Source organism: Paenibacillus xylanexedens, from assembly GCF_007680605.1.
In the GTDB taxonomy this organism is placed as follows: domain Bacteria; phylum Bacillota; class Bacilli; order Paenibacillales; family Paenibacillaceae; genus Paenibacillus; species Paenibacillus xylanexedens_B.
Genome location: NZ_VEIO01000010.1, coordinates 57,672 through 115,342, shown reverse-complemented (window position 1 = coordinate 115,342; position 57,671 = coordinate 57,672). Strand labels below are relative to the sequence as shown.

Here is a 57,671-nt window from a genome sequence, read left to right as displayed (position 1 = left end):
CCTCGGCCACCTTGATCGTATCCAAAATGACATGTTCACTATGGAACTGTACCCAGCTGTGTTCAGAGGGTTTTACACCCGCATGTGGTTTGGATGCAACCACCTGTACCGGATGATTCAGTTCCATCGCACGCCGTACAACATTAGCCTGACGCCAGTCTCCTGCATGTGGTAGCACCGAATATGTGAAGTCATGCTGCCCTTGATCGGCATATACATCCGGCCATTTCGGCGCTCGCAACAGCGAAAGACGAATGGTGCGATCCTTAATGTCGTAGCCATACTTGCAGTCATTCAGCAAACTGATACCACTATTGCCCTCCGAAAGATCAGCCCAACGATGCCCGCACACCTCGAATTGTGCCCGTTCCCAACTCGTATTGTTATGCGTTGCCCGCTCCAAGGCACCAAACGGAATCTCATAGGTTGCTTTAGCCGCAACCAGATCTGCCGGAAACGCCACCTTGAGCAGCTTGTGACTTTCATTCCAGTCTACCCGAGTTTTGAAATCAACGCGCCGCTGGTGATGAAACAAAATTACATCCTGGCTAATCTCGGAATCATGCAGCTTCCAGCGGAAACGCAGTACATCCTGTACGGAGCCGCGCTGCACAATCTCTCTGGCGATCAGCTGCACAGCACCTGCCCGTTGAGATTCAAACCGCGGATCAATATCCCACGCATCCCAGTACGTCGGTTTGTCATGGAAAAATTGCCACTCATTCGCTCGGTCACCCGGTTGCAACCATTCACGCTCTACGGTCTTGTCATACCATCTTGTGATCTCACCCAAATCGTTAAATTCAAGCAAGTAGAACCCGGTTTCCCAACATGCAGGTATCTGCTCAAGCTTAGCCGAATCTTGTTCTGCGCATTTCAGTTGTATTATTGCGTCTGGTGCTATTGTGTCCGCTTTAGTTGTTAACTCTCTTACTACCGCTTCAGATACTCTATCTGTTCCCTGTTCTATGGTTACCGCTATTTCTCCCTTTGCATATCGTTCTACTTCTTCTTCTGTCTCACGCACCCATATGGTGATATACCCGAAGGCAGGAATCGAAGGAACATGGACATGCAGGCGAGCCTCATTTTCTTGCCCTTCCCGCTCTACCTCGCTAATCAAACGATTCCCCTGACGATCATACGCCGCCAATGTAGCTGATTCGTCTCCACATGAGATGCAGATCACTTCGCTTCGTTCCCAGCCAAGACTATTGAATACAACGTACGGCTTACCTGATACTTCATTCGTTGCAATGTTATCCGTGAGCGCCTCAAGTGACCCCTGTAACACGTCATCACCAAGCGCAAACACCTTCGTATACTCCTCGGCAGAAGTTACATACACTTCGGGAATCGACGTACCGGGAATGATATCATGGAACTGGTTCAGCATGATCAGCTTCCAGCCTTCATCAAGCACTTCCTTGCGATCCAACATCAGGCCGCGATTCTGATCCCACTGGCTCCAGATTTCTGCTTCGCGATAGAGCACCTCGGCCTTGCGGTTGCTACGTTTATTCCGCGCATGGGTGGTATACGTACCGCGATGCAGCTCCAGATACAGGTCACCGTGCCACTTCGGCAGTGCTGGCTTACTCGCTGCAATCCCTTCAAAAAAAGCTCCTGCCGTGCTGAATTGACTGATAGGTTGCCCTGCCATCAGATGGGAACGCTCTGCAAACTCCACCATCTCATTCGTCACACCGCCGCCACCATCGCCGTGCCCATAGAGCAGCATCTGCTCCGCATGAACGTCTTTTTGCTTGTAGGACTGCCAGTGCTCATGCACATCCTTGGGACGTGTATGTTCATTTACACCATGATTCAGGTAAGACAGCACGGAGGTACCGTCAATCCCCACCCAGTCGAACAGGTCATACGGGAACACATTCGTATCATTCCAGTTTAGTTTGGTCGTCATAAAATAAGGAATGTCCGCAAGCCTCAGAATCTGAGGCAGCGAAGCGCAGTATCCAAACGTATCCGGCAGCCATTCAATATTTGAACGTTTGCCAAATTCCGACTGATAGAACTGCTGTCCGTACAAAACCTGGCGCACCAGGGACTCGCCGCTCGGAATATTCAAGTCCGGCTCCACCCACATGCCACCAACCAGTTCCCAACGCCCTTCGGCAATACGCGACTTCACCCGTTCATACAGCTCGGGATAATGCTCCTTTACAAAAGCATATAGTTGAGGCTGGCTCTGGGAGTACACAAAATCCGGATACGTATCCATTAGCGTACACATCGTAGAGAACGTCCGGCTCGATTTGCGCACGGTTTCCCGCACAGGCCAGAGCCAAGCCACATCAATATGAGACTGTCCAACCAGATGCATAAACCCGCTTCGATATTGCTCGGGGTCTTCCCGCTCCACGGTCTGGGCAATTTTCTGCTCCAGCTCATGCAGCCATACACCATCCTGCCAGCGTCCCGGATCATGGTACATCTCATCCATCACCTGATGGACAGCCCGAACCAATGTTATGCGTTTCAAGTCCTTCTCCGGTAAAGCCTGCAGCGACTCGGATAGTACCATTATGCTGTACATCAGGCTCTGCAACGGTTGATTCACATGCACCAATGCCGCTCGTATCCCCTGAATCGGGGGCTGAATTACCGCTTGCCGATTCAAGGGATCATGCGGTTCAGGGATGGGATCATACAGCTCGATCTCCAGCTGTGGCGAGATTCCCACACGTTCTCTTGGAAGAGGTACGAAGGTATGGTTACGGTCCAGCCCGTGATAAGGAACACCGTTGACCTTCAACAACCCTTCCCCACCCGCTTCGAAAATGAATCCGATAGCCTCACCCTGCCACGTCTCAGGAATCTGCACTCTTTTGCTCAGAAAATACGTCGTTCCGTGTGTGCTGTTCAATGGATTCAGGGAATGCTGGATCGCCTCGTTCCCTTCCTGTTCAGATGTGTGCTCCAGACCATACGCATATCCCTGCTCATATTCGTATTCTTCTGGCTGAATATATCGGGCGCGCTTCATCTGCCATTCGGGAAGCTCAACGACTTCCAGCCACTGCTTCCGTTTCAAATCCTCGATAAACCGCTGGATTCGGATCATGCCTTCACCTCCACCTGTTGTACATGCAGACTGCAAGCCGTCCAGTCCACAGAGCTGCGTCCAACCATCAGCTTGAACTCACCCGGTTCTACCACAGACTGGAGACGGGAGTCGATCAGTGATAGATGTTCTTTTTGCAAAGGAAACGTTACGGTTCGGGTCTCCCCTGGCTCCAGATGGACTTTGCTGAAACCTTTCAAGGCGATTTCAGCCCGGGTAACGGAAGCCGACACATCGGTAATATACAGCTGCACGACCTCTTTGCCTGCTACGGCACCCACATTCGTCACCTCGACCTGAACCTGCGCCTCTTCGTCCGGTCTAATCACTTTCGGTGTCACTCGAACATTGTCGTACTTGAAATCCGTATAGCTCAGCCCATGTCCGAAGGCATATTGCGGCGTTAGATCCATCTCCAAATACCGTTTACCGCGCGTCCGTTTCGCATGATAGTACACGGGAAGCTGACCTTCATGTTTGGGAATGGATACGGTCAGTCGTCCCGATGGATTCACATCCCCGAACAGTACATCTGCGATGGCATTACCCCCTTCCTGCCCCGGATACCATGCTTCTACAATCGCTGGAATGTGCTCGTCGATCCACGGTTCGGCAATCGGTCGCCCGTTAATATACACCACAACGACCGGTTTCCCCAGTTTATGTATTTCCTGTACCAGCTCCAGCTGCACACCCATCAGGTTCAACGAAGAACGGTCAATGCCTTCCCCACACTCCATGTCATTCCACGGATCGTCGGTCACCACGGATGCCCCTGTTCGCAGATCAATCGTACCTTCGCCGAAATCACGAGCACTCGATCCACCCATCACCATAACGATGACATCGGCCTGCTCCGCACATGCAAGCGCCTGAGCAAAACCTTCTCTCGAATCACCCTTGATCCGACATCCGGGCGCGTACAGCACCTGAGCAGTATCCGTCCCACCGAGTTTGCGTGTGATACCATCCAGCACCGTCACAATCTGCTCTCTTGGCTGCGGCGAGGTATAATCTCCAAGCTGGTTATAGATATGGTTAGCGTTCGGCCCGATCACAGCCAGTTTGGCTGCCTGAGTAGCAAGCGGCAGCAAATGGTCTTCATTTTTCAACAGGACGATTCCCTCTTGTGCCACCTCACGTGCAAGCCCGACATGCGTCTCACACCCGATAACCTTCTCTGCAAAATCAGGATCAACATACGGCTGCTCAAACAAACCAAGCCTGAATTTCATCTCCAACACCCGTCGTACCGCCAAATTCATTTCTGCCTCTTCCAGTACACCCTGTTCAAGCGCCTGTGCCAGATGTTTGCGGTACATGAATCCGGACATCTCCATATCTACACCTGCCCGAAGGGACTGTGCCACAGCCTGCTCTCCATTCTCTGCCGTGTTGTGTCCGTTCACCAGCATCTGGATCGCCCCAAAATCGGTAATGACAAATCCGTCAAACCCCCACTCTTCCCGCAAAAGATCATGAAGCAGGTACGTACTGGACGTACACGGCACGCCATCGATCTCGTTATAGGCTGTCATGACCGAGCAGGCTCCGGCTTCCACTGCTTGTTTGAACGGAAACAGGTCAATTTCATGCAACTCACGCATTCCCATATGGACTGGTGCAGCGTTACGTCCCCCCTCTGAACTGCCGTACGCTGCAAAATGTTTAAGTGTCGCCACCACCGTCCGGTCTGAATCAAGCCGATCTCCCTGCAATCCGTAGATGGCTTCTACAGCGAACTGACCGATCAGATAAGGGTCTTCGGCAAAACATTCCTCCGTCCGTCCCCATCTCGGGTCACGCACCACATCAAGTACCGGAGAATACGTGGCTGCGCCGCCCTGACTCCGGGTTTCCACAGCGATCGCCTCGCACATCCTGCGATATAACTCTGGATTCCATGTGCTACCTACCGTTATCGGTACAGGAAAGACCGTTGCACCAATAGCCATATGCCCGTGGGAGCATTCTTCTCCAAACAAAATCGGAATGCCTAACCGGGAATGTTCTATCGCATATTGCTGAATCACATTCGTAGCGACCGCGCCTTGCCGCGGTGTCAGACCTGTCTCCAACGTCACTTCCGTCCATGGATCTGCCCTGAGTACACCATACAACGAGCCGACACCGCCCAGCGCCATGTCCGCCTCGAACTCTTCGGTTACCCGTACCGTACCGTCTGCCGCTTTCGTGTACGTTTTCCATCCCATAGGCTGGATCAACTGTCCGATCTTCTCTGCCGTGGTCATTCGTTCGAGCAGATCCTGTACCCGCTCCTGAATGGGAAGCGATGCATCTTTGTAGCCTGTTTGCGTTTGCATGTGCACATTCTCCTCCTGCCTGTGAATTGGTCGTGCGAGCACCTTACATGGCCTTGCGATAGTCGCTTGGAGCCATTCCGACGACATTTTTAAAAGCGCGGTTGAAGGAATTGTAGTTGGTATAGCCCACTTCCTCACTGATCTCCTGAATGGCTTTGTCCGTCTGTTGCATGAGCTGTTTGGCTTTTTCGATCCGGTGACTGATAAGCAGATCCACGAATTTCTCCCCGATCTCATCTTTGAAAAGCTTGCTCAGATACTTCGGATTGATATCGAACAGATCACTAAGGTAATTCAGCGACAGATCGGGATTGTTGTAATGCTCTTCGATATATTTGCGAATCTCCAGAATATGTGACCGATGTTTACGAGAGCATTGCAGTGTCTCCATCTGCCGCGCCAGTTCACGGAACCCTTCCAGACACAGCTCGCGCAGATCATCCAGCGTCTCCCAACCTTCCAGCCGTGGCAACAATGGCGTAAATATCGCCGCCCATGACTCCTGATATTCACGCGGAAGCTCGGCAAATTCACGATTATAATGCTGGAATAACAGCTGAACCGTGTTCATAATCTCCTGACGGGACAGAACAGACTCGCGAATCTGCTTAAACAGCCTTTCAAAATGCTGTTCCCAAATATCGTCCGATAGCCGCATCGTCTGTACTAGCAAGGAGATGGTCTTAAGAAACTCATACACATCATTCGTGGAACTCGGTACATCTCCGCATGGTATGATCCGATTCGTGCCCAGAACCGCCTTGTACTCCAGGGCATGCACAGCCTCTTTAAGCGAAGCCCGAAGCCCGCGAATATCCACAGCAACCCGGCCCACACCAATGGTTACGGTAAAGTTCAAATACTGACCCACCTGATTCAGATAACCGCTGAGCAAGCGTTGCTCTGTCTCTTCGGACTGTTCCGTCTCAGGTAACCACAGGATGGCATTCAGTCGCTGACTTGAGACCCACTCTGCCCATACCTCGGTACCTTCTTGCCTTGCACTTTCCTGCAAAATGCTCGACAGCACAAATTTCAGGAGGGCTTGATCCTGCTGATGATACTCATCCACAAACACATCGTATCGATCCATCTCCACCACCATCACAGCCCAGCGATGCTCTAATTCCGGTAGCTTGAACTTGCTCATCTCGGCAGATAACTCATGACATGTGTAATCCCGCGTACCTTCCAGCAGTTCCTGAAAGAAGACCTTCTTCTGCAAAATCAGATTCTCTTCATGCTCCTCCTGATATTGCTTCGTCTGGTCGATCATGCGCTCCAGTGTCGTATGAATGAAGCGGAATTCATTCTCCTTGCCATAGTTTAGTGCTGACGGTTTCTGTGAAGATACAGTCTGAATTAACGTGACAATCTGTTGGATTGGTTTATAGTTTCTTCGCGTCACGTAGACGACCCATACAACCCCGATCAGCACAACAGCGACAGCGAAAATAAACCAAATGTTATAAAATTGCAACGTAAACTTGATGATTTTCCCGTTATTTAGCCCCGTCTGCACCTTCCAGCCACTATAGCTGGACGTGAATTCAGAGAACACCTCTCCCGAAGCGGAAGCGGGCTTGGAAGCAAGCATCTCAGCATCAGGCGTATCCCCATGCCAGAGACTTCCCCCGGATCGGTTATAGATGTTCACAAACGTAAATTCAGGGTCGTACATCTGCATAATGGACTTTTGCAGCGTATTCAACTCAACGTTGGTCACTACAAGACCTCTGCCGTTCCCGACATTCCGCACAATCGTAATGACCCGCTCCGCCGATTGGGAAGGAAACGCCTTGAATAACCGTGCGCCGACCCACTTCTGCTCATCCTTCGTCCGGCTGTCTGCAATAAAGGCTGCATCGGTGAATTCGTTGATCGGAACAGCCTTGCCATTGCTAAAAACAGTGTTATCGCTGTACCTGACCAGGTAGACTGAGTCGATCAGCGGATATTCTATCTTCAATTCATCGATGACCTTAACGGCCTGGATGCCGGCATAGACATCCTCGCCGCCCGACACCGAGAAATAATTTTTCAGATTAGAGTTGGTCAAAATCTCGCGCAACACCTTGAAATCAATGGAACGCAAGGAATTATCCAGATACTGTGTCACCTGCGAAGCCAAAAATTCATTGGCCTTGAGCGCTTCTCTCCGGTTCTGCTCATTGAATACCTGAAAGAAAATGAAAAATAAAATCGTCGTCACAATAAAAAAAATAGGCAAATACGATAACAGCAAACGTCTGAACCAATTGTTGTTCATCTCCGCGCCCCCCCACCAATCCATTTCATGTTGCATGACGACAAACCACTTGTGCCGTGCCCCTGTTCACAAAGTTTTCATAATTATGCGTTCATTATATCGAATGACGTGGGGTTGTCATAGGAGAAGACTGCCCCGGCCACGGGTGACAGGCGGGACAGTCCTTTTGCATCAATTTTTCTCAATTGCACGCTGATAAATATCCAGATAATTGCTTAATCCAAGTCCATCAAAACCTTTGACGTATGAATCCCAGTCTTTATCAATGCTCTTGCTACCAATAATGAACTGAGCCATATTTGTCTGCACATAGTCTTTAATTGCAGTGGTCAATTGAGCTGCGGTCTCGGTATCCTCTGGACGAATAAATACGTTGGCTGGATATACTTCCTTCGGAGCGTATGGAGCATATACTTTCGTCGCTTGAGCAAGCCTTGTACCGTATCCTTCAGCTGACAGCGGGTCTTGACCTTCGGCAAACAGATTACGGAACGTGTTGGACAAATCATGTGCACCGATCTGTGACCAGCTTTCGTTCACGACCACGTTCGGATCACGTTCAGGCAGGTTGTAGTAGCTGTACTTGGCAGGTTCGCCGTTGATGTTTTTCTCATCCGGGCCCGCTTTCTTCCAGCCCTTACCCTCTGTTGGGCCATACTCTGCGTAGAGTGCACCCTCTTCACTGAACATGTAATCTACGATTTTAATGGCAGCAATCTGTTGTGCTTCGGTCGCTTTGTTCGTGATGGCAAATTCAAACTCACCTACACTTTGCGTTGCTCCAGTCGTCTGCACACCATCCGGCCCTTTGAGTGGGGGCACGATCTCCCAGTGCTGGTGACGGGTAATTTTTTTGTCATACGTATTCACCAGATAGCTCACCAGTGCCGTTGTAATGGAACCTACCACCTCATCTCCTTCTTTGTTCCCCAGTTGACCAATCGCCTGGTCATTCTGTGTGAAGGAAGCCGGGTCGATCAAGCCATCCGCGTACAGCTTGTGCATATACTCCAGCCCTTTCTTCCATCCTTCCTGGTTGGCGGCAAAGCTGACCTTGCCATCATTCACGATCAGGTATTTATCGTTATCGTTGTATATAAAACTGTTCATCAGATAGGCATCGATGTTGCCGTTCCACACATATTTGTTCGGTGCACCTGTGAGCGGGATCTCATCGGCTTTGCCGTTGCCGTTCGGGTCTTGGGTTTTGAACGCCTTCAGAACGGTGTACAGTTCATCCGTCGTCGTTGGCATTTTAAGCCCCACCTTATCCAGCCACTCTTGGTTGATCCAATATTTCTGCGCATACGTACAGTGGTAACATTCATTAAAAATAGGCAATGCATAGATATTACCGTCCGGTGCCGTTATGGCATCCTTGAAATAAGGCTTCTCCTCCATCACTTTGGTGAGGTTCGGGCCGTATTGCTTGATCAGGTCTTGAAGCGGGAGGAACACGCCTTGTTTTCCATAGGTTTGAAGATCCGAGGTGGTGAATTTACCGTGCAGGAACACTTCGGGATAATCCCCACTGGCTAGCAGCAATTGTCTGCGATCCTGCAAAGCGTCTGTCGGGGCCAGGTCCCATTTCAAGGTCACGTTGAACTTTTTTTCGATAAACTTGGTGAATTCATTGTCTTCCATCGGTGCTTTACCTTGCGGAGCAAAAAAAGTCATCGTTACGGGGCCGCCGCTCTCGCCGCTCCCCTCGCTACCTGTACCCGCTTTTTCAGATGAACTGCATGCGGACAATATTGTCACCGAAGCGAAAATCAGACACAAAATTGAAATCCAGGATTTTCTCAAGCTGACTCCTCCTTTTTATTCATAGCAGCAAACCTTTGGTCAAGCTGTACGGGTTAATATGGTTCTATAGGTTCCAAAATCAATCCCGGAAGCCGGCGTGTGCCTCCACCTCCTTTCAAGAGCCGACTGCCATTTATCCTTTAAGTGAACCGACCATAACCCCTTTGACGAAGTGTTTTTGCACAAAAGGATACATGATCAGGATCGGAATACTGGCGACGACAATCAGCGCATATTTCAGCACCTGCTCAAACCCTTGATCCCGCATCTGCTGGCTTGTATTTGCAAGCATGGCCGGGTCAGCCGCATTCAGAATCAGCAAGTTACGAAGCACATATTGTAGCGGGAACAGCTTCTCCGAACGGAGGTAAATGAGAGCGTCAAAGTAGGCATTCCAGTGACCAACAGCGTACATCAGAGTCATGACTGCCAGAATCGGTTTGGAGAGCGGTAGCACCACGCTGATCAGGTAGCGGATATCCCGGCATCCGTCCATCTCGGCAGCTTCACCAAGTTCCTCGGGGATCGACGACTGGAAGAAGGTGCGAGCCACGATGACCTGGAACACAGCGAGCGCCCCGGGCAACCACATCGCCCAGCGGGTATCCAGCAGGTGCAGGTCTTTCATCAGCAGGTAGGTCGGAATCAGACCCCCGTCAAAAAACATCGTAATCATCATAAAGATGATGATCGCTCCCCGTCCGTAGAACGACTTGCGGGAGAGCGGGTAGGCCAGCATAACCGTCAGCGCAACGTTGATGAACGTACCGACCACGGTGTAGATAATCGTGTTGTAAAACCCGAGCATGAGCTGCTGGCTTTTGAAAATGGAGATGTACGCCTTGATGTTAAAATCAACCGGGAACAGCCACACCTGACCGGATGTCACGGCGCGTGACGAGCTAAACGAGGAGCTGACGATGTACAAGAGCGGGTAGAACACCGTTAGCAGAATGGCGATCAGAAAGATATAATTGATGGTCATGAAAATACGGTCGCCAACCGGGTCTTTGATTCGGTTCCGATTCATCAGATTAAACATGGACATACTCCTCCTTTACCACAAGCTGTTCTCGGATACTTTACGGGAAATGCTGTTGACGATGACCAGCAGAATCAGGTTAATGATCGAGTTAAAGAAACCAACTGCCGCGGAGAAGCTGAAATTCGCTCCAATCAGACCGACCTTGTACACGTACGTGGAGATGACCTCCGATGCGCTCGTATTCAGCGGATTTTGCATGAGATAAATTTTCTCGAAACCTACGCCCATAATGCTGCCCAGACTTAGAATCAACATAATCACGGTCACCGGGACAAGCGTTGGAAGGTCAATGTGCCAGATTTTTCGCAACCTTGAGGCGCCATCCATCTTGGCTGCTTCGTACAGAGACGGATCAACTCCGGCCAGAGCCGCGATGTAAATAATCGAGGAGTACCCCATGCCCTGCCATACACCCGACCAGACATAGATCGATTTGAAATATTCAGGGATACCCATGAAGTTGGTCATCGGGAAGCCCAGCCAGCTAAATAACTTGTCTACAACGCCCACATGGGGGGAAAGCATCAGAATGATGATGGATACCATGACCACGGTGGAGATAAAATGCGGTGCGTACGTGACCATCTGTACGGTCTTTTTAAAATAACCCGTTCGAATCTCGTTCAGCGCCAAGGCCAGCAAGATCGGTATAGGGAAACCGGCAATGAGGGAATAAAAGCTGATGCCAATGGTGTTCTTGATCAGCAGCCAGAAGTTCGGGGAATTGAAGAAGGCTTCAAAATGTTTAAGCCCCACCCATGGGCTACCCCAGATGCCTTTGACCACGCTGAAATCTTTAAAGGCAATCTGCACACCCACCATCGGAATGTATTTGAAGATCAGTAGATACAACACCGGAGGCAGCACAAGCAGGTACAGCTCCCAGTGCTTTTTGAAGCTTTTGATGAACGGATGCTGCTTCTTGGGCGCTGTCTGACGTAATTGTTGCAGCTCCATGTTCGCAGGTATGCTTTCTGTACCTTGACTCATTTGCGTCACTCCTTCTCAGCCTCAAGTGTAATAATACATTACATTCAGATCCCTTAAATGTTTGTTTTTGATGCTCATTCATTGCTTTGAATCCAATCGATGTTAACATTCATATCAGGTAGCGCTTTCTTGATTTGATAGTACCTCGCTGGGTGCTTATTGATCAATTTGCAATTTTCTCCGACCTCTCTTTATTCTAAAAACCCTTGTGTAGCAAGCGTTTGAATTCATGAACTGTGGGGTTCTTTATGTTCTATGTACAAAAAATAAAATTCCGGAGGCGTTGATATCTCCCCCGGAATTGACATGTGGTTTTATGATTTGGTGATCAATCTGAATGTATGAGTGATGGGTGCTTGGTTGCTTGCAGCGGATCGTGGCAACTCCACGAGCAGCCCTTCTTCCGTCTGCTGAAACGAAAGTACGTCATTCGTACCGACGAGTTCAACACGCTCCACCTTTTCCATATAAGGAATGATCAGTCGCTCTTCCGGGGTCTCGCTCTCGTTGCGATACATGCGAAAGGCATAGACGGTGTGCATGTCTTCTTTCTGTGTGAATGCCCACTCCTTCGTGTAATACGGTGCGCAAATGCGGGTGCCATAGATCCCTTCGCCGTGTGTGTTCAGCCACTCGCCCAGTCCCTGGATACCTCGAATGGCCCCTTTGGGTAGACGTCCGTCCGGCTGCGGCCCGACATTCAGTGCCAGATTCCCGCCTTTGGATACCACCTCGAGCAAAATATGTGCAAGCTGCCGTCCTGATTTGTACTGATCATCGAAGCCAAAAGCAAACGAATGCCCGACGGTAATGCAACTCTCCCACGGGATATTCATCGGATGCTCCGGGATCGTCTGCTCCGGGGTGACGATGTTCTCATACGGCCCGCCTACGGTGCGATCTGCGGACAGAAGCCAAGGCTGCGTGCTCTTTCTCGCCCGCTCGACCACTTCACCAAGCCGGATATCCTGACCGTGGCGCCCTTCACGTACCCAGCCTGCATCGAGCCACAAACACTCGATCCGTCCGTAATTCGTCAACAGTTCCATGATCTGCTCATGGGTGAACTCCACGAACTTTTCCCACATCCAGGGATACTTGTGCGGATCATAGGAAGGCCCGCGCCACATATGGCGTCCGCGCTCCATGCCTGGTGCCCAGTAATACGGTGTGTGCCAGTCCGCTTTGGAAAAGTACGCCGAGATGCCGAGCCCTTTCGCTCGAAAGGCATCGAACAACACCCGGCAGATATCGGCATATTTGTGCTTGTGGAACGGCGTGTCCTTGCCTGTGATTCGGTAATCGGTCGTTTTGGTATCCCACATGCAGAAGCCGTCATGATGCTTGGTCGTAAACAGGAAGTATTTAAAGCCGTTGTCGGCGGCCATCTGTGCCCATTCCTCGGGCTGGAACCGAATCGGATTGAACGTTTTGTTCAGGTCAAAATATTCACGCTTGAAGTCCTCCATATCGTCCGTCCAGTCCACATCATCCCGCGACCAGTCGCCATCCTCATCGCTCAGCGCCCACGATTCCACCAAGCCGAGCTGCGAGTATGGCCCCCAGTGCATCATCAAACCGAGTTTCTGATCTTTGAACCATTCCAGCCGCTCCAGCAGCAAGGGATCTTCCGGCTTCACCCACTCGTCCTCTTTACTAAAGTTGTGTACGCCTGCTTCAACGATGTGCTCTTCCTGCTCCGGCAGGGGGAGGTTGGTTTGAGTCAAAATAAATCATCTCCTTTAGTTGAAATTTCTCGCGTTATAAAAAGATAGGATTTACACTAGGGCACTCCGATTGCAGTACCATCTTTCGATCGCTGGTTACCCCCGGATTTCTTCGAATTATTTCCCTGATGGGGAAATCCGGGGGTAAAGGCGAGCGCTCCGCTTCTCCAGATTGGTTCTGCACTCTCCGTTTCACGTGTAAATGGATGTTTTTACAACGGCCTAAGACGGTTTCACCTCGTCGATCGGGTAACTGGTTACGTCGGGTTACCTATTTCCTCCGTTTTGGGTAGAACAAATGACTTAAGATCACCTGGTGGATTTACACTGGGGCACTCCGCGGTCAGAACAATCCTCCGAGCGCTGTTACCCCCGGATTTCTTCGAATTATTTCCCTGATGGGGAAATCCGGTGGTAAAGGCGAGCGCTCCGCTTCTCCAGATTGGTTCTGCACTCTCCGTTTCACATGTAAATGATTTTTACAACGTGATCTCCTTGCCCTCGCGTGCGGATTCGTAGATGGCGCACAGCATTTTCATGACTTCCACACCGTCCCCGACGGGGCTAAGGGTTTCTTTTCTGCCTTGCGTACTGTCGATAAAGTGGTTAATTTCATTGCGGAACGAGCCTATGAAGTCAAAGGATTTAAAATCGACCTGCGGTGTCATGTTCAGAATGGTATCGAACTTCTCGCTTATAATCGAAATCTCTGGCTCCAGCTCAGCTCCGCCTTTGTCGCCGTACAACTTAACCGCTGTTTCATCAGCTTTCGCATGGAGAGTGAAGCTGACATCAACCATCAGGCTTGCTCCATTCTCAAAACGGATCAATGCATTCGCCATATCTTCCACGGTGTTCTGTTCCGCATCGTAATCGGCGGCCTTATAGAACGAAAGATTGCGAATGTTAGCCCGGTTGCCGAGACGATTGGAGACGTTAGCGGAAACGGATTTCACCTTCGGTCTACCCATCAGGTACCAACAAATGTCGATGACATGTACGCCGATATCAATTAACGGGCCGCCGCCGGAGCGACTTTTATCCGCAAACCAGCCACCCGGGTTGCCAAGACGGCGCAGACTGGAAGCTTTGGCATAGTAGATTTCGCCCAGCTCACCTTCGTCGATGAACTTTTTCAGAATCTGAGCATTGTCACTATAGCGGCGAACAAAGCCTACTTGTAGCAACTTACCACTGCGATGAACGGCTTTTTCTACCTCTAATGCATCCTCCACGGTCTGGCAGAGCGGTTTCTCGCACAACACGTTTTTGCCTGCATCCAGCGCAGCAATACTGATCTCGGCATGCGAATCATTCCAAGTACAGATGCTGACCGAACCGATTTCCGGCAGAGCGAGCAAGTCTTTATAGTCCGTAAACACATGGGATGCCCCATACTGCTTCGCCACATCTGTTGCACGGGTCTCGTTCAGATCACAGATCGCATAAATCTCCACTTCCGGATTACTCGCGTACGCTTGCAGGTGACAATCAGATATAGAACCGGCGCCGATGACGGCGACCTTCAATTTGGACATTTCACTACCCCTCCAGTGTTAAAAATGAAAATGAATACCTTTCAGCTCTGCGGTTGCTTTCATACAGCCGATTTTGGATGAATTCTATTTAAACGTACACCATGCCATGCCATGCCATGCCATGCCAGGCCACTCCCTAACTGCACTGCACCTCACACCAATAAATAAATCGACACGGGACAGCATAGCGATGCCGGATCATAGCAAGGCACTTAACCACACAATGTCACGCCTCATCCCACAAACGGCGCACATTATCCATCGCAATGCGCGAAGCAGTCTGGCAGTGCTCCATCCCCTCAAATTCAACCGAGATATAGCCGTCATACCCGGACCGCTTCAGCACACGAAACACCTCCGGCATGTCGATATCACCATGACCCACGATGGCCCCGCGCAGATAATTGCCGTGGGAGGTCTGGAACCAGCCTTCGCCGGGATTCCGGGTGGATGACCGCCAGTAGAAATCTTTGGCGTGAACGATGGACGCGTAAGGAATGTTATTTTTGACCGCACTCACCGGATCTTCATCGACACAGAGGAAATTGCCGATATCCAATGTGGTTTTGAAATTTTCCCGCCCCGTCTCATGTAACAGCCGCTGAATCCGCTCGCTCGATTGCACATAATATCCGTGGTTCTCCACACTCGTTGTAATGCCAAAGCCTGCGGCATAGTCGGCAATTCGCTGACAAGCTTTGACAAGCACGGGCAGGTCGGCTTCAAACTGCGCTACAGTCCCCTCGGGTGCAGGACGGAAAGCCACATCATGGCGCATCAGCTTCACTCCCAGGGTGGCAGCAACATCTACATGGCGCATAACACTTTGAATTTCTTCTTCCAAAATCTCAGCATTCTCCTGAACCGCAAAGTTCGCTCCAATGGCATAATTCGAGATGTCGATGCCAACCTCCCGAGCCGTAGCTCTGATCTCCTCAATTAACGCTGGATTGTCGATCAGACTGAAGCCCATCGGCACAATCTCCACATGCTGCCCGCCCTGTTCCGCAATCCAACGAATAGCATCCGGCACGGTTAGCTCCTTACGATCCAGCGCTTGCTGCAGACTGTACGTGCTAAGTCCAACTTTCATCTTCCTCATCCTCTCCCTCTCCTGTGATGGGTGTCCATACCCAACGTATACCTTGTTCCAGTCCATTGAGCAATTGTCAATAATCGCATGGCTCACCGATTTTCCTTTTCTAGCCCAAATCCGGCTGATCCACGAACATGACGGCAGCATCTGCCGTTCCATGAAGTTCAAATATGATAATCTCATTCTCCCCTTGACGGAGAAGCGGAGCAGGGACATATAACGTCTGTTGCGGGCCTTTATTCCAGTAGCGCCCCAGATTGAATCCGTTTACAAATGCAACCCCTTTTGTCCAGCCGTCCAGACGCAGAAAGGTATCCTTTATATCCGATATATTTTCAATATGAAGACTTCCTCGATAAAAAAATGGCTCCTCTGTTACTGTTCTTACGCTACTCTCATGCTCAGACAGCACAGCAAAGGATAAACCCGAAAGATCGGTCATCGGCAAACAATGAATCGTCCAATCGTATAAAAACTGAAATCCATGCCGCACGCCCTCCGTAATTCCCTTCGGATCTCTCAGGTACGGCCCGTAATTGATTCGCCCCATATTCTCAACGAGAATAAGCAACTCCGTGCCTTCCGCGGGTACTTCAAAGGATATCGTCGTCCCCGTAGAATTTCCGCGTTCCAGTACTCCCTGTAAAAGTCCATCTACAAACACCAGTGCCCGATCACGTACCTCCTGAACGGCCAACTCCTGGCGCTCTCTTGGCCCGGAAATACGGGTCTGATAGCTGATAAATCCGTAATCCTGCCCCAGCTTCTCCATCGGCTCCGGATTTGTACGGTGCATTGGAACAGCCAGTGCATTCAGTTGCTGAAGCAAACTAGCGTGTTGCGCCATCTCGACTCTGCCATAAGCGGCTGTCCCCACAGGTTCTGGTAAAACCAAATCTCCCGGTTCAGAGCCACGATCATCTTTTTGAGAACCACTATAGCGCGAGAGAACCTCCCTTACCGCATAAAATTTCGCTGTCGGTTCACCCGATTCGCTAAGCAGAGAGTCATAGTCATAACTTGTAATGGTTGGTTCGTATTGATCCTTTTGCTGACAGTTCGCTCCATTATAAAATGCAAAATTCGTGCCGCCATGGAACATGTAGAAGTTCACCGATGCGCCCGCCTCCAGCATTTCCTCCAGCACCTTGGCTACATCTTCGGCTTCCCGAGTGTGATGAGACTCGCCCCAGTGATCGAACCAGCCATTCCAAAACTCCATACACATGAGCGGTTCCTCTGCTTGATATTCACGTAGCTTGGCAAACGCCCACTCGGTCCCCGACCCAAAATTAACTGTTGCCAAGTGCCCGGACACGGAACCAGCCTGTAGCATATGATCGGTTGGCCCATCCGAGGTGAACAGGAGCACATCCATGCCCCGCCTCACCATGCCCTCTCGCAAATATTGCAGATAACTCGCATCGTTCCCGAAGCTACCGTATTCATTTTCAATCTGCAATGCGATAATAGGCCCGCCAGAGGTGCTCAGAAGAGGTTTTAGTTTGGGCAAAAGCACACCGTAATACCGATCCACATGCGCCAGAAACGCCGAATCACTACAACGAAGCCGCAGATGATCATCCGCAAGCAGCCAGGACGGCAAGCCTCCAAACTCCCACTCCGCACAGATATAAGGACTTGGACGAACGATCACATACAGCCCTAAAGCTCCCGCAAGTCGTACAAACTGCTCCACATCCGCCATGCCTTCAAAACAGTATTCTCCTGGCTGCGGCTCATGCATATTCCATGGCACATAGGTCTCCACCGTGTTGAATCCGCAGGCCTTCAGCTTCAGCAGCCGATCTTCCCAATACTCGGGCACGACTCGAAAATAATGAATAGCCCCTGATAGAATCTGAATCGGTTCCCCATCCAGCATGAATCGAGACCCCTGAACCGTCAGTATTGCCATCTCATATGTCCTCCCGTTCACTGTAAAATAAGCTGAATTTCGATAACGTCGGAACCCATCTGGACTCCTGAATGGTTAACCGAACCCGGCGTGCAGTCACTTTTGGAAAACAGCAAATTCGCTTATATCCAACCACCGTTCCGGCATAGATGTCCTGCCACCGACCATCCTCACCGCATACCTCCAGCGTGAATCGTTCGATCCGTTGCCCCGATTGGATATGCTCCATCAATATCACATGGTCGAAGGTCTTTTCTTCGGGCAAAAGCAATTCAATCCACGCGTGCTCTGTTCCTTCGCGTGGGCACCAATAAGCTTTTGGTTTGCGCTCTCCATCCGGATTTAGCACTTGTGAAGCTGCATGTGCTCCGTCCATCGTCTCCGAAGCCCTCGCCTGTGCGCCTTGCGCTAAGTCTTCACTGAACGTTGTACGTAGCACCGAACCTAACTGGCGCAGTCGTTGGACATCATTTTCATGAATCAGACCACGCTTGTCTGGGGGCAGGTTAAGCAAAAAACAAGCATTGCCGCCCACGGCGCCGTAATAAACGGAAATCAGTTCCTCCAGCGTTTTGACCTGATCGTCTTCACTCGCATGATAAAACCAACCCGGACGTATCGAGGTATTCACCTCGGCAGGATACCACACCAGCTGATCAGCATAATCACGGATAACGCTTCGACTCCCCAGATCACGGTCCTGTGTGTTGATCTTCCTCGCAAAAGTTCCATCATCCACCTGTTGCGACTGCTCCTGAATCTTCTCATTATCCTGCATATGCGCCGGTACAACGCTCCATTCCGATTCGCGCGTATGTCCTGCCTCATTGCCACACCAACGTACGTCCGGGCCGCAGACCGAGATGACCGCTTCCGGCTGAAGCTGGCGAATGAGCGCGTAATAGGCGTCCCAATCATAGACCTGTCTTTTCCCATTTGGCCCCTCACCACATGCTCCATCAAACCAGACACAAAAAATATCACCGTAGTTCGTCAGCAGTTCGCGTAGCTGAGCAAGAAAAAAAGCATTATACCGCCCCGAATCCCCGTAACATGCTTCATGACGATCCCAGGGAGAGAGATACACCCCAAATTTCAACCCGGCTTCACGACAGGCATCCGCAACTTCTCGCACCAGATCTCCAGCGCCATTTCGCCATGGGCTTGCTGCGACCGTATGATCCGTATAACGGCTGGGCCACAGACAGAACCCGTCATGATGTTTACATGTCAAAATCAGCCCCTTCATGCCTGCGTCCTTACATGTCTCCACCCATTGCTTTGCATTTAGTTCAGAAGGGTTAAAGATCCCGGGGTCCTCTTCCCCCGTCCCCCACTCCCGATCCGTAAATGTGTTTACCGTAAAATGAATAAAAGCATAAAACTCCATCTCCTGCCATCTCATCTGGCGCTCCGATGGGCTGACCTGTGCCGCTGTTTTAATCCAATCCGCTGGTGTTGGCGAAAGCTTTGATTTCATGGCTCACACTCCCTTATATGAAAAGTGCTTTTTGTTTTCATTGCTTTTATTGCTTTTATTGCTTTTATTCTCTTGTTCTTGCTATTCATTCGCTTCTATAGCCACCGGTTTGTCGAGTGCATGGAGTACATACAGCTACCGTTATCACTGATGGTTCAACTCCTGTACTGCACGGATCAGCTCTGCTTTGGCCTGAGCAACAAGCTGAGCATCTACAGGGTGATCGAAGCTGCCTCCAGGCCGCACACCCGATCCCATATGCATCTCGGTGATCCCTGTTCGGCTCACGAGAGTTGGAATCCCTTCAATCGTGACACCCGAACCCGCCATAATCGCTATGTTCAACGTCTGTCCTATCTCCTGCAACTGCTGTAGTTCGAGCAAACCCTCAGGTGCTGTAGGTTTTCCTCCCGATGTAAGCACGCGCTCAACGACACTCTCCTCGCTCTTACTTTTCATCTCCCTCTCATGCTCAAACCTGCCCTTTCCCTCACTCCCGCCATTGCTGCCACCGATGCTGTCCAGTGCTCTCACCACATTGGCACTCGAATCGATGGCACGATGAAACGTAACTCCCAACCCCTTAGCACTCAACAGACCAGTTTGTAAAAAAGAGCGATCTACTTCTCCCTCATGGGTGAGAGCTCCAATCACAATGCCTGCGGCACCAAGCTCCCGCGCCACACGTATGTCCTGGAGCATCACCTGAAGATCATCAGCGCTATAGCAGAACGAGCGGCTATGTGGCCTTATCATGACATACACTGGAATCGACACCTTGGATACAACCTGTTCAATCTGCCCATAGCTTGGCGTAAGACCACCTTCGGACATAGCCGACACCAGCTCAATCCGATCGGCTCCCCCCTGCTCTGCCGCTTGGGCATCTGCTGCGTCTACCGCAATGACTTCCAAAGTCGGTTGTCTCTTAATGACTTGCCTATTCATCGGAACTCCTCCTCACAAGTAACCACGACAGAAAGGACCGATTAAACGCCTGATCAGCGTTTCTGCGGCCCTTGCTTATTCCCATGTATAAACGTTCAGTTTCCAGAACGCAATCCGATCTCTTTTCCACGTATAAGTAATGTACAGGTTCTGCCCCTGAGATACGATGGCAGGATATGAATACTCTCCCGGCTCATCTTCAAGCACCCATTCATCTCCCCAGCTCGCACCATTGTCATTCGAAAAAGCAACCACCAGTGGTGTCCGGGGACTCTCTGTCGCATATCCGCTCACGGGATTGTAAACAAGCGCAAGCAAGCCACTCTCCAGGCGTGTGACATCAATTCCGCTATTGTTGTTTGGCAGTTCTGTCGGGTACGCTTCACACCATGTCCTGCCGCCATCCGCCGAGTCACTGCGGAAAATCTTCCCCTCCGTACTACGGAGTAACATATGTACATCATCCCCACTTGAAGTCCACAGAGCTGGCTGAATCAGACCTTTTGCAATCCAATGATTCGCCCCCACATAAACAGACAGGTTCATCGGCACAGGTTTACTTTTTGTCCATGTCTTGCCCTCATCGGTTGAAATATCAATAAAAGCTTCCCACACCTGTTTGCCCGGACTCTCCATATCCATTCGCTCAATAGAAGATGGAGCCAAAATGGTTCCATCCGTTAGCCGTACAGGTTTATTGCGCACCGGACCACGACCACCCACATCACCGGGAGCCAACTCACGAGCCTCCGTCCATGTCTGCCCGCCATCCTCCGAACGTATGATGCGAGTATGCCAGTCTGTAATTTCGTGTCCCACCTTGTAAAAGAGTACAAGTGAACCCCCATGTGCATACAGCACCGGGTTCCAATGGGCAATACCTTCTTCATCCGCTACTTTGCGCGGCGCTGACCACAAGCCATCTCGCTCCTGAATAGCCATCCAGATGGCGGTGTCGCTGGATTTTTCATACGAACCTGCGAACCAAGCCACAATAACCACCCCACCTGGCAAAACAGCAATCGTGGACGCATGACTGCTCTGAAAAAGCTGTCCTTCCCGAAAAACATACTGTTTCTCCGCCTTAATCGTCATGAGCGAGCCTCCTGTAAATTGGAGTAATAAAGACGTTAGCTAACATTAATCCAGTTAAACGATTCTAGGTTCCCAGGGCTTCCATGAACGTAATGCTTAATTATTGGCTTTAATTGATTACAATTTGATTTTTTTAATTCCTATACCTTTATCCATTTTGCTATCCACATCTTTTGTTATTTTTGTTATTCATACCGTTATTTATTTATATCTTCAGTCTAAAACGTTAGGTATGCAACGTCAATGCTCTTATATGAGCTTTTTTGAATCTTTCTTAAAGGATGGGCGAACGGAACATATGATTACAGTATAGGATTATAGATTGATACAACATTAAAATCGTCTGAGTTGAAACCTTACCGACGCATCAATAGCTTCGGAGTTGCTGAACAGCATTACCATAACATCATGCCAACAACAAAATATTCTTTTATGGTCGGATTCTCTCACTTAGTATGTAGAATTTGTTGCTATGGTGTGTCGTATATATAGGTGGTTATACTATTATTTTAGAGTTTTAAACAAAATAAAAAGGAAACTGTCCCCCTCTTTTTTGCGTCTGTATATGTGAGGTGATTTGATGAACAGGATTTTAGCGTTTTCCATTTTGGGAATGGGTTTAACGGGTGCCGTTTTAATCTTCTCTGTTGCTCTATTGTTTAATCCACCGATAGGAAATGTGTTAAAGATGGTTACTGTTGCTTCAACATCATCTTTTATTATATTTGCTGTCTCGGCTTTGGTATTTCGTCGGCGATTAGATGATGAAAAAACAGAGTAATATATTCATACTCCTTTCTCGATCCGAAACAAATGATTTTTAGGAGCAATGTCATAAGTTTAGCTCAAACGCAAAATTCAGCAGAAAAATGCAATCTGAAACGGTATAGGAATTATCCTGTGCCGTTTCTTTTATGTCTAAAGAGATTCTCACACATGACGCAAAAAAGACGAGGCAAAAGATTCTCTGCATCGTCTTTGTATCATATCCTAACACCGTAGTGACATGTTCCAGTCTTCCATGCTCCTCAACCTTAAATAAATAAAGGGCTTTCAAGATTGCTATTTTATATCTACTTAACTCATCGCAGGTTGTACCGATCTACTTGTTACGCCGGGCTTTTGTCATGCGGTTGAACATAATTAAAGCCACAATAATCATGGCAAGCATCGCAATATTACTGGACACCTCTTGCGACAGTCCAAACAGCATACACACGTTAGTAACCAGACCTCGCACAATTAATGCAACGACAATCAGCAGAATCGGACTTAAATAATTGTATCTTTTCATCGTTTGCCACACCCCTGACCCCATTATTCTGTTTGACCACGATCCCGTAACTCGATCATAACAGCCTGTCTCTCTGGTGACAACAAAAGGACACCGCAAGCAGTGTCCTTTGTTATCATCTCTATCATTGTTACATCGCTACAATGATTTTATTACTGCTTGGTTACCCTTCTTCTTTCAAAAACCCAGCCCAAACAACAGCCAATTCGCATAAAACTATATCTCTATTAAGCTCACAGAATTATACCCAATCTACCTGACCTAACCAACCTATACTTGCTTGAATTCGATCCAATCGATCTGTAGACCCGGTTTAGTGAAGTCGAGCTTGAGTTCATACCCCCCTGCTTCCAGCTGCACTTTCACCAGCTTTTGTCTGATCCACTTGCCTTCTGTACCGTTCGTTTGGATCGTTGTCGCAAGCTGACCATTCAGTAGCACATTACATGCACTTTGTGCCAGTTCAGGCTCAGGTGACATGATCTGCACAATAATCCGGTACTGGCCTGCTTCATCCACTTTCATATACACAGGCTCTGCTACGGCAGGTTTCACCTGTGCATTCTCGGCCAGCGACTGAGCGTCTGCCGCTGACAGGGACGCGTTCGCTTGGAACGAGGCCACGTTCTCTACAATCTCATGTTTGCGTGAGGATACCGGCGCGTTCATGATGAATTTGCAGATATTGATCGCGGAGCGTTGCAGCTCGCCGCGGGTCAAGGTTCCATTTTCGAGCGATTCAATGGTATTGTCATCCCAGCCGTTGATCTCAGCGCCATAGTTTGGCACAACCATGTAGAGGTCGTTCTGTGCCCGAACCATCCAGTTCGTGAACTTGCGATCCGCTTCTCCGCCTTCAACCACATCGTTCATGATGGCCCACCAGTCGGTCATCACAATACCGTCGAAGTTCCACTCTCCGCGCAGAATCGTCGTGTTCAGATCGTAGTTGGACGCAGCCCAGTGCCCGTTAATCGGATTGTAAGAGGTCATGATGGAGTTCGCTCCACCCTCTTTCACCGCAATCTCGAACCCTTTCAGATAAATTTCACGCAACGCACGTTCGGATACAACGGCATCGACTTTGCTACGGTGTTTCTCCTGGTTGTTGCAGGCAAAGTGTTTCAGAGTGGCGTTAGAGCCGCCCTTCATAATACCTTTCGTACAAGCCGCGGCAAATACACCTGAGATCAGCGGATCTTCCGAGAAGTACTCGAAGTTACGACCATTCAGCGGACTGCGGCGGATATTGAGTCCAGGTCCGAGCAGGGTGTCCACCTGATTGCGAAGCAGCTCTTGTCCTTCCATCACATACAGTTCTTCTACCAAATCTGTATTCCACGTTGCCGCCAGTAGCGTTCCGATGGATACTTGTGTTGCTTTTTCCCCACTATCCATACGGATACCGGACGGGCCATCTGCCGTACAGGCCACAGGAATGCCATAATTGAACAGGCTGTCACTCACACCGCCAAACGCCGATGCCGTTCCCGAAGTAACCAGCGGACTGCTCATGCCTTCGCCGCGTACAATTGCTGCCAAATCCTGATCGCTTAGTTGAGCTACAAAGGTCTCCAGACTCACTTTACCCGCCTTTACGTCACTCAGCTTGTAACCCTGATTTCCCGTTTGGTCCAACGTTTGGGGCATGTTCTGCGTAATGCGGTCTGCGATAGACACTTTGCGCTTTGGCACATCTACATACGTCAGCTCATACGTTCCATCTGCCTTGCGAGTACCCGGTTTCATGCGTGTAAAATCTTCCGTTGGCGCCATTGCTTCCTGCAATTGCTCCACCAGTTGAACCGTGTCCACAACGTAGCCGTCTTGGCCATCGACGCCAACATGCTCTACCTGCTTCACACTCGTACCCACATGCAGACGGTATGTTCCAACTTCAAGCACGTATGCGGAAGCATATCCCGTTACACCCGCATCATCATACGAAGCCATGCGATTTACCGGGAAACGGATCGTTAACAGCTCGGAATCGCCGGGCTGTAGCAGTCCTGTTTTTCCAAAAGCAGCCAGCGCCTTCACGGGTTGTCCCAGTTCTCCTTGCGGTGCTTCGTAATAAACCTGAACCACCTCTTTACCCGCATAGGTTGTACCTGAGTTGGTCACGTTCACACGAACCTCGATCGACGTCTCGCCATTTTCGGTCACCGTACGGGCTTCCTCGATCTGTGTGGCAAAAGTTGTGTATGACAAGCCATAACCGAACTCAAATTGTACTTTTTCAGGTCGAAACGTTTCGAAAAAACGATAACCCACATAAATATCTTCCTGATACAGGTTCTTAAACTCGTTTCCGTAGTTACTTGTGGACGGATAATCCTCTATGGAATATGCAATCGTATCCGTAAGTTTACCGCTTGGTGTCACGTCTCCGGCCAGTACGTCCGCAATCGCGTTACCGCCTTCCATGCCGCCGTGCCAGGAGTAGATCACACCTTGAATCGGATGTAGAACCGTTTCGTTCAGCCAGCTCATATCCATAATATTGGAGACATTAAGTACTACAATTGTATGTTCAAAATGGTTCGTCACATGCTTCAGCATCGCCTTCTCATCGTCTGTCAGACGATAACTTCCCGGTGCATCTGCATTATCCTGATCTTCCCCCGCGGTGCGCCCAATGACCACAATGGCTTTGCTGGATTTACTTCTAGCCTGCGCAACCAGTTCATCCGTGAGTGGCATTTCCTTCTGATTCCATGGCTCAGCTGCCCAGACTTTGCCACCATCGTCAAACGGATTTTCCTCGATCCATTTCTCGTAAACCGTTGCCAGTTCTTCATTAACGGTAATGTTCTTTTTACTGCGCAGTCCGTCCAGCAGATTCGTGGTGTATGCGACATGAACGCTCCCGCCTGAACCTGTGCCGCTACGATAATAATTCAGTTGAATTCGGCCAAAAACTGAAACGTTTTCGGAATGACCAAGTGGAAGCACCTGTCCTTCGTTTTTAAGCAAAACCGCCCCTTCGGCAGCTACCGTGCGGCTAAACTCTGCAAACCCTTCCAATGGAACACCAATTAGATTCGTACTCAAGTGATTTCCCTCCTGAAATGTTATCTCCATATCTGTGTGAAACGGCTATTTATAAACAAGATTAAATCGTACCGCAGTTCTCTGCGATTGCAAAATACCTTAATACCGCTCTTTCCCCGACTAAGCTCATTTAAAAACAGAACAAAATTTTCGATATGGCAGATTTACTTTTACCTAATCCCATCTTAACAGATTGCATACATGAAAATATATGAGAAATATTTATGTTCTTATAGCAAAAATGAAAGCCACGAACAAAGTCGTCCGTGGCTCTCGCTTCTTTTTTATATAAACAAGATCATGTCGTCAGCTTCGCATATACCAAAAAGAACAACATATCCTCACCCATGATTACATATCCGGGAACGCGGTAGATTAGATCCACCACCACAAAGGCCACTAACAGCCCCACCATGACCACCATATGAGTCGGACGGAGACGGAGATGCGGATGTCTGTAGCGATGAAACACAAGGGTCGTCGACAGGAAATACAGTAGCACCGAGCCAAATACAAACGCAAGCATAAACTCATAGCTTAGCAGGTTCTGGTACAGCAGTTGGATCGAAGCAGCGATCATACTCATGGAGATGTAAATAAATAGATGTCCGTAGATGATCGCCTGCCCGGCGGTCTGCATCTCTTTGCTCACTTTCTTTTCCACGTTATCGAAGTACTGCCACCACATGGCGATGACAAACAGAGAGGTGAAGACGGTAAACAGAATGGATTTCAGATCCCAATGATCCGCAGACAATACCGCGATAATGCTGACAACGGATTCACCCAGCAGAATGAGCGTAAAGAGAGCAAAACGTTCCAGCAGATGATGGGTCTGCACAGGCACCTTCACCAGATTTTTACGGCCGAGTAGCGGCAAAATAATATCCACGGCGATCCCCGCATACAAAATCACATAACGAACCCATGAATCAAAAAACAGTGAACCAGATGAGATTACAATACCAATAATAAACGAGATGCCCAGGAAACGGGCAGCCCGCTGCTGATGCTCGCTTTTCGACTTGTGGATCGTCAGGTACTGAATCGCGGTAATTGCTCTGGAACCAATGTAACCTACGAAGAAGGACAGATAGTGTTCGTCAAAATGAGTAGAAAGACTCGCCGTCATAATGAGTACGGACAGCAGTTGAAGAATGAGGAAAATCCGGTGGCTCAGAATATCCTGACCATAACGGTTGATGAATAAGGTCTGGCCCACCCACGCCCACCATACCGGGATGAAGATTAACACGAACTTTAATAAATATTCCCATGTAATGACGCCGTGCTCGGCATGTAACAAGACATGGCCTGCTTTGGAGACTGCCGCGACAAAAAGTAAATCATAGAACAGCTCCAGCCAAGTGACCTTTTTCTCCATCATCCCTCAATGCTCCTTTTGGTTTAGTTTCATATTCGTTGAAACAAAGGTGTTCACACGCAAACTTCGAAGACAGAACAACCTTCCAATATCTTTTATATCTCTACCTCACCCTATCTCAATCTGTGACAGGAGTAAGGGTTCTGACTTGAATCGGTTGCAGATTATCCTCGATCTGAGTCCGGTATTGCTCAAACCACTCCGGCAACATCAGTTTCTGCCCAAGTGCTTCGGCTGGTTCGTCTTTTGCAAAGCCTGGAGGATCAGTCGCAATTTCAAACAAAATGCCGCCAGCTTCTCTGAAGTAAATCGCGTTGAAATATTGGCGATCCCGGACTGGGGTCGGCTGATACCCGTATTCACGTACGGCTTCGCTCCACTGTGCGTGCTGTGCGTCATCGACTGCGCGCCATGCAATATGGTGCACCGTTCCTGCGCCGCCCATACCAAGCGGTACACGGGTAACAGGCACATCCACGATGTTGCCAATGTCTCCGATGGAACGGAAACGGGCATATTCCTCATTTTCGCCCACCTTCACAAATCCGAGAATACGCTCAAGCGCATCCATCGTACGCTGTGGATTCACACTGAACAGTACGGCTCCACCAAACCCTTTGATTGCATATTCAGCAGGAATACCTTCCTGCACCCAAGTGTTTGCCAGTCCTTCTTCCCGCTCAACCAGCTCCAGACGCAAGCCTTCGCTGTCTTCGAATTGCAGCAATTCCTCATCAAAGCGGTTAGTTCGAGTCACTTCGATATTAAAACCTTCCAGACGATTTTGCCAGAAGTCCATAGAACCCGGTGGAATGACATATGAAGTAATGCCGACTTGACCGCCGCCAATCTGGCCTCGTGGTGAACCTGCCGCCGGGAAGAAAGTAATGATGGTGCCTGGACTGCCGTGCTCATCTCCGAAGTACAGATGGTATACATCCGGTGCGTCGAAGTTCACTGTTTTTTTCACCAGACGAAGTCCCAGAACTCCAGCGTAAAAGTCAACGTTAGCCTGCGGATCTCCAGCAAAAGCGGTAATATGGTGAATTCCTGTTGTTTGAATGTTCATGATTATTCCTCCTCGGTTTGTGCACTTATTTATAATGAATTTTAATTATCTTTAAATTAAGATATATGATCTGTGTTACTAGTGCCGGATTGAAACTAACATCCGCACGAGTAGCACAGTTTATCGTGTTAACTCCCGATCAGGGAACCTTTGATGCCCCTTCTGCTTCTGCAACATACTCTAAGGATTCTGTCTGGAGGCCTGCTCTTGTTTCAATTTATCTGGAGTCACGTCATCGCCGTTTGGATCGTAGATGGTGGCATTCAGCAAAATGTCGTTGACCGAACCACGGAAAGTCTGCAAATATTCCTGGCGAAGGCGAGTCTGTTCTGCTTGCTCCATCTCCGTCAATCCACCCGCTTTGGCTTTTCTCGCGAGTTCATTAATTCGCGTCAATGTTGGAATCATCATCTGGATCTCTCCTCCTATCAATCAATTGAAGATATTTATTTGAGTATATTCTTGAGTCAACCTTACTGTCACTTTCATTCAAATTAAATATCTTAATATAAAGATAATTGATTTGATTTCGCTTGTCAACACTTTTGTTCAAAACACTTTGTCCTCTATATTTAAGCTAAATGATTACGTCACTAACGGATTGAGAATGCACCATCTTAGTAAGGAAAAAGCAGTGCATAGGCATCTGCTTTCTCCAATATTGAAAGGTCGATTCTCTGATTTAAGATTCGGTACTTTCCAAAACCCCCCTCTTCATTGCAATCTCTTTGTTATACCTTTCTCCCCAATCTCTCATCAGCATAATAATCGGTTCTAGTGTAAAACCGAACGAGGTTAACGAATACTCTACTCTTGGTGGAACTTCTTTGTAGACTTCTCTGTGCACGATTCCGTCATTTTCCAACTCCCGAAGTTGAAGAGTCAGCATCCGTTGTGTAATGTCAGGCATCAGTCTGCGAAATTCATTAAATCGCTTTGTTCCTGACAGCAAGTGATATAAAATAATACCCTTCCATTTCCCCCCGATGACATCCAGCGTAGCCTCCACAGGACATCCGTAAGGGTTGGGACAAGCGGAGTAAGGGTTATAACTATTATCCATGGGTACCTCCATCAAGCATTAGTATAAAAATGAATACTATACAACAAAAATGTGCGTACTTACGAAAATGAAGTGTTTGCACTATTATAGCAGATATAGAAGTATCCATGGGTTGTCTCTCTGCTAGTGATACTTTATACCGTTATCAAACGATAGGAAAGGATGAAGAATGTTGGAAACCATGAAAGCTGTAGGACTGTATCGTTACTTACCCATTGAGCATCCAGAAAGTTTGTTAGAAGTGGAGATCAGTAAACCAAGTGCTGTAGGACGGGATGTACTTGTTCGCGTCAAAGCCGTGGCTGTAAACCCAGTCGACTATAAGGTTCGATCCCCAAAAGAAAAAGTGGAGAAAGAGCCTAAAATATTAGGCTGGGACGTAGCAGGCATTGTTGAAGAAGCGGGGCCGGATTGTACTTTATTTCAACCGGGAGATGAGGTCTACTACGCTGGTGACATCACACGGCAAGGCGGGAATAGTGAATTTCAACTTGTAGACGAACGGATTGTAGGCAAAAAGCCAAAATCGTTGGATTTTGCACAAGCCGCTGCACTGCCTCTAACAACAATTACGGCTTATGAGGCTTTATTTGATCGTATGAACATTAGTCGTAATCCTGATGAAAATAAAAATAGAACCATTTTAATTATTGGTGCCGCTGGCGGAGTTGGCTCTATAGCCATTCAATTAGCGAAACGTGTAGGGTTAACCGTTATTGGCACAGCCTCTCGACCTGAATCCGTTGCGTGGGCAAAGGAACATGGGGCGGATCATACCATTAATCACTATGAAGAATTCGTTCCACAATTAAAACCATTGGGATTCGAGACCGTTCATTACATTCTATGCCTGAACACAACCGAAAAACATTGGGAAAACATGTCGAAGTCCATTGCCCCTCAAGGAAAAATTTGCTCCATTGTTGAAACAGATGTTCCTCTAAATCTAAATGTACTCAAAAACAAAAGTGCCACGTTTGTTTGGGAGCTGATGTTTACAAGATCCATGTTTCAGACAGAAGACATGATCGAGCAACATCGACTTTTAAATGAAGTAGCGGATTTAATCGACAATCAAGCCATCAAAACGACTCTGAACAAACGGCTTACCCCGATTAATGCTGAAAATCTAAGAGAAGCTCATTCCTTATTAGAAAGAGGCACAACGATTGGGAAAATCGTGTTAGAACACTTTTAATATAACCCGAGCAAGTAAAGCTATTCTATGCAAAAAGCAAGAAGAAAGAGCCTGCACCGTAGTCATAACTTACTGGTAAGCAGGCTCTTCATATATCTGTTATATTAGCCCAGCTTTTGTCCGCAGTTCGGACAGAAGTTGGCTCCTTCATTTTTGGCGCCACAGTTCGGGCAGAAGTTTGGCTTTTTGCCATCCCCACCAGAAGACGGTGATGCACCTGCATTACTATTCTGCTGTTGACTTTGATTCTGGTTGCTTTGGTTGTTCCCTTGGTTGTTTGAACTTTGATGATTCGAGTTCTGATTGTTCTGGTTCATGTTTTTCAGCATTTCATTCGCCATGTTCATGCCCATCATCATGCCTGCCATATCGGAGGCTGCACCGCCGCCCTGCACTTTACCGGAGGAAATCCCATCGGTCATACTCACCTGCTGGTACTTTTGCAGATTGCCGATCATCTCGTGAGAAGCCGTTTTGGTGATCATATCCTGAATCTCCTTCGGATAATTGAAGCTCATCACCTGGAAGCCGGTAATGCCAATTCCGATATCCATCATCTGCATATCCAGATCCTCCTGAATACCACGTGCAATATCCGAGGCGTTCGCTTGCAGATTGAACATATCCTTGCCCTCACGGCTAATCCACTTCATCAGTAACTGATCCAGCACAGACGTGATGCGGATTTTGACATCCTCGACCAGGTAGCTCTGTTTGATGCCTGCAATTTTATCAATCAGAGTCACATAGTCACTCACTTTAAAGTTAAACGTTCCGTTCGCCCGAATCGGCATGCCGCCTGGGAGTTGCGGTGTCGGAATCAAGACGGGACTTTGCGTGCCCCAGCGTACGGTGAACTCTTTGGTATTCACAAATAATACCTCAACCCGCATACCGCTGTTGAATCCGAATTTGAATCCTTTTAATGTAGACAGAAACGGAATGATCTCCGAATCGATATTAAACGAACCTTCGTCCTCAAAAATCCCTTCCACTTTGCCGTTATTCAGGAAAATCGCATCCTGTCCCGAGCGGATAATCAGCTTACTGCCCTTTTTGATCTCCCGGTTATTCCACTTCCAGAAGATCATATCATCTCTAAACTCTTCCCATTCCACTACGTTGGAGAACTGATTTCTAAAAAATCCCATGCTTAATCCCGTCCCTTCTATATTAAACCTGTGAGGCTTCATCTACGTTTTGCCATTATTTATTAAATGTTGACGATGTGTCTGGTGATTGCGGTTAGAACGATCGGCTACTACCACTGTGCGAATGTCCGCCTGCGGTCGTACCTCCACCGCCGCCTCCGCCGTTGTTATTACTTTTCTCAATTTTACGTTTAGTGACCGTTGTGCGAATGTATCGATCCTGACGATCAATCACATGAGAGTTATCGGAATCCTCATAAGTCGCGCGGTTCACCGTCACACGTCCGCCCGAACGATAGGTCATGACGCCAACGACAATACCACCAATCGCTACAGAGGCTGCAAGCTGAAACCATGTTTTGAATAAAATATTATCCGGGTTCACTCCAGGCTTGAGATCCAGATATTCGTAAGAGAGGTTCAGAAACTTTTCAAAAGCGATCCGATAATTGCCTTCTGACAAGTCCGAGTAAATTTTGTCCGTAATTTTAGCTGTTCGGTCGTTGTCGACGTATTCTTCACCTTTATAAAAACCCGCCACATAAACATTCCGATGATACATATCCATTGTCAGCATAACGGTGTTCCCATGAGGTTTATCATACCCTGGTGCACGGTTATCGTAGAATTCCTGAGTTAACAGCTTGTCACTTTTCTGTTCCTCGTTGTTAGTCGTGTAAATGATCAAGTCCGTCTGACGCTCCGCCGAATACTGATTTGCCAGTGCATTTAATTCATTCCGATCCTGTTCACTTAACAGGTTAGCCTCATCGTAGATGAGGCTTTTGTTCTCCGCTGCGGATGCCGATGATATCGGAAAGATCGGAGCGAGCATGGTCACTAGAAGTACGATTAGCGCAGCCATCGCAACTATGGGTCTTTTTTGGCTCACAGGAATCCGCCTCCCATCATCCACGACACCAGCTTCAGTGATAACAGTGAAACGGCGGCCACACCCGTAAACCATCCAGCAACTTTGGCTTTACTGATCGGCGGTTTGCCAACCACTTTGCCCGTCTGTCCATTCATGGCAAAGGTGTACTGTTTGTGGTTGTAATCATAGTTGACCATCCATACGGGTAACAGGACATAGTCTGCATTTTTGAGCGTGGTATCGATATGTTTATTTGTGTAGCTCACGCTTGTATATCCCGATACGGTAGAGGCGATGTAAGAATCAATGTAGGATCTCGTCTTATCCTTGGCCCGTGGGAAAAGCTCATCTTCGGAATAACTGTATTTTTCCGCAATATATCCCGCCAGATACGGGGTTTTGAACAATTTCAGCTCATTGTAGGGAAACGGCTCCAGCTTATCCATCAGCTCGTCGTTCATTTTTTTCGATGCGTCGATGGGCAAATTCACGTATTCCAACCGAATTTTACGATAAATATCAAAATGCTGCGTCTCCGTATAATGGTAGTCACCCTGCGTATAGGATCGTACCTTGGTACCCTGAGCATGGACCTCAATTCGGTTATGTAAATCATAAAGCCAGAACGGCACGTATATGCCGGTAACGCTCTGGATCCGATCAGCGGTCATGAAACCACCGGGCGTGAGCAGACCGTTTCTGCACCATTTTTTGAACGCCTGTTTCGCTTGATCTTTGTTGATGGAAAAAGGAATCACCATCGCCGGGGCCAAATTGCCCGTCAGCCGATCACTCAGCACCACCGCCGCACCGCAGAAACTGCATGTCGTTGCACTTGTCTCCGGTTCGGTCACGATATCTGCTCCGCAGCTGTTGCAGTGATACTCCTTCACTTCCCCCTCCGTAAACACCTGCTTCTTCAAGGGATCAGGGAGCTGTTCAATGTTGTCCTGCCGCCCGCAGCTCGGACAGGATAATGCACCGGACACACTATCAAAAATCATGCCGCTGCCGCAGTTGGGACATTTATATTCGATTACTGGCATTTGTTCACCTCCGTGTCTGATTCAGTTTTCAATCATAGCTTCATATAAATATTTACACGTGCACTCCGATGACAGAATAACCTTCCAATCGCTGTTATCCCCAGATTTTTTGAATTCCCTTTTCTCAAAGGGAAAATCCGGTGATAAAGGCGAAGCGTGTGCTTCCGATGCTAGCTTTCTTTCAGAAAGCTTTTAGCTACGCTTCTTCAGGTTTTTTCTGTCCTCTCCGTTTTTGTGTAAATAAACGAATTAACCCTAGGGTAAGCTATACTCGGAAAGACCCAAGAATGCAGTCTCAGAGCAATTTTTTAATTACTTCCCTAGCTTCTCCTGAATCGCTGCCAGCTCCTCGTCCGCAGTTGGACTTGGATTCTCTCTCTCCCTATTACCCGCATCCGCGTTCATATCCCGCTCTAACTGCGCAATCAGTTCATCCAGATCATCTTCCTGTGTGCCCGCACGAAGCTCGGCAAGTGCTTCCGCTTCATTTAATGCCTGATTCGCTTGATCTTCCATCGCTTTAAACGCAGATTCAGCACGACTTGCAGACGCATTACGTTCATTGGTTTGTTGCTGTGCCTTGGCATCAGCCATGCGCCCTTTCAGCTCTGCATGTCTTGCCTCCAATTTCCCCAAATCTGCAACAAGTTTGTCGTTCATGTGTTTCATCATCTGTGCTTTGGCGGAAGCCCGGTCATATGCCGCTTGTAATTCATTGCGTTTGTCAGCCAGCTTCACTTTTTTCTCCAAAAAGCTCCGTGCCTTGTCCACATCACCCGACTCCGCCGATTTCTCCGCATAACGCTGCAGCTTGTTCACCTCAGCCTGGCACTCATCCAGTGCCCGCTTCGCCCGATTTTCGTCTGCCAGCACCGCGGCCGTTTCTGCTTTCACCTGTCCCAAATCACTGTTCAGGCTCCGCATGTACTCGTTCACCGTTTTCTCCGGATCGTCCGCCCGGTTCAGCATATGATTCACATTGGCCTTCATCACGTCTCTAAACCTCGATAAGATTCCCACCATTTGTTCCTCCTTCGGGTATGTTCATATGAATATAATACATGAATAACACCGCATACGTTTCATTAAAATGATTCTAAGCTCTGGCTACATCTCCTCAGGCAGGCTCTCCAACGCTGTAAAAAAGACATCTAGCAGCTCCACGCCATATGCAGTCCGCACGTATTCCGTAATCACTGCCACATCCTCTTGCAGCTGATACTCCAGGCACGGACGGCCTTCGCTCCACAGCACTCTGCAAGGGAATCGCTCCACCACACATTGGATAATGTGATCCGGATCAGCGGCTTTATGTATATTTGGCATATGTCTCTACTCCTTTATATAAATTAGCTTTGATGATCGCAAACGCGCTCTAACGTTACAATCAGGTAAATCCCTTCCTTAATGCTTTAATTTTGAAATACATGTTGTTTTGATTCAGTGCAGTTCGTCACATCGTTCTTCGCACCTTGCTTCACTCCCCTTCAAAGATGCCTTTCTTCTTCAAATTAGCTATAATAAAGGGATCAATGATTTTATAAAAGGCAGGAAAACTATGCGTACACGAGTTCACTTCATCGCTCCTTATGAATCGATGATTCCTATTATAGAAGAATGCATACCGCGCTATCCTGAGCTATCCATCCAGACCGATGTGGGTGACTTGGCAAAAGGGGTAGAGCTGGCCATTCAAGCCGAAAAAAACGGTGCAGACATTATTATTAGCCGCGGCGGAACCGCACAACTCATTAAACAAGCGGTGACCGTTCCGGTCATCGATGTGCAGCTATCCGGCTATGACATGATCCGCTCCCTCACACTGGCGAGCCAGTTCAACGGACATACGGCTATCGTTGGATTCTCCAACATTACATCCGGCGCCCAGTCCATCATCGACCTGATGGATTTGCCGCTCAAAGTTTACACCATACATAGCTCCGAAGAAGTCGCCAGGCTACTACTGGAGCTGAAGGCCTCCGGGTACCAGCAGATTGTGGGTGACGTTATTACCGTGAATACCGCAAAGGCCTACGGTCTGGACGGTTTATTGATTCAATCGGGCACCGAATCCATTCTCAGAGCCATGGAGGACGCACAGCTAGTCTACCGGTATTTAAGCAAAAATCAGACCGTATCCGTCATACTCAATGATCTCGTGACCCAAGAGCATCCGAATCTGCTCATTTTAGGCGAACAGGACGAAGTAGTGTTTGAAAACTGGGCTGATTTTGATCATAATCCACTCACCGATAATCACCTATATCTGATGAACACAAGCCTGGAGTTCCACCAATCCAAAATTCAAAACGTGTTTATGGTAAACGATTATCAATTGACGGTGCAGGCTTATGAAACCAAGCTGGATAACAAGAGCTACAAGGTGTATCTGCTGGAAAAAGGAGAACCTTACGCTTTTGCACAATTTGGCATCACCACGTTTACCGATTCCTCGATGGAGCCCATCGTTGCCGAATCACCTGCCATGCAGGCCGTATTAAAGAATATCCGCGCACTCTATGCGCATCATGAAGCGATATACTTATTGGGCGAAGCCGACTCTGGTAAATCCTTTCTGGTCAAACATATGCATCAAATGCATGCTGGCGGCGGACTTTTGTTGCAAATGGATCTCTCCCAGGTTCCTTCAGGCCATTTGCACAAAATTCCGCTAACCAAGGTGAAAACGGTCGAGCTGAATCAGATCGAATCACGCCTGAACGATCCTGAGCTCCTTACCTTCATCGAGGCCTGTCTCCAAAACAACATCGGCCTGTTTATTCTAAGCGAGCATGTGCCTGATCCGAATTGGGCACTCAAACTAAAGCTGAACACACTCATGATGCCAAGCCTTGCCGAACGTACGGAGGATCTTGAACCGTTGATGCAACACTTTCTGACCGGGTATTATCACAAATACGGCACTACCGCTGTACGAATCAAGGAGGATGCACTACAGTTAATTCGGGATCAGGCCGCACAGATGAACGTCAATCAACTGAAACATCTGATCAAACAAGCTGCGCTGAATGCACCGGATTATGTCATTACGAGTGAAACCTTAACCCGTTTACTTCATCAACAGTCTGCGGCAAATGCAAGCGCAATGAAGCTTGGTGGCACATTAAAAGAAATTGAGCAGGAAGTCATCAAGCGGGTACTACAGGAAGAAAATAACAATCAATCCAAAGCCGCCGAGCGTCTGGGGATTAACCGAGCCACATTATGGCGTAAACTTAAAGATTAACTTTAAGTTTACGCCTTTTTTTATGGGCTTCTTTTTCAAGAACAGCATTCCATGTGCTCATTTAATAGATATAAACTGCACATGATAATGTGTTGCATTTTTAAACAATTATAAAGTTAATTTAAATTTACAATAATTTAATGTTGCTAATTTAAACAATCTAAGCTAACATAGTCTCTGCAAGCGCTTAAGAAAACGATTACTTCATAAGGAGCTATGATTATGAACATTAAAGCTACGCTCGATCGCATCCCTGGCGGTATGATGGTTGTTCCCCTGTTGCTAGGTGCAACGATCAATACATTTTTCCCGAATGCGCTGCGCATCGGAGGTTTTACAGAAGCCCTCTTTGTAAACAGTGCGAGCACACTCATTGCTTTGTTCCTGTTAATTGCCGGTACACAGATCACATTTAAAACAGCTGGTTCCTCTGTCGGCAAAGGTTTGACCCTGCTTACGTTCAAATGGGCGATCGGCGCAGGCCTTGGATTTATCGCTATTTTATTCGCCGACTCAAACGGCTTATTTCTAGGACTTGCTCCCCTTGCCATTATCGCTGCCATGACCAATTCCAACGGCGGCCTCTACATTGCACTTGCGGGCCAATACGGTAAAGAGGATGACAAGGCAGCCTACCCGTTCCTCGCACTTAGTGACGGGCCCTTTTTAACCATGGTAGCGCTCTCGATCTTTGGTGCGATGGGCTTTGCTAATGGCATGTTCTCTCCGATGTCCTTTGTTGCAGTATTGCTTCCACTGATTGTTGGTGTCATTATTGGTAATCTGGATCGCAATATGGCTGAATGGCTGCACAAAGGCAGTGATAAGCTTGTCCCGTTCTTTGCCTTTGCTCTCGGTATGGGCATTAACTTTTCCTCCATTATCCAAGGCGGACTTGGCGGAATTCTGCTCGGCGTGCTGACCGTGCTTCTGACAGGTGGTATCGGATATCTGCTCTTCAAAGCGATCGGCTGGAATCCGATTGTCGGCGCATCCGAAGGCTCTACAGCGGGTAACGCAGTAGGTACACCGGCTGCCATCGTAGCTGCCAACGCTTCATTCGGCCCGATTGCGGAGATTGCTACGGTGCAGATTGCGGCAAGTGTTGTGACCACGGCGATTCTACTGCCGATCTTTATCGGCTTCCTCTCCAAACGGCTGGAGAAATCGGGCGGGGTTGCCAAGTATAATGAACGACCGACCACATAAATGTAACAAACGAAAACTAAAGGAGGGATGACTGCATGAAACTGGCCATTATTGCAGATGATCTGACCGGTGCCAATGACAGCGGGGTGCAGCTAGCCCGGCATGGCCTGAAGACGAGTGTTCTATTTAATATGGACGAGGCCTCACTAGCCTCTTATGATACCGTTGTTTTTGATACAGACAGCCGTTCTGTTGTAGCAGCTGAAGCTTATGATCGTGTGTATCGTGCAGCCAAGCTGCTGACGGAGAATGGGTTCGATACGCTTTTCAAAAAAATGGATTCCACCATGCGAGGCAATATCGGGATCGAGATTGATGCAGTATATGACGTTGTACAACCGGATTTCATGATGATTGCCCCGGGATATCCGAAAAATAACCGCACCATTCGGGAGGGCACTCATTACCTGAACGGCGTGCCACTTGCGGAGACAGAGATTGCTCTTGATCCGAAGACACCCGTGACGCTCTCTTACCTGCCTGATCTGCTCAAGCAACAGACAAAATATCACGTGGGTGAGATTACCGTAGGTGATCTGGAAGCCGGACAACAACACGTATACGCCAAACTGGAGCAGTTCAACCAAAACGACATCCCTTATGTGCTGGTGGACTCCACGGAGGAAGCACATTTGGAGCAAATTTTGCAGATGACACAGGACATGCCATATACATTTGCTTGGGCGGGTTCAGCAGGAATTGCGAACTATCTCCCGGCTCACTATGAGCTGGAATCCAAATCCGCCGCACTCACCATCCCGGAGAATACGGGGCCCATCTTGACCGTCGTCGGTAGCGTGAACAAAAACTCTCGTGAGCAGTTGTATCGTTTGCTCCGTCAGTCTCGAATCGCGTCCGTATCGTTTCATTCGTTCAAAGCCGTATCGGCAGAAGCGGATCGTACTGCGGAGATGGAGCGTGTCTACAATGAGGTTAGAACGAAAGCGTTGGAGGGACAGGACGTTGTGCTCTACTCTACCGCTGAATCTATCGATATTGAACTGGCGCGAGCAACAGGTGAGAATCGGGGTTTGAATCACACCCAAGTCAGCAACGAAATCGTTCGTGCGATAGGCGAAATTTGTGCCAGACTGCTCGAAGAGGGACTTTTCAAAGGGGTATCCATGACAGGCGGCGATACCGCCAAACAGATATGTCTGAAATGGAACATCAGCGGCTTCGAACTGTTGGATGAACTTGAGATCGGCGTGCCGATCTCCCGATTTATGGGTATTGAAGATTTATATGTGATTACCAAAGCCGGCGGATTCGGCAAACCGGACGTCTTTATCCGAGCGATTCAAAAATTAAAAGGGGGCATTCTCGTATGAAACCCACAGTAGGTATTACAATGGGCGATGCCGCAGGCATCGGACCCGAGATTATTATGAAAGCACTGGGACATCAAGAGGTGTATGATCAGTGCAAACCGCTTGTGATCGGTGATGCAAAGATTTTGGAGCGTGTACTGCCCGTGATCGGTTCCAACTTGAAAGTGAATGCTATTCAGGAGCCAGAAGAAGCTAAATATGAATTCGGTACTGTCGACGTCATCGACCTGAACCTTGTTCCTGCTGATCTGGAGTACGGTAAAGTATCTGCTGTCTCGGGAGATGCAGCATTTCAGTTTCTTGCAAAAGCCATTGATTTGGCGAAAAAGAAACAGATTCACTCGATCTGCACAGCACCGCTTAACAAGGAGGCACTTCACCTGGGAGGCCATCTGTATCCGGGCCATACGGAGATTTTGGCAGATCTGACGGACACCGAGGACTTCTCCATGATGCTCACTACGCCTAACCTGCGCGTTATTCACCTAACCACCCATATGGGCCTGATTGATGCCATCGCGAGCATTAACCCGGAAAGAACCTATACAGTCGTGAAGCTGGCTCATGATACGTTGAAAAAAGCAGGCTTTGACAATCCACGCGTCGCGGTATGCGGGATTAATCCCCATGCCGGAGAGAACGGCCTGTTCGGCAACGGGGAAGAAGAAGAAAAGCTGCAGCCCGGCATTGAGCGTGCGCAGCAGGAAGGCATTAACGTCGTTGGCCCACTGCCAGCGGACACACTCTTCTTCCGCGCAGGCCGCGGCGACTTCGACATCGTCGTTGCCTGCTATCACGACCAAGGCCATGCCCCAATCAAAGTGATGGGCATTGAGGAAGGCGTGAACATCACGGTTGGCCTGAAGGGCGGCATCATCCGCACATCGGTTGACCACGGCACAGCCTTTGATATTGCAGGCAAAAACATCGCCGACGACAAAAGCATGCTGGCCGCCATTCGTTCCGCCATTGAGCTTGCACCTAAAGATTTGGTGTAAAGAGAGCACTATTTTTACGTATAATATATACAGGCAGTGTAAGATTAGAGAAAAAGCAAACCCGTTTTTCAGGGGGTTTGCTTTTTAGCATATATTTTACGAATGACTCAAACGACTACAAAAACATGCGAATCTTATCCAGACATTCTCTGACAACTTCATCGGGGGCCTTAGACTACATCTCCCCGTTCACTCATTTAGATTAATTCTTTCCCTTCTCTGCCAAAATCAACTTCATCATGGCGATTTTCTGGTTTGCACTGTGCAAGCAATTCTTCCAAGGTCGGACCCACAGCCCTTTCGTATACACATATGTTTCTCATTTTTTTAACCAACATGAGCAACGGCTCGAATCTCCACCCACTGTTCCGGGAACGCCAGATAACTTACCCCAATCATGCTTCCCGCCGGTCGATGCTCACCGATATATTCTTTAAACATTTCGATGGCGATCTCACCATGCTCCTGTGCCCGAGTCAAGTATAGTTCAACATATGCGAGATTGGACTTTGTCACACCAAACTGCGCTAATACGGTATCTAAATTCATCAATGTCTGTAACACTTGCGCCCGAATGTCTCCCTCTCCTACAAAGTCACCTTCTGTGTTGTGAGAAAATTGTCCAGAGATGTACAACGTATTGTTGACAAGGTAGCCCTGAGAAATGCCATGATCCCAGAGATTATGATTGTACGTTTGAATGTTGTTCATATGCCTAGCCCCTTTACTTTAAATTAAGGCTAGTATAGACTGGGCAAAAAGATTAGGGTAGTACGCACAATAATGATAGGTACTATCTGAAAGGATAGTGTAAACATGGGCATATCCGACTTTAACGGTGAGAATACGGCTATTCAAGATACACCCTTTGGCTACACCATGTCAGTCATCGGCGGAAAGTGGAAGATGATTATTTTATATCTGCTCGCTGCCAGGCAACCGGTTCGTTTCAATGAAATGCAGCGGCAGATTGGAGCAATTACGTACAAAGTTTTAAGTGCACAGCTCAAGGAGCTTGAGGCTGATGGATTAGTTAAGCGCAAGGAATTCCCGCAGATCCCGCCCAAAGTAGAATATTCACTGACACTCAAAGCACAAACCCTTTTGCCCGTGTTGGAACAGCTGTGCGAATGGGGAACGCAGAATCGGTAAAGCTACAATATTTTCTAGAGAAAAATAGTCACAAACTAATTCGGATTGGAGGCCTTATCGTGCTTCTATTTTTAAATTAACATAACAATTAAATTAAACTCGACGGGAACGGATTCAGGTTAAACTAATCTACTCACTCCCGCCGCTCACCTGGATTAAGTCATCTTGTGTCTTTCACCCACATACACCATCTCACGCTCATCCTGCGCAGGTCTACTACGCCGATACGCACTTGGCGACATTCCATTCTGCTTATTAAATATGCGATTGAACTGCGAAAAGCTGGTGAAGCCGCATTGGGTAGCAATATCCGTAATTTTCTCACTCGAATGTATCAGCATTTGTTGGGCATTTCGAATCCGGGTCATCTGCACATATTCCGTAAACGTGAAGCCTGTGACTTTGTTGAACTGGCGCGATAAATGATGTGCACTGACATAAAAACGTCTGGACACCTCATCCAGTGACAGCTCCTGCTGATAATGACTGTGAATATACGATGCAATAGCATACATTCGCTGGGTCATGGAAGATCCTTTTTCCTCACGTACATAACTATTCTCCGCCGCATAACGATGAAGACCACATAGAAACTCGACAAATTTATGATGAATAGCTACCGATTGAATAGGAGATAACTGCTGTGATATCGCAAAAATGTCGTTAAGGGGCGCAAAAACTTCCTTACGCCGCTCTTCCGGGAATCGGAAAATAGGAACCTCCGCATTAAATATTGTAAATAGCTCACTGTAACCGTTCTCAAGTCCAGGTATACTGCGAGGCATATCAAAATTAATCATTAGCCGCTTGGGCGGCAAGCCCTTCGGATATTGGGTTTTATGAAGCAGAGCAGGCCGAAGCAACACAATATCATAGGGCTGCATCTCGTATAAACTGCCTTCAATAATATGTGCAGCCGTGCGATCGAGCAAAATGCAAATTTCGTAAAAATCGTGAAAATGCTGAAACTCCATATTGAGATCATGTGAACGCTCGTCATAATCCAGGTAATAATAAAGCGAATCCCCCGGCTGGTTCACATGGATCGCATATCCCTTTTCATATGCCAAAACGGATGATGTCATGGACATGCTCCTTCCCTAATCACTACTACCTTCATTTTAGCATGAAATGCAATAAAAATACGGCATTTCCAGCATACATTACGTAGTTTCGATTATTTCTCATTTGATATGATGAAGTAAAATGTCAGCGTTTTCAAAACTCAAGTCAAAGCTTCTAATGTTGTTGATTAACCTTTACAGCCTGTACTTACTAAATACCAAGGTGGGAAACACATATGAAATTGAATTCCTTGTCTACCCGAATCCATACGATTGTGAAACACTTGGAAACTGCGCGATTAACGTCAAAGACATATATACCCGAGCTTTATCATAAAGAGAGCGGATACCATACATGGGATCTCGTGCATGAAGACCCTTCCTCATGGAACGTATTCCGCAAAGGTGACGGCTGGGGCGGCAAAGATGTACACAGCTGCTTCAAAACCCGCATTTGCATTCCCGACCATCTGGAGGGAAAAAAGGTCGTCTGCGCCATCGTTACCGGTGCCACAGATATTTGGAACTATGATAATCCGCAGTTTCTGGCGTTCCTGAACGGGGAGCTGATCTGCGGCTTGGATGTGAACCATACCGAGATTGACCTGACGCCTTCCGCTGTCAAAGGGGAAGAATTTGAGCTGGCGCTGTATGCCTATTGCAGCACGTCCGCGGCCGATGTTTTCCTAAACGTATATATTGCCGAGCATCATGAGCCCGTTTCGAATTTATATTATGACCTGAAGGCTGCTCTGGATGCGGCAGACCTGCTGCGAGAGGATGATCTGGAGCGTTTGAAGCTGATCGAACAGCTTAACGAAGCTGTAAATCTGCTCGATTTACGCCAAGAAAACAGTGCGGCTTTTCATGCATCCGTACTGAAAGCACGCGAGTATCTGCAAAACCATATCTATGGGGAAACTCGCCCCGACAGTGACCATATCCCGACCGTTCACTGCATCGGTCACACTCATATTGACGTGGCATGGCTGTGGACGCTGGATCAGACACGGGAGAAGGTTATCCGCAGCTTCGCCAGCGTGCTCTATCTGATGGATAAATTCCCGGAGTATACCTTCATGTCCTCCCAGCCTCAGCTCTATGCATATTTGAAAGCCGACTTCCCTTCTTTATATGAGAAAATCAAAGAAAAAGTTGCCGAGGGCCGCTGGGAAGCAGAAGGTTCGATGTGGCTGGAAGCCGATTGTAACCTGATCTCGGGTGAATCGATGATCCGTCAGATTATCTATGGCAAACGTTTCTTCAAGGAAGAATTCGGCGTAGAGAACCGTGTGCTCTGGCTGCCCGATGTATTCGGGTATAGCGCAGCGATGCCGCAGATTATGCGCAAGAGCGGGATCGACTATTTTATGACGACCAAAATTGCCTGGAATGATACCAACCAGATCCCAAACGACACGATGTACTGGAGAGGCATTGACGGTTCTGAGGTTCTGACACATTTTATTACGGCTAAAGACTATATTCCTCACCCTGAATTCGGAAAGCACCGTTTCGAAACGACGTACAACGGACGGTTCAATGCTTCCCAAGTGAAGGGCACATGGCAACGATACCAGAACAAAACCATCAACACCGATGTATTGCAATGCTTCGGCTTCGGAGACGGTGGCGGCGGGCCAACCGAGGAAATGCTTGAACACGGCAGACGACTTGAAAAAGGACTCCCCGGCGTACCAACAGTGAAGCGCACATTCGTGCGTGAGTTTTTTGAAAAGTTAGAGCAGAATTTAGACGGCGTACGTTCGGTCCCGCGCTGGTCAGGCGAGTTGTATCTGGAATATCATCGCGGTACGTACACGTCTATGGCTCGTAATAAAAAGTATAACCGTCACAGCGAATTTGCGCTGTCGGATGCCGAGCTGTTCTCCATGATTCAACGTCAAGCGGATGCACAGGCTGTATATCCAACCGATGCATTGGAGCACGCTTGGAAGCTGACGATGCTGAATCAGTTCCATGATATTCTGCCAGGTAGCTCCATTGAGCAAGTATACATCGATTCACAGGAGCAATATGAAGAGGTGTTGCGTGTCACGGACGAGTTGAAAAACAGCGCCTTGAATGGCATTGTAAGCCAGATTACGTCGGATAGCGAAGCCATTGTTGTCTTTAACAGCACCGGCTTTGCACGGACAGATGTGGTGGAGCTGCCTGCTTTTGCGAAAAAAGTAACGGTACATGATGGAGAGCGTCCTGTACCAAGTCAGTACACGCCAGAAGGCGGACTTGTGTTCCTTGCCGAGAACGTGCCTGCATCAGGATACAAAACGTTCCGTATCACGCCGGATACCGCCGCTGATCTTGGCAGTGCAGGTGTATCGGTTGCCCAGTGGCAATCCGAGCAGCAGTCCATCGAGACCCCTTGGTATAATATTCACCTGAATGAAAGTGCTGAATTTATATCCGTGTGGGACAAGCTGGAGGGGCGTGAACTGCTTCAATCCGGCGAGCGTGGCAACGTACTGCAAGTATTCGAGGATCGCCCTGCGGAGTATGAGGCATGGAACATTGATGATTTTTACGAACAGCATATGTGGGAGATCAATGATCTACAGTCGATGGAATGGGTGGAAAGCGGCCCGGTGCGTTCCGTGCTTCAAGTGAAAAGACAATTCCTGGACTCTGTCGTTGAGCAAACCATCATTTTCTATGCACATACACGGCGGATCGACTTCCGCACCTTCATCGACTGGAAGCAGGAGCATCTGCTACTCAAAGTTGCCTTCCCACTTGATATTTGGAGTGAAAAAGCCGTCTATGAAATCCAGTACGGTAACGTGGAACGCGCAACACACCGCAATACAAGCTGGGATCAGGCACGTTTTGAGGTATGTGGTCAGAAATGGGCGGATCTGGCGGAGAGCGGCTACGGGGCTGCCTTGCTGAATGACTGCAAATACGGATATGACATTCACGATTCGATCATGCGTCTGTCCCTGATCAAGAGCGCAACCTATCCGAATGAAAATGCCGACAAAGAGCAGCATGTGTTCACCTACTCCCTCTACCCGCATCAGGGTGATTTCCGTGAGGGACGTGTCATTCAGGCGGCTTATGATCTCAACCGTCCGCTGGTTGGTCTGGAAGTAGGATCACAAACCGGAACATTGCCGGGTACGTGGTCACTTGCATCGGTAGATCAGGAGAATGTCGTGCTAGAGGTGATCAAAAAAGCCGAGGACAACGATGACATGATCATCCGTGTCTATGAAGCCCATGGCCGCCGTAGCCGTGCCTCCCTGCAATTGCCTGAAGGAACAAGCGTCACAGCGTACGCATGTGATTTGCTGGAGAACATCGAAGCAGAGTGCCGTGTGGAGAATGCTCGCATTGCTTTTGACATCAAGCCTTACGAGATTCTGACGTTCCGTATCCCGAGTGCATAAGGCAGCTGGCTGAGCAAGCTTGTCATAAACTGGTGAACCCTAGAAGATGTGTGAGTATAGATGGGTTCGGGAATCTTTTTAGCTGCTAGCCAATACATCGTTCCATTTGTAAAAAAAGAGTGCCGCTTGTCCTTATGGACGAGGGCACTCTTTTCTTCTATGCGATTTTCTTCAGATGATCGGCATTCTCTTAAAACTCTTCATACTCGCTCGGGTCTTGATTCCACAACCGTCCATCCGGACGATTAAACGAAGCGATGACCTGCATCTCCTCTGCGTTCAGCTCGAAATCAAAAATATTAATGTTTTCCTGCTGATGCTCTAAGGAACCTGCCTTTGGAATTGGAATAGAGCCAAGCTGAATATGCCAGCGCAATATAACTTGTGTAGGCGTTTTGCCGTGCATTTCTGCAATGCGAACAATATTCTCGTCCTTCAAAATATCCTTCACCGCATCATTCCCACGTCCGATGGGACTCCAGGACTCGTTGACAATGCCATGCTTGGTATCCTGTTCCCGCTGCTTCGCTTGGTCAAAGAAGGGATGTAGCTCGATCTGATTCAGACTTGGCGCGACACCCGTCTCCTGGATCAGCCGTTCATTGTGCTCAGGCAGGAAGTTGCTGACACCGATGGAGCGGATGTATCCGCGTTTTTTCGCTTCGATTAAAGATTGCCACGCCTCCACATACATGTCTTTCTTCGGATTAGGCCAGTGGATCAGGTACAGATCATAATAGTCCAGATCGGCTCTGTACAGCGATTCCTGAATCGCGACCAGCGCTTTGTCATAGGCATGATATCTGCCCGGCAGCTTAGAGGTAATGAGCAGTTCCTCTCTCGCGATGGAGCTTTGTTTGATCGCTCTACCCACGGTAGCTTCATTTTCATAGTTATACGCCGTATCAATCAAGCGATACCCTGCATCCAACGCAGACGCAATGGATCGGACCCCTGCTTCCCCTTTCAAGCTGTACGTACCAAACCCAATCGCAGGCACTTTCAAGCCATCATTCAACGTGTACTCCGGGATATGATTCATTCGAGAACTCTCCTTTGTAAAAGGGTGTATGATCTTTCTTGAGCATGACTGGAAATATAAAGCATTCTCTCGTTATTCTACCCCTTCACGCCGGCTTGAATCAATTCAGGCGACTCCCGTTCTATTTGCCATCTCCTATAATTAGATCCGTGATGATGTCCAGCTGTTTCTCTACCGCAATAGGGTCACTCGGAAGGAACTGGTCAAAATCAATAGAATACACGTGGCCCGCTTTCCCTGCTGGTGAGGCATCAATCAACTTTTGCACATCCTTGAGCTTGTCCTCCGCTCCCTCATTCACCGCAAGGAATAGACGGTCACCGATAAATTCGGGAATGACTTCGGTGGAAACCTCCCACGTTTCGCCATGAATGACGTCCGACTCTACCTTGGCTGCCGGCTTCAGTCCAAGATATTTATAAATAATGTTGCCACCCATATTGGTATCTCCGTATACAAAAAGGGCATCTGGACGCACGTTTAATATAGAGAACGTTTCATCCGCACGTACATAAGGGGTAATTTTCGCTTTGTACGCCGCGATTTTGGCTGCAAACTTCTCATTCCACTGCTTCGCTTCTTCCTGTTTTCCGAGGATATCCCCAAACATCTCTATATCTTTGATGGGTTCATTATTCTGCTCAATCACAATGGTTGGGGCAATCTTGCTCAGCGCTTCATACCCACCCTCCACAATCTCGGCTAATGCAGGTGTTGTTACAATCAGATCCGGTTGCAGGGACAGAATCTTCTCCGCATCTGGCGGAATGCCGATATCGGTAATGCCTGTTTTATCACTAATGTGTGGATTTTCCAAAACATATGTCGTTGTGCCCACAGGCTTCACGCCAAGTGCGATCAGCTCGCCCAGATGAAAGAAACTGACGACACGCTGCGGATGCACAGGAATTTCCGTCTCACCTTTCAGGTGTTTGTACATTCTCGTTTCCGCAGCAGTGCTGTCTGACGCTGTCGTTGCAGCTGTTTGGCTAGTGGGTTCTTGGGCTGCAGCAGCCCCTCCTGTGGAATTGCTTGCCTGACATGCACTAAGAATCAACGATGTACATAATACCATCATGGCTCCAAAGGCAGGTCTTGAAAATCGAAACATGGATGTATCCCCTTCCTCACTCCATTGATAATAAGACTCATTCTCATTATGGGAAGCAACGGGTAAGGAGACAATGGACGATTCCAAACGGCGTAATGGATTATTCTGAACCTGAGCGGCTTGTTGATGTTCCGCACGAAACTGCATCGGAGAACGACCGGTGTGTTTTTTGAATAATCGACTAAAGTAATATACATCTGCGTAGCCTACTTTGCTTGCAACATCCTGAATCCGCGCATCCGATTTCAACAGCAGCTGTTTGGCCCGATGTACACGCTCATGAATCAGATACTCGATCGGTCCCAGTCCAATCTGATTGCGGAATAAGCGCGATAAATAACTCGTGCTGCACTCATATCTAGCAGCCAGCTTCTCCGCTGTAATAGACTCCCTATAGTTCGCTTGAATATATTTAATTGCCTCGGTAACCATGTTGGGTTTAGTACTCTCTTTATGCACAAGTGTCCGAAGCCTTTGGCCCAAAACCTCGTACACCAATGGCAAAAAAGTCGATTGGGCTTGCAGCCGATCTAAAACCTCCTTGCTGTTCCAGTGACGTTCCATCGCTTCACATTTTTCGTGAATAGGAAGCATGGCGTTTGGTGTAAACCCATAAGAAAGAGCCAAGTTCTCCTGATCCTGCGATGATGCAGACGATGTTGTATATAAAATCAGATAACCAGCCCATTCCTGATGGAGATCCGGCACTTCTAAACTCGTGTTTTTGTCCTCTCCTCCATGGAAAATGTAAGGTGAGCGGCATTGATACGTTTCATCGGACACCCTTACTGCAATCTCTCCATGCGTAAGAATAAAGAAAAACCCCGTATGTGCTTCAAGCTCGGACAGATCTGGCAATGCCTCATGTTGTGCACGATAAGACCGAATACATTGCAACCGCACGGCTGATCGACTCCAATGCTCAATATGAGCATTACATTCCGTAGAGCTCTTCATTCATATCTCCCCCTGCCTGTACCTGTTCCCGAACCTTGCCTCGTATCATTCTACGTCCTCAAAATATGCCCTATTATATCACAGCCAAAAAGCCATCAACCGGAAAGGTTAATGGCTTATCCAAATATCTTCTGAGCTACGGTACTGAAACGATATCAGAGCTACTTACTAGAGCTACCTTTGGAGCTATATCATGGAATATACAAATATGCGTGGGGTCACTCTAATAGTTACTTGATGGGATAGGACACCTCATTAGTATTCTCGCACATATTCTTTATTTTCCTTAAGCTGTACAATGTCATGGCCTGTTGGATTCTGGAAGGCACGTAGCCCGAACGTTGATGCGACTGCAAAGATATGGTCAAAAATATCTGCCTGCACATTCTCATACACCGCCCAGTTAGTATCATTGCTGAACGCATAAATTTCGAGAGGCAGTCCGCGATCCTCCGGAGCAAGCTGCCTCACAATCATCGTCATATCCTTATTGATCTTCGGATGATGTCGCAAATATTGATGAATATACTCACGGAATACACCGATGTTAGTGAGTTGTCTGCCATTCACATTGCTTTCCCGATTTACCTGATGCTCCTCGTTGTACGCTTCAATTTCCTTTAATTTCGACGTGACATAATCGGTGAGATAGTGGATTTTTTCGAACTCGGCCACCATCTCTTCGTCACAAAATCGGATACTGCTGATATCGATAAAAATGCTCCGCTTAATCCGTCTGCCGCCGGAAACCTGCATGCCTCTCCAGTTTCGGAACGAGTCAGAGATTAACGCATAACTCGGAATCATGGTAATCGTCTTATCAAAATTCATGACCTTCACCGTGTTCAGCGTAATGTCGATCACGTCGCCATCCGCATTGTATTTCGGCATCTCAATCCAGTCGCCTACTCGCACCATATCGTTGGACGACAGTTGCACACCCGCGACCAGACCCAGAATGGAATCTTTGAAGATGAGCATCAATACTGCCGATAACGCACCAAGTCCACTGAGGATGATCAACGGATTCTGTCCGACCAGACTGGAGATGACGATAATGCCGCCGATAATAAACAGCACAATTTTGGCTACCTGGATATAACTCTTGATCGGGCGAATTTTGGACACTTCATAGGTTCGATAGATATCATCGAACACATTAAGCAGCGCATTCAGTACCGTTATCATGATCACGATCATGTAGGTCATGGCTGCTTTTTCGATCAATGCCTGATAGGCAGGGAAAATATACGCCGTGTAATAGATAATAATAGCCGGTACGAGATGTGACAGCCTCTGAAACAGCTGTTTTTGAACAACGATGTGTCCCCATTTAAACCGATTGTGGCTCACAATCCGATGTACGGTCTTCAATACAAGCCGTTTGGCGATATAGTTGGCAATCATCGAGATCAGCGCAATAAAAATAATCATAATTACATTCGAAACATACCCGATGGAGGGCTCAGTCATGCCCAGTTCCGCTAGCTGGTTTTTGATAAAATCCATAGTTTCCTCCTGACGCAGTCTAGTTTAGCCTACTATTATAGAGTAGATTCTATAGCAAAGTAAAACACATGGGAGATGTTCTATATCCATTTACACAACAAAAAGACCCATCAATCTATAGAATGATAGGTCTGCTCTATTTTATGACACTTGGTTTTACAGCTTACATCAGCATGCTACTCGGCCATGCTCAACAATTCGCTCACCGTAACCATGCGATACCCCTCTGCCGTCAGTTCTTCCACCAGCACACGCACGGCCTCAACAGTCTGGGAACGATCGCCGTATCCGTCATGGAAGATCAATACACTGCCGGGTTTTACCACGGAACGGGTATGCTCCAAAATGTGCTCAACCCCGGGATTGTCCCAATCCTGAGCACCACCGTTTACAGCACCAATCGTCCGATAGCCACGCTCCGCAGCTAGAATCAGAATGTCCTCATTCACGCCAAAATAAGGCGGACGGAAGCTGCGGGCAGCGTTGCCCGTAACTTCTTGAACAAGGCGCTCTGCTTGTAGCAATTCCTCCCCGGCCTCTTCCAGCGTAAGTTCGGTCAGGTTCGGATGGGTGTATGTATGATTGGCGATTTCATGCCCTTCCCGGTGCACCTGTGCGGCAATGTCCGGGTATGCCTCCATCTCCTTGCCAATCATAAAAAATGTCGCATGCCCGCCTGCTCGGCGGAAAATGTCCAGCACTTGGTCGGTATACACCGGATGCGGACCATCATCGAACGTAAAAGCTACAACCTTTTCCTGCACAGATACCTGCTCAACTAACTGCGCCATCATGTAAACACATTCCCCTCTCGGACTGCTCAGTTTAACTCTTCCTTATTATTCCACGACTGTAAGCCGGGGTCTAGTGTAGTCGTCACATTTGATGGAGTGGTGATCTGAATACCACTGCGTCCTTCATCCTCTACATCCTCTGTCTCTTTCCCACGAAGCAAGTTCGCCCCAAGGATCAGCCTTTGATCGCGCCCGCAATCATACTCTTCTGTACCTGCTTGTTCAGTAGCAGATAGATCACAACCGTCGGTACGGTCGTAATCATTAGACCCGCGCCAATGATACCCCACTGCGTAATGTACGTTCCAACCATGGACATCATGCCCACCGTCAGCGTCTGGTACGCCGTGTTATTAATAAACGTGACTGCAAACATCAACTCATTCCAGCACGACAAAAACGTAAATATTGCTACCGTGGAGATCGCCGGGGTTACGAGAGGCAGGATAATCGAGAAAAACGTGCGGTAAATCCCGCAACCGTCCATAACGGCCGATTCCTCCATCTCTCTCGGGATACCTTTGAAAAAGCTACCCAGGATGAAGACCGCCATCGGAATACCGAAGGCTACATAAGGAATGATCAAGGCCCAGTAGCTGTTGAGCAGACTCAGGTTTTTCAAAATAATAAATAACGGCAGCAGCGCCGCATGAATCGGCACCATCATCCCGAGCAGAATCAACGTCATCGTCAGCCCGCTGAGCTTCCAGTTCATTCTTGTAATCGCGTATCCCGTCATCGAGGACAGGATCAGCACCAGAATAATAGAAACCGCCGTGACCAGCACGCTATTCATAAAGTAGTTCAGGACATGGCCATCAGACAGCGCCTTCGTATAATTGCTCCATAGAAAGGCTTTGGGTAGCCCTGCCACGTCGCCGCTGAAAATTTCACTGTTATCCTTCAGGGAAAACAGTGCCAGCCAGATCAGCGGATAGATCTGAATGACGGCGATCAGGATCAGAAACGCCTGCAATAACACTTTGCCGATAGCTCCGGTGAGGGAGCGCCGAGGCTGGGGCTTTTTTTGCAACAGGATATTGTTAACCGTACTCATACGTCTTCCCTCCCTCTACTCTGTCTTGAACAACGAATTAATAAGGATGGTACACACCAGACATTCCACGATGATAAAAACAGAAATGGCACTGCCGTATCCGTATCGGAACGTGTCAAAAATGGTAGCGTACATCAGCGTGCTCGGCACCTCTGTGCTGTAAAACGGCCCGCCGCCTGTCAGCACGTAGATCAGGTCAAATACCTTAAATGCCCCGATGACCGAAAATACAAGACATACCTTTAGAATCGGCTTCATCAGCGGAATCATGATAGACCACGCCACACGCATCCGGGAAGCACCGTCGATTCGTGCCGCCTCCAGTACATCCTGGGAAACGGATTTTGCGCCAGCATACATCAGCAACATATGGTATCCCATGTACTGCCAGAGCGTTGGAATGAAGGAGGCCGTCAGGGCCGTTTCCTTCTGACCCAGCCAATCCTGCGCCCAGCTGGATAGACCGATGTTTTGTAAAAGCACATTCAACAGACCGTAATCGGCGTTGTAGATTTTCGACCATAACTGGGCAATGACAACCGTAGAGATCAGTACAGGAATAAAATATACGGTTCGGTAGAAGCCCTCCCCTTTGATGTTAGAGGCCAAAATCAGCGCCAGCACCAGTGAGATCGGCAACTGAATGAACACGGATGCACCTGCGAACAGCAACGAGTTTTTGATCGAATTGATCACCCGGGTATCCTTGAACATCTCCACATAGTTGTCCAAACCGATAAACGCGCCTTTCCCTACACCATTCCAATCGAGCAGACTGTAATAGCTGGAGACAAAGATCGGAATCAGCACAATGCCGCAGAACAATATCAGTGTAGGTAATACAAAAACGGCAATCGTCCCTTTATTGGAAAATACAGAGTTCATTGTACTTCTCCTCTCAAAGGCGTGACCGGGAACTCCCGGATCACGCCTCGTTTGGGCATTATTTTGATGGTTATATAAGTTGAACCAATGATTTTACACAATGAATAGTTCAATTTATATAGAAGGTGGCAGAGAGGGCTAGTTTACAAGTGTATATGAGTGCGCATGTAGCATAAGCCTATGCTTGCTTGCCTGTCTAGCCTACAGACTTAACTCCGTTGGTTTCAGCTGCGCCATCTGTTTGCAGAACTCCTCTGGCGTCACGTCACCAGCCAGTAGCTGTGCGATCAGATTTTTGTGCGCTTCCGCAGACTCGGCTGGCAGAATGTTATCCCACCAAGCGATAAACGAGGTGGCCGTTTTCATAATGTCCGCCGCGGACAGATCGAGTGAAGACAAGCTGGAGGTGTCGAGCGAATCGGTTTTCCAGCTTGGCAGTCCCGCTCCCGCCAGGAAACCTTGTGTGCCGAGTTGCTCGCTCAGATACATGAGGAATTCCGTAGCTTCCTTCGGATGCTTGGTCGTCTGGCTGATATAGAAACCGTCCACTGCTCCGCCGAAGATTTCAGTGCTGGTGCCCTTGCCATCCTCAAATACCGGGAACGGAATCACCTTCACTTTGCCTTTGACTGCCGAAGCAGACGGGTCTTCAATACCTGCATTCACCCAGTTGGCTTGGAACATCATTGCTCCTTTACCTGCATTAAACGCCCCAAGCATCTCGTCATAACTCATACTGAACATACTGCTGTTGAATGCTCCGGCTTGTGCCAGCTGCTGCATCTTGGTAGCCGCCGCGACAAAGTCCGGTGAATCCCACTTGGACGGATCTTTGAATGCTTCGATCACCGCCGCATTCCCCGCTTGGCGCATCGCAATCATGTCGTACCAGTACATGCCCGGCCAGCGGTCTTTCTCACCAATCACAGCCGGGGTAATTCCTGCCGCTTTTAGTTTGGTGACAGCATCCAGCAACTCGTTATATGTAGTCGGGATTTTGGCGCCTGCCTGCTCGAACAATTCTGTATTCACGTAAAGGTTGGCAATGTGTGTGTACACAGGCAGCGTGTAGATTTTGCCATCCATATTAATGGCTTCTGCCATCCCTGGACCCATACGTTCCTTGATATCGTCCGTCAGGTAACTCGTAATCTCCAGTACGTTACCGGATTTAATATAAGGCTGCATGAAGCTGCCCCCACCCATCCCGTAGAACAAGTCCGGTGACTCACCAGCTGCAATGGATGTTTTTACTTTCGTTTTATATTGTTCGCCTGTTGTACCTGTACGTTCAACCTGGATGTCGGGATGCTCGCTGTTCCATTTCTCCACGATCTCAGGTAGCAGTTTGGCTGACGGATCTGTTGTACCAACCGACTGGTCCCACAGCGTCAGCTTGATCTTGCCATTGCTTTCCCCCTGCGCTCCGCCGGATGAATCGGACGAACAAGCCGCTAAACTACCTGCAAGTCCCACAGCCAGAAATAGACTTAAAGATTTCTTTAATAGCGCTTTCATCATATGACCTCCCTGATCTTTTTATTGGTTATAACCATCGTTGAACTCAGATATTTACACGTACACTCCGATGACAGAATAACTTTACGATCGCTGTTATCCCTAGATTTTTTTGATTCCCTTTTGAAAGGGTAAAATCGTGTGATAAAGGCGAAGTGTATGCTTTCGATGCAGCTTTCTTTCAGAAAGCTTTGGCTCCGCTTCTTCAGGTTTTTTCTGTCTTCTCCGTTTTTGTGTAAAAAGTAATTCAACTATGTACCCACATTTTAGTAATTAAGCGCGGCGTGCTCCATTTAGAAAACAGGCATCGACTTGTAATATTCGAACACAATTGAAAGCGTGACCATATTACAATATACAGGGTTAATTTCGAACGTTCCGGTATTCGTTCATGGAGCGACCGAACTGTTTTTTGAATAACACGCTGAAATATTGTGGGTCCGGGATGCCTACCTGCTCCCCGATCTCATACCCTTTCAAATCTGTCTGCTTCAGCAATGATTCGGCCTTCTTCATACGAAGCTGCGTTAAATATTCGACGAACGTCTGCCCGGTTTCTTTTTTCATCAAACGCCCCAAGTGACCCGGACTTACGTAAAAAGCCGTGGCTGTACTCGACAGCCCTACCTCTGCATTGCTCATCTGCTCTTCGAGGTATGCCTTGACCTGATCGATTAAATTGACTTCCTTCGCTTGCCGTTTAGCTTTAATCACACCCGATATGGCCCGGACATGTTGCTCCAGCATCCTTCTCAGATCAGGTAAATGCTCTGACATCAGCATCATGGCGACAGCTTCCTGGTTGAATACCTGCTCACCCTCAAGTTGCTGCTCCATGACCACACGCTGGCATTCGGTAATTACATCCATAGCCGCCATGCGGAATTGTGCCGTATTGGAGAATGGGGTAGCAAGGATCTGTTTGAGCAAAGACGCAGCCTCCTCTCCTGCACCAACGCTAATGCAGAATTGCAATTGCTCTAGAAGCCTTTTATCCGAGCGATACGGCTGACTGCGTTTATCGCTTTCGATCACGAGATCCTCGAAGCAGATGACCTGGTTTTTCCCCACGAACGTCTGGTAATCCAGAGCACGACATCCTTCACGATAAGCCATACAGACGCCCTCCCATCCAGAGTGTAGCTGTCCAATCCCGATCGTTACATCTGCTTCGGAACCGTCAACTTTAAGCAGACATCGCAGTTCTTCCATTAAATGCTCGGCCTGCTCGGTTAGCTTGGCATCAGGGTGGGTTGCAAGGATGACAATACGATTGTGTGTGTCCATGACAATGATTTTGTATATATCCTGCTGGTAATAGGCCTGTACGTGCTTCAAACCATTCATACGCATCAGGATCTGATCTTCCTCTGTAGAAGTCTCCGCTTGTGAAGATAACGCAACCTGTACCTCAATGATGGCTACGCGAGACTGCGGGTTGTCCGTAGCGATCGGAATGTCGAAGAAACGCACCTGTTCCCGCACCTCTTCCTCATGCAACACGCCTTGTAGCCACTGATTCACAAAACGTTCCTTGAGGTACGGCAGACTGCGCTTCATCTCCTCTCGCAGCTTGGTCAGCTCATATTCCCTTCCTCTCTCCTGCTCGATAGCTGCTCGCAGCTTGGTGGTAACCTGTAATAACTCAGTAGCTCGAATGGGTTTCAAAATAAAATCGGATATGCCCAGCTTCACACTCTGACGTGCATATTCAAATTCATCATGTCCCGTCACCACTACAATTTTGATGTTCGGGTAATGCTTCAAGATGATACCGCTCAGCTCAATGCCGTCCATCTTGGGCATATAAATATCCGTAAATACAATGTCCGGTTGTAGCAACTCTACCTGCTCTAAGGCTTCTGCCGCATCACAGGCTTCGCCAACGATTTGCATGCCTTCTTCCTGCCAATCGATGCGCATACGTAGTAAATTTCGGATGAGATACTCGTCATCCACGAGCAGTACTTTTAATGGTCCCATGTTCCAACGTCTCCCTTCGGGATCGTAATGGTTATGGTGGTTCCTTTTCCAACCACACTCTTAAGGTTCAATACATCTTTGCGGTCATAAAAAATACGCAACCGCTCCATCGTTCCCCACAGACCAAAGCTTGCATTCACATTGGAGTTAGACTCTGACTGCTCCTGCACAGGTCGGATGAAGTTGTGCTTTTCTGTGCGCTGAATCTGCTGCACTTGTTCCTCGGACATCCCCGCACCGTCGTCCGTAAGTGTTAGGGTAATGCTCTCTCCCGATTGCTGTGCCTGAATACGTATAATGCCCGAGCTACCTTTGGCGCGAATGCCATGATAGAGTGAATTTTCCACCAGGGGTTGGAGTACGAGTTTGGGAATCAGCACCTGCTCACAGTCCGGATCGATATCGTACTTCACCTCAAATACACCCGGATATCGAACCTGCTGGATGGTCAAATAATGACGTACAATCTCAACCTCTTCGCGTAATGTGATGACCTCATTGCCTTTGCTTACACTCAGCCGATAATAACTTCCGAGTGCCTCCAGCATCTCGCACACTTTATCGTTCATACCTGACATCGCCAAAGAAGTAATGGAGTCGAGTGTGTTGTACAGAAAATGCGGTTTGATCTGTGCCTGGAGCGTGTTCAGCTCCGCTCGGCGGATTGTCTGCTGCTCCTGAATAATTCGACTCAGCATCTGCTCGATCTGCTCAATCATCTGATTGTAGCCACTGTACAGCTGTTCGAATTCGTAACTGTTCAGCTCCACTTTCACTTTGCGGAAGTTGCCGCTGGGTGCTTTTTGCATGGATCGGAGTAACTTATGAATCGGCTTGATGACGCTGCGAGAGATAATAAAAGAACTGACAAAAAAGACAGATCCATTCACCGCCAGTAGCATGAAAGCAAGCAGAACCAGAGATTTGTTGCGGGTATCTGTTGCACGGTA

At 48.2% G+C, this 57,671-nt stretch carries 43 protein-coding genes and 1 pseudogene (2 of these 44 cut by a window edge); 8 read left to right on the top strand and 36 right to left on the bottom strand.

Going from position 1 to position 57,671, the window contains the following annotated elements:
* The 13 genes from FS818_RS25825 to FS818_RS25765 form a co-directional block, all read right to left on the bottom strand.
* Positions 1 to 3,085 carry the 5' portion of an alpha-mannosidase gene (locus FS818_RS25825; RefSeq protein ID WP_145336028.1) on the bottom strand. The gene continues 206 nt to the left of window position 1, outside the view, so the window shows 3,085 of its 3,291 coding nt (coding positions 1–3,085); the start codon lies at positions 3,083 to 3,085; the stop codon falls past the left edge of the window.
* Positions 3,082 to 5,409, bottom strand: coding sequence for a glycoside hydrolase family 3 N-terminal domain-containing protein (locus FS818_RS25820; protein WP_145336026.1), 2,328 nt, complete (start codon positions 5,407 to 5,409; stop codon positions 3,082 to 3,084). Before FS818_RS25820 ends, FS818_RS25825 begins: the two co-directional genes overlap by 4 nt.
* 43 nt (positions 5,410 to 5,452) lie before the next feature.
* Entirely contained in the window at positions 5,453 to 7,678 is a 2,226-nt protein-coding gene (locus tag FS818_RS25815) for a helix-turn-helix domain-containing protein (protein ID WP_186375603.1), read from the bottom strand.
* Between the two features lie 171 nt (positions 7,679 to 7,849).
* On the bottom strand, positions 7,850 to 9,484 hold the full coding sequence (locus FS818_RS25810; RefSeq protein WP_145336022.1) for a type 2 periplasmic-binding domain-containing protein: 1,635 nt from the start codon (positions 9,482 to 9,484) through the stop codon (positions 7,850 to 7,852).
* A gap of 133 nt (positions 9,485 to 9,617) precedes the next feature.
* Positions 9,618 to 10,526 (bottom strand): carbohydrate ABC transporter permease, encoded by a 909-nt coding sequence (locus FS818_RS25805; RefSeq protein WP_240037099.1) that lies wholly within the window; start codon positions 10,524 to 10,526, stop codon positions 9,618 to 9,620.
* A gap of 15 nt (positions 10,527 to 10,541) precedes the next feature.
* Complete coding sequence (locus tag FS818_RS25800; RefSeq protein WP_397351820.1) at positions 10,542 to 11,486, bottom strand: ABC transporter permease; 945 nt, start codon at positions 11,484 to 11,486, stop codon at positions 10,542 to 10,544.
* A gap of 347 nt (positions 11,487 to 11,833) precedes the next feature.
* Positions 11,834 to 13,246 carry an alpha-L-fucosidase gene (locus FS818_RS25795; RefSeq protein ID WP_145336017.1) on the bottom strand — a complete coding sequence of 471 codons (1,413 nt, stop codon included), beginning with the start codon at positions 13,244 to 13,246 and terminating at the stop codon, positions 11,834 to 11,836.
* 479 nt (positions 13,247 to 13,725) lie between these two features.
* Positions 13,726 to 14,784, bottom strand: a complete 1,059-nt coding sequence (locus FS818_RS25790) for a Gfo/Idh/MocA family protein (protein WP_145336015.1) — start codon at positions 14,782 to 14,784, stop codon at positions 13,726 to 13,728.
* Between the two features lie 226 nt (positions 14,785 to 15,010).
* A complete protein-coding gene (locus FS818_RS25785; protein WP_145336100.1) occupies positions 15,011 to 15,877 on the bottom strand; it encodes a sugar phosphate isomerase/epimerase family protein in 867 nt (288 codons plus the stop codon).
* Positions 15,878 to 15,986: 109 nt separating this feature from the next.
* Entirely contained in the window at positions 15,987 to 17,798 is a 1,812-nt protein-coding gene (locus tag FS818_RS25780; RefSeq protein WP_145336012.1) for a glycoside hydrolase family 35 protein, read from the bottom strand.
* Position 17,799: 1 nt separating this feature from the next.
* On the bottom strand, positions 17,800 to 19,278 hold the full coding sequence (locus tag FS818_RS25775; protein WP_145336010.1) for an alpha-L-fucosidase: 1,479 nt from the start codon (positions 19,276 to 19,278) through the stop codon (positions 17,800 to 17,802).
* Positions 19,279 to 19,422: 144 nt separating this feature from the next.
* A complete protein-coding gene (locus tag FS818_RS25770) occupies positions 19,423 to 20,226 on the bottom strand; it encodes a copper homeostasis protein CutC (protein WP_145336008.1) in 804 nt (267 codons plus the stop codon).
* A 75-nt stretch (positions 20,227 to 20,301) separates the two neighbouring features.
* Positions 20,302 to 21,321 carry a sialidase family protein gene (locus tag FS818_RS25765; protein ID WP_145336006.1) on the bottom strand — a complete coding sequence of 340 codons (1,020 nt, stop codon included), beginning with the start codon at positions 21,319 to 21,321 and terminating at the stop codon, positions 20,302 to 20,304.
* 580 nt (positions 21,322 to 21,901) lie between these two features.
* Here FS818_RS25765 and FS818_RS25760 point away from each other — a divergent pair.
* On the top strand, positions 21,902 to 22,102 hold the full coding sequence (locus tag FS818_RS25760; protein ID WP_145336004.1) for a hypothetical protein: 201 nt from the start codon (positions 21,902 to 21,904) through the stop codon (positions 22,100 to 22,102).
* A 321-nt stretch (positions 22,103 to 22,423) separates the two neighbouring features.
* Here the strand turns inward: FS818_RS25760 and FS818_RS25755 are convergent, their stop codons facing one another.
* The 6 genes from FS818_RS25755 to FS818_RS25730 all read right to left on the bottom strand — a co-directional run bounded on the left by FS818_RS25755 (position 22,424) and on the right by FS818_RS25730 (position 29,185).
* Complete coding sequence (locus tag FS818_RS25755; RefSeq protein ID WP_090924244.1) at positions 22,424 to 22,615, bottom strand: hypothetical protein; 192 nt, start codon at positions 22,613 to 22,615, stop codon at positions 22,424 to 22,426.
* A gap of 270 nt (positions 22,616 to 22,885) precedes the next feature.
* The gene (locus FS818_RS25750; RefSeq protein WP_397351818.1) at positions 22,886 to 25,699 is read right to left on the bottom strand and encodes a glycoside hydrolase family 3 C-terminal domain-containing protein; all 2,814 of its coding nucleotides are present in this window, start codon (positions 25,697 to 25,699) and stop codon (positions 22,886 to 22,888) included.
* A 268-nt stretch (positions 25,700 to 25,967) separates the two neighbouring features.
* Entirely contained in the window at positions 25,968 to 27,056 is a 1,089-nt protein-coding gene (locus FS818_RS25745) for a low temperature requirement protein A (protein WP_145336000.1), read from the bottom strand.
* 115 nt (positions 27,057 to 27,171) lie between these two features.
* Entirely contained in the window at positions 27,172 to 28,122 is a 951-nt protein-coding gene (locus FS818_RS25740) for a ring-cleaving dioxygenase (RefSeq protein WP_145335999.1), read from the bottom strand.
* A gap of 180 nt (positions 28,123 to 28,302) precedes the next feature.
* Positions 28,303 to 28,530 (bottom strand): DUF896 domain-containing protein, encoded by a 228-nt coding sequence (locus tag FS818_RS25735; RefSeq protein ID WP_090924289.1) that lies wholly within the window; start codon positions 28,528 to 28,530, stop codon positions 28,303 to 28,305.
* A gap of 274 nt (positions 28,531 to 28,804) precedes the next feature.
* On the bottom strand, positions 28,805 to 29,185 hold the full coding sequence (locus FS818_RS25730; RefSeq protein ID WP_145335997.1) for a winged helix-turn-helix transcriptional regulator: 381 nt from the start codon (positions 29,183 to 29,185) through the stop codon (positions 28,805 to 28,807).
* 169 nt (positions 29,186 to 29,354) lie between these two features.
* Here FS818_RS25730 and FS818_RS25725 point away from each other — a divergent pair, with 169 nt between their 5' ends.
* Positions 29,355 to 30,383 carry a zinc-binding alcohol dehydrogenase family protein gene (locus FS818_RS25725; RefSeq protein WP_222128839.1) on the top strand — a complete coding sequence of 343 codons (1,029 nt, stop codon included), beginning with the start codon at positions 29,355 to 29,357 and terminating at the stop codon, positions 30,381 to 30,383.
* Between the two features lie 104 nt (positions 30,384 to 30,487).
* Here the strand turns inward: FS818_RS25725 and FS818_RS25720 are convergent, their stop codons facing one another.
* The 5 genes from FS818_RS25720 to FS818_RS25700 form a co-directional block, all read right to left on the bottom strand.
* Complete coding sequence (locus FS818_RS25720; RefSeq protein WP_145335995.1) at positions 30,488 to 31,534, bottom strand: SPFH domain-containing protein; 1,047 nt, start codon at positions 31,532 to 31,534, stop codon at positions 30,488 to 30,490.
* A 94-nt stretch (positions 31,535 to 31,628) separates the two neighbouring features.
* Positions 31,629 to 32,399, bottom strand: coding sequence for a TPM domain-containing protein (locus FS818_RS25715; RefSeq protein ID WP_145336096.1), 771 nt, complete (start codon positions 32,397 to 32,399; stop codon positions 31,629 to 31,631).
* Positions 32,400 to 32,422: 23 nt separating this feature from the next.
* Positions 32,423 to 33,454 (bottom strand): TFIIB-type zinc ribbon-containing protein, encoded by a 1,032-nt coding sequence (locus FS818_RS25710; RefSeq protein WP_145335993.1) that lies wholly within the window; start codon positions 33,452 to 33,454, stop codon positions 32,423 to 32,425.
* A 312-nt stretch (positions 33,455 to 33,766) separates the two neighbouring features.
* The gene (locus FS818_RS25705) at positions 33,767 to 34,474 is read right to left on the bottom strand and encodes a PspA/IM30 family protein (protein WP_186375602.1); all 708 of its coding nucleotides are present in this window, start codon (positions 34,472 to 34,474) and stop codon (positions 33,767 to 33,769) included.
* Between the two features lie 87 nt (positions 34,475 to 34,561).
* On the bottom strand, positions 34,562 to 34,780 hold the full coding sequence (locus FS818_RS25700; protein WP_145335989.1) for a hypothetical protein: 219 nt from the start codon (positions 34,778 to 34,780) through the stop codon (positions 34,562 to 34,564).
* Positions 34,781 to 35,012: 232 nt separating this feature from the next.
* Here FS818_RS25700 and FS818_RS25695 point away from each other — a divergent pair, with 232 nt between their 5' ends.
* The 4 genes from FS818_RS25695 (at position 35,013) to pdxA (ending at position 40,239) form a co-directional block, all read left to right on the top strand.
* A complete protein-coding gene (locus FS818_RS25695; protein ID WP_145335987.1) occupies positions 35,013 to 36,701 on the top strand; it encodes a PrpR N-terminal domain-containing protein in 1,689 nt (562 codons plus the stop codon).
* 222 nt (positions 36,702 to 36,923) lie between these two features.
* Positions 36,924 to 37,910, top strand: coding sequence for a 2-keto-3-deoxygluconate permease (locus tag FS818_RS25690; protein WP_123066206.1), 987 nt, complete (start codon positions 36,924 to 36,926; stop codon positions 37,908 to 37,910).
* Between the two features lie 35 nt (positions 37,911 to 37,945).
* The gene (locus FS818_RS25685) at positions 37,946 to 39,241 is read left to right on the top strand and encodes a four-carbon acid sugar kinase family protein (RefSeq protein WP_145335985.1); all 1,296 of its coding nucleotides are present in this window, start codon (positions 37,946 to 37,948) and stop codon (positions 39,239 to 39,241) included.
* Complete coding sequence (gene pdxA / locus FS818_RS25680; protein WP_145335983.1) at positions 39,238 to 40,239, top strand: 4-hydroxythreonine-4-phosphate dehydrogenase PdxA; 1,002 nt, start codon at positions 39,238 to 39,240, stop codon at positions 40,237 to 40,239. The genes FS818_RS25685 and pdxA overlap by 4 nt, the downstream gene beginning before the upstream one ends.
* 197 nt (positions 40,240 to 40,436) lie before the next feature.
* Here the strand turns inward: pdxA and FS818_RS29445 are convergent.
* Positions 40,437 to 40,526, bottom strand: a pseudogene (locus tag FS818_RS29445) (AbrB/MazE/SpoVT family DNA-binding domain-containing protein); the annotation flags it as partial.
* A gap of 40 nt (positions 40,527 to 40,566) precedes the next feature.
* Entirely contained in the window at positions 40,567 to 40,950 is a 384-nt protein-coding gene (locus FS818_RS25670) for a RidA family protein (RefSeq protein WP_145335981.1), read from the bottom strand.
* Positions 40,951 to 41,055: 105 nt separating this feature from the next.
* Between FS818_RS25670 and FS818_RS25665 the strand changes: the two genes are divergently transcribed.
* Entirely contained in the window at positions 41,056 to 41,391 is a 336-nt protein-coding gene (locus FS818_RS25665; RefSeq protein ID WP_145335979.1) for a winged helix-turn-helix transcriptional regulator, read from the top strand.
* A 155-nt stretch (positions 41,392 to 41,546) separates the two neighbouring features.
* On the opposite strand, the gene FS818_RS25660 is transcribed toward FS818_RS25665, so the two are convergent.
* On the bottom strand, positions 41,547 to 42,476 hold the full coding sequence (locus FS818_RS25660) for an AraC family transcriptional regulator (protein WP_145335977.1): 930 nt from the start codon (positions 42,474 to 42,476) through the stop codon (positions 41,547 to 41,549).
* A 215-nt stretch (positions 42,477 to 42,691) separates the two neighbouring features.
* Between FS818_RS25660 and FS818_RS25655 the strand changes: the two genes are divergently transcribed.
* Entirely contained in the window at positions 42,692 to 45,865 is a 3,174-nt protein-coding gene (locus FS818_RS25655; protein WP_145335975.1) for an alpha-mannosidase, read from the top strand.
* A 190-nt stretch (positions 45,866 to 46,055) separates the two neighbouring features.
* Here the strand turns inward: FS818_RS25655 and FS818_RS25650 are convergent, their stop codons facing one another.
* The 9 genes from FS818_RS25650 to FS818_RS29440 all read right to left on the bottom strand — a co-directional run.
* Positions 46,056 to 46,907 (bottom strand): aldo/keto reductase, encoded by an 852-nt coding sequence (locus FS818_RS25650; RefSeq protein ID WP_145335973.1) that lies wholly within the window; start codon positions 46,905 to 46,907, stop codon positions 46,056 to 46,058.
* Positions 46,908 to 47,028: 121 nt separating this feature from the next.
* Positions 47,029 to 48,975, bottom strand: coding sequence for an AraC family transcriptional regulator (locus FS818_RS25645; protein WP_145335971.1), 1,947 nt, complete (start codon positions 48,973 to 48,975; stop codon positions 47,029 to 47,031).
* Positions 48,976 to 49,230: 255 nt separating this feature from the next.
* Positions 49,231 to 50,484, bottom strand: coding sequence for a mechanosensitive ion channel family protein (locus FS818_RS25640; protein ID WP_145335969.1), 1,254 nt, complete (start codon positions 50,482 to 50,484; stop codon positions 49,231 to 49,233).
* Between the two features lie 176 nt (positions 50,485 to 50,660).
* Entirely contained in the window at positions 50,661 to 51,278 is a 618-nt protein-coding gene (locus FS818_RS25635) for a polysaccharide deacetylase family protein (RefSeq protein WP_260984815.1), read from the bottom strand.
* Positions 51,279 to 51,453: 175 nt separating this feature from the next.
* Positions 51,454 to 52,335, bottom strand: a complete 882-nt coding sequence (locus FS818_RS25630; protein WP_186331856.1) for a carbohydrate ABC transporter permease — start codon at positions 52,333 to 52,335, stop codon at positions 51,454 to 51,456.
* A gap of 15 nt (positions 52,336 to 52,350) precedes the next feature.
* A complete protein-coding gene (locus FS818_RS25625) occupies positions 52,351 to 53,220 on the bottom strand; it encodes a carbohydrate ABC transporter permease (RefSeq protein WP_145335966.1) in 870 nt (289 codons plus the stop codon).
* 201 nt (positions 53,221 to 53,421) lie between these two features.
* Complete coding sequence (locus FS818_RS25620; protein WP_145335964.1) at positions 53,422 to 54,738, bottom strand: extracellular solute-binding protein; 1,317 nt, start codon at positions 54,736 to 54,738, stop codon at positions 53,422 to 53,424.
* Positions 54,739 to 55,101: 363 nt separating this feature from the next.
* The gene (locus FS818_RS25615) at positions 55,102 to 56,721 is read right to left on the bottom strand and encodes a response regulator transcription factor (protein WP_145335962.1); all 1,620 of its coding nucleotides are present in this window, start codon (positions 56,719 to 56,721) and stop codon (positions 55,102 to 55,104) included.
* Positions 56,709 to 57,671 carry the final stretch of a cache domain-containing sensor histidine kinase gene (locus FS818_RS29440; RefSeq protein WP_260989977.1) on the bottom strand. 1,389 nt of this gene lie beyond the right edge of the window, so 963 of the gene's 2,352 nt are visible here — the last part of the coding sequence; its start codon lies beyond the right edge, outside the window; the stop codon is at positions 56,709 to 56,711. The genes FS818_RS25615 and FS818_RS29440 overlap by 13 nt, the downstream gene beginning before the upstream one ends.

Excerpts from the sequence above, each read along its gene's own strand:
- FS818_RS25750 (WP_397351818.1), bottom strand. The coding sequence starts at position 25,699 with ATGGAGATAACATTTCAGGAGGGAAATCACTTGAGTACGAATCTAATT.
- FS818_RS25715 (WP_145336096.1), bottom strand. The coding sequence starts at position 32,399 with ATGGCTGCGCTAATCGTACTTCTAGTGACCATGCTCGCTCCGATCTTT.
- FS818_RS25770 (WP_145336008.1), bottom strand. The coding sequence starts at position 20,226 with ATGAATAGGCAAGTCATTAAGAGACAACCGACTTTGGAAGTCATTGCG.
- FS818_RS25815 (WP_186375603.1), bottom strand. The coding sequence starts at position 7,678 with ATGAACAACAATTGGTTCAGACGTTTGCTGTTATCGTATTTGCCTATT.
- FS818_RS25655 (WP_145335975.1), top strand. The coding sequence starts at position 42,692 with ATGAAATTGAATTCCTTGTCTACCCGAATCCATACGATTGTGAAACAC.
- FS818_RS25785 (WP_145336100.1), bottom strand. The coding sequence starts at position 15,877 with ATGAAAGTTGGACTTAGCACGTACAGTCTGCAGCAAGCGCTGGATCGT.
- FS818_RS25690 (WP_123066206.1), top strand. The coding sequence starts at position 36,924 with ATGAACATTAAAGCTACGCTCGATCGCATCCCTGGCGGTATGATGGTT.
- FS818_RS25730 (WP_145335997.1), bottom strand. The coding sequence starts at position 29,185 with ATGGATAATAGTTATAACCCTTACTCCGCTTGTCCCAACCCTTACGGA.
- FS818_RS25645 (WP_145335971.1), bottom strand. The coding sequence starts at position 48,975 with ATGAAGAGCTCTACGGAATGTAATGCTCATATTGAGCATTGGAGTCGA.
- FS818_RS25650 (WP_145335973.1), bottom strand. The coding sequence starts at position 46,907 with ATGAATCATATCCCGGAGTACACGTTGAATGATGGCTTGAAAGTGCCT.
- FS818_RS25725 (WP_222128839.1), top strand. The coding sequence starts at position 29,355 with ATGTTGGAAACCATGAAAGCTGTAGGACTGTATCGTTACTTACCCATT.
- FS818_RS25790 (WP_145336015.1), bottom strand. The coding sequence starts at position 14,784 with ATGTCCAAATTGAAGGTCGCCGTCATCGGCGCCGGTTCTATATCTGAT.
- FS818_RS25685 (WP_145335985.1), top strand. The coding sequence starts at position 37,946 with ATGAAACTGGCCATTATTGCAGATGATCTGACCGGTGCCAATGACAGC.
- FS818_RS25775 (WP_145336010.1), bottom strand. The coding sequence starts at position 19,278 with ATGAAATCAAAGCTTTCGCCAACACCAGCGGATTGGATTAAAACAGCG.
- FS818_RS25805 (WP_240037099.1), bottom strand. The coding sequence starts at position 10,526 with ATGTTTAATCTGATGAATCGGAACCGAATCAAAGACCCGGTTGGCGAC.
- FS818_RS25755 (WP_090924244.1), bottom strand. The coding sequence starts at position 22,615 with ATGAAAAGATACAATTATTTAAGTCCGATTCTGCTGATTGTCGTTGCA.
- FS818_RS25760 (WP_145336004.1), top strand. The coding sequence starts at position 21,902 with ATGAACAGGATTTTAGCGTTTTCCATTTTGGGAATGGGTTTAACGGGT.
- FS818_RS25720 (WP_145335995.1), bottom strand. The coding sequence starts at position 31,534 with ATGGGATTTTTTAGAAATCAGTTCTCCAACGTAGTGGAATGGGAAGAG.
- FS818_RS25700 (WP_145335989.1), bottom strand. The coding sequence starts at position 34,780 with ATGCCAAATATACATAAAGCCGCTGATCCGGATCACATTATCCAATGT.
- FS818_RS25710 (WP_145335993.1), bottom strand. The coding sequence starts at position 33,454 with ATGCCAGTAATCGAATATAAATGTCCCAACTGCGGCAGCGGCATGATT.
- FS818_RS25745 (WP_145336000.1), bottom strand. The coding sequence starts at position 27,056 with ATGATGGAGAAAAAGGTCACTTGGCTGGAGCTGTTCTATGATTTACTT.
- FS818_RS25665 (WP_145335979.1), top strand. The coding sequence starts at position 41,056 with ATGGGCATATCCGACTTTAACGGTGAGAATACGGCTATTCAAGATACA.
- FS818_RS25615 (WP_145335962.1), bottom strand. The coding sequence starts at position 56,721 with ATGGGACCATTAAAAGTACTGCTCGTGGATGACGAGTATCTCATCCGA.
- FS818_RS25660 (WP_145335977.1), bottom strand. The coding sequence starts at position 42,476 with ATGACATCATCCGTTTTGGCATATGAAAAGGGATATGCGATCCATGTG.
- FS818_RS25640 (WP_145335969.1), bottom strand. The coding sequence starts at position 50,484 with ATGGATTTTATCAAAAACCAGCTAGCGGAACTGGGCATGACTGAGCCC.
- FS818_RS25740 (WP_145335999.1), bottom strand. The coding sequence starts at position 28,122 with ATGAACATTCAAACAACAGGAATTCACCATATTACCGCTTTTGCTGGA.
- pdxA (WP_145335983.1), top strand. The coding sequence starts at position 39,238 with ATGAAACCCACAGTAGGTATTACAATGGGCGATGCCGCAGGCATCGGA.
- FS818_RS25765 (WP_145336006.1), bottom strand. The coding sequence starts at position 21,321 with ATGACGATTAAGGCGGAGAAACAGTATGTTTTTCGGGAAGGACAGCTT.
- FS818_RS25670 (WP_145335981.1), bottom strand. The coding sequence starts at position 40,950 with ATGAACAACATTCAAACGTACAATCATAATCTCTGGGATCATGGCATT.
- FS818_RS25630 (WP_186331856.1), bottom strand. The coding sequence starts at position 52,335 with ATGAGTACGGTTAACAATATCCTGTTGCAAAAAAAGCCCCAGCCTCGG.
- FS818_RS25695 (WP_145335987.1), top strand. The coding sequence starts at position 35,013 with ATGCGTACACGAGTTCACTTCATCGCTCCTTATGAATCGATGATTCCT.
- FS818_RS25820 (WP_145336026.1), bottom strand. The coding sequence starts at position 5,409 with ATGCAAACGCAAACAGGCTACAAAGATGCATCGCTTCCCATTCAGGAG.
- FS818_RS25735 (WP_090924289.1), bottom strand. The coding sequence starts at position 28,530 with ATGATTCCAACATTGACGCGAATTAATGAACTCGCGAGAAAAGCCAAA.
- FS818_RS25635 (WP_260984815.1), bottom strand. The coding sequence starts at position 51,278 with ATGATGGCGCAGTTAGTTGAGCAGGTATCTGTGCAGGAAAAGGTTGTA.
- FS818_RS25625 (WP_145335966.1), bottom strand. The coding sequence starts at position 53,220 with ATGAACTCTGTATTTTCCAATAAAGGGACGATTGCCGTTTTTGTATTA.
- FS818_RS25800 (WP_397351820.1), bottom strand. The coding sequence starts at position 11,486 with ATGGAGCTGCAACAATTACGTCAGACAGCGCCCAAGAAGCAGCATCCG.
- FS818_RS25620 (WP_145335964.1), bottom strand. The coding sequence starts at position 54,738 with ATGAAAGCGCTATTAAAGAAATCTTTAAGTCTATTTCTGGCTGTGGGA.
- FS818_RS25780 (WP_145336012.1), bottom strand. The coding sequence starts at position 17,798 with ATGGCAATACTGACGGTTCAGGGGTCTCGATTCATGCTGGATGGGGAA.